Annotated in this window: 33 protein-coding genes; 18 read left to right on the forward strand and 15 right to left on the reverse strand. The window is 68.4% G+C overall.

Features of this window, described 5'->3' with window-relative positions:
* Window positions 1–131 precede the first annotated feature (131 nt).
* From ACFV15_RS07565 to ACFV15_RS07575, 3 genes are read right to left on the reverse strand one after another with little or no spacing between them, the layout of a single operon-like run.
* Window positions 132–497, reverse strand: a complete 366-nt coding sequence (locus tag ACFV15_RS07565; protein ID WP_378349372.1) for a hypothetical protein — start codon at window positions 495–497, stop codon at window positions 132–134.
* A complete protein-coding gene (locus ACFV15_RS07570; protein WP_378349373.1) occupies window positions 488–1,531 on the reverse strand; it encodes a helix-turn-helix domain-containing protein in 1,044 nt (347 codons plus the stop codon). Before ACFV15_RS07570 ends, ACFV15_RS07565 begins: the two co-directional genes overlap by 10 nt.
* A 3-nt stretch (window positions 1,532–1,534) precedes the next feature.
* Window positions 1,535–2,632 carry an aldose epimerase family protein gene (locus tag ACFV15_RS07575; protein ID WP_378349374.1) on the reverse strand — a complete coding sequence of 366 codons (1,098 nt, stop codon included), beginning with the start codon at window positions 2,630–2,632 and terminating at the stop codon, window positions 1,535–1,537.
* A 379-nt stretch (window positions 2,633–3,011) separates the two neighbouring features.
* Between ACFV15_RS07575 and ACFV15_RS07580 the strand changes: the two genes are divergently transcribed.
* The 7 genes from ACFV15_RS07580 (at window position 3,012) to ACFV15_RS07610 (ending at window position 26,464) form a co-directional block, all read left to right on the forward strand.
* Window positions 3,012–4,367 (forward strand): amino acid permease, encoded by a 1,356-nt coding sequence (locus tag ACFV15_RS07580; RefSeq protein ID WP_378349375.1) that lies wholly within the window; start codon window positions 3,012–3,014, stop codon window positions 4,365–4,367.
* A 1,244-nt stretch (window positions 4,368–5,611) separates the two neighbouring features.
* Window positions 5,612–6,904, forward strand: coding sequence for a cysteate synthase (locus ACFV15_RS07585; RefSeq protein ID WP_378349376.1), 1,293 nt, complete (start codon window positions 5,612–5,614; stop codon window positions 6,902–6,904).
* On the forward strand, window positions 6,888–14,006 hold the full coding sequence (locus ACFV15_RS07590) for an amino acid adenylation domain-containing protein (protein WP_378349377.1): 7,119 nt from the start codon (window positions 6,888–6,890) through the stop codon (window positions 14,004–14,006). Before ACFV15_RS07585 ends, ACFV15_RS07590 begins: the two co-directional genes overlap by 17 nt.
* A gap of 2 nt (window positions 14,007–14,008) precedes the next feature.
* Entirely contained in the window at window positions 14,009–21,220 is a 7,212-nt protein-coding gene (locus tag ACFV15_RS07595; RefSeq protein ID WP_378349378.1) for an amino acid adenylation domain-containing protein, read from the forward strand.
* Window positions 21,217–24,870 carry an amino acid adenylation domain-containing protein gene (locus tag ACFV15_RS07600; protein ID WP_378349379.1) on the forward strand — a complete coding sequence of 1,218 codons (3,654 nt, stop codon included), beginning with the start codon at window positions 21,217–21,219 and terminating at the stop codon, window positions 24,868–24,870. Before ACFV15_RS07595 ends, ACFV15_RS07600 begins: the two co-directional genes overlap by 4 nt.
* A 1-nt stretch (window position 24,871) precedes the next feature.
* Complete coding sequence (locus ACFV15_RS07605) at window positions 24,872–25,081, forward strand: MbtH family protein (protein ID WP_378349380.1); 210 nt, start codon at window positions 24,872–24,874, stop codon at window positions 25,079–25,081.
* A gap of 321 nt (window positions 25,082–25,402) precedes the next feature.
* A complete protein-coding gene (locus ACFV15_RS07610; protein ID WP_378349381.1) occupies window positions 25,403–26,464 on the forward strand; it encodes an IS110 family transposase in 1,062 nt (353 codons plus the stop codon).
* A 550-nt stretch (window positions 26,465–27,014) separates the two neighbouring features.
* Here the strand turns inward: ACFV15_RS07610 and ACFV15_RS07615 are convergent.
* Together ACFV15_RS07615 and ACFV15_RS07620 are read right to left on the reverse strand one after the other, a co-directional pair.
* Entirely contained in the window at window positions 27,015–27,407 is a 393-nt protein-coding gene (locus tag ACFV15_RS07615) for a hypothetical protein (protein WP_378349382.1), read from the reverse strand.
* Between the two features lie 419 nt (window positions 27,408–27,826).
* Window positions 27,827–28,387 (reverse strand): helix-turn-helix domain-containing protein, encoded by a 561-nt coding sequence (locus tag ACFV15_RS07620; RefSeq protein ID WP_378349383.1) that lies wholly within the window; start codon window positions 28,385–28,387, stop codon window positions 27,827–27,829.
* Window positions 28,388–28,404: 17 nt separating this feature from the next.
* Here ACFV15_RS07620 and ACFV15_RS07625 point away from each other — a divergent pair, with 17 nt between their 5' ends.
* A complete protein-coding gene (locus ACFV15_RS07625; protein ID WP_378349384.1) occupies window positions 28,405–28,917 on the forward strand; it encodes a GNAT family N-acetyltransferase in 513 nt (170 codons plus the stop codon).
* Window positions 28,918–29,415: 498 nt separating this feature from the next.
* Here ACFV15_RS07625 and ACFV15_RS07630 read toward each other — a convergent pair whose 3' ends face one another.
* On the reverse strand, window positions 29,416–30,324 hold the full coding sequence (locus ACFV15_RS07630; protein ID WP_378349385.1) for an alpha/beta hydrolase: 909 nt from the start codon (window positions 30,322–30,324) through the stop codon (window positions 29,416–29,418).
* Between the two features lie 172 nt (window positions 30,325–30,496).
* On the opposite strand from ACFV15_RS07630, the gene ACFV15_RS07635 reads away from it, so the two are divergent.
* Complete coding sequence (locus tag ACFV15_RS07635; protein WP_378349386.1) at window positions 30,497–31,099, forward strand: TetR/AcrR family transcriptional regulator; 603 nt, start codon at window positions 30,497–30,499, stop codon at window positions 31,097–31,099.
* A 295-nt stretch (window positions 31,100–31,394) separates the two neighbouring features.
* Here ACFV15_RS07635 and ACFV15_RS07640 read toward each other — a convergent pair whose 3' ends face one another.
* From ACFV15_RS07640 to ACFV15_RS07680, 9 genes are read right to left on the reverse strand one after another with little or no spacing between them, the layout of a single operon-like run.
* Complete coding sequence (locus ACFV15_RS07640; RefSeq protein WP_378349387.1) at window positions 31,395–32,792, reverse strand: MFS transporter; 1,398 nt, start codon at window positions 32,790–32,792, stop codon at window positions 31,395–31,397.
* Window positions 32,789–37,048, reverse strand: coding sequence for an amino acid adenylation domain-containing protein (locus ACFV15_RS07645; protein ID WP_378349388.1), 4,260 nt, complete (start codon window positions 37,046–37,048; stop codon window positions 32,789–32,791). Before ACFV15_RS07645 ends, ACFV15_RS07640 begins: the two co-directional genes overlap by 4 nt.
* Window positions 37,041–37,262: a phosphopantetheine-binding protein gene (locus tag ACFV15_RS07650; RefSeq protein ID WP_378349389.1), complete on the reverse strand. Its 222-nt coding sequence runs from the start codon at window positions 37,260–37,262 to the stop codon at window positions 37,041–37,043. Before ACFV15_RS07650 ends, ACFV15_RS07645 begins: the two co-directional genes overlap by 8 nt.
* 11 nt (window positions 37,263–37,273) lie before the next feature.
* Entirely contained in the window at window positions 37,274–38,845 is a 1,572-nt protein-coding gene (locus tag ACFV15_RS07655; protein WP_378349390.1) for a long-chain-fatty-acid--CoA ligase, read from the reverse strand.
* Between the two features lie 5 nt (window positions 38,846–38,850).
* Window positions 38,851–39,345: an FcoT family thioesterase gene (locus ACFV15_RS07660; RefSeq protein ID WP_378349391.1), complete on the reverse strand. Its 495-nt coding sequence runs from the start codon at window positions 39,343–39,345 to the stop codon at window positions 38,851–38,853.
* Window positions 39,342–40,196 (reverse strand): TauD/TfdA dioxygenase family protein, encoded by an 855-nt coding sequence (locus tag ACFV15_RS07665; protein WP_378349392.1) that lies wholly within the window; start codon window positions 40,194–40,196, stop codon window positions 39,342–39,344. The genes ACFV15_RS07660 and ACFV15_RS07665 overlap by 4 nt, the downstream gene beginning before the upstream one ends.
* Window positions 40,197–40,226: 30 nt before the next feature.
* A complete protein-coding gene (locus tag ACFV15_RS07670) occupies window positions 40,227–40,460 on the reverse strand; it encodes an acyl carrier protein (protein WP_378349393.1) in 234 nt (77 codons plus the stop codon).
* A gap of 14 nt (window positions 40,461–40,474) precedes the next feature.
* Window positions 40,475–41,521, reverse strand: coding sequence for a beta-ketoacyl-ACP synthase III (locus ACFV15_RS07675; RefSeq protein ID WP_378349394.1), 1,047 nt, complete (start codon window positions 41,519–41,521; stop codon window positions 40,475–40,477).
* Window positions 41,522–41,567: 46 nt separating this feature from the next.
* Window positions 41,568–42,299, reverse strand: a complete 732-nt coding sequence (locus ACFV15_RS07680; protein ID WP_378349395.1) for an RlpA-like double-psi beta-barrel domain-containing protein — start codon at window positions 42,297–42,299, stop codon at window positions 41,568–41,570.
* 220 nt (window positions 42,300–42,519) lie between these two features.
* On the opposite strand from ACFV15_RS07680, the gene ACFV15_RS07685 reads away from it, so the two are divergent.
* The 9 genes from ACFV15_RS07685 to ACFV15_RS07725 form a co-directional block, all read left to right on the forward strand.
* Window positions 42,520–43,596, forward strand: coding sequence for an ABC transporter substrate-binding protein (locus ACFV15_RS07685; protein WP_378349396.1), 1,077 nt, complete (start codon window positions 42,520–42,522; stop codon window positions 43,594–43,596).
* Window positions 43,574–44,629 carry a FecCD family ABC transporter permease gene (locus tag ACFV15_RS07690; protein WP_378349397.1) on the forward strand — a complete coding sequence of 352 codons (1,056 nt, stop codon included), beginning with the start codon at window positions 43,574–43,576 and terminating at the stop codon, window positions 44,627–44,629. Before ACFV15_RS07685 ends, ACFV15_RS07690 begins: the two co-directional genes overlap by 23 nt.
* Window positions 44,626–45,411, forward strand: coding sequence for an ABC transporter ATP-binding protein (locus ACFV15_RS07695; protein WP_378349398.1), 786 nt, complete (start codon window positions 44,626–44,628; stop codon window positions 45,409–45,411). The genes ACFV15_RS07690 and ACFV15_RS07695 overlap by 4 nt, the downstream gene beginning before the upstream one ends.
* Before the next feature lie 577 nt (window positions 45,412–45,988).
* The gene (locus ACFV15_RS07700) at window positions 45,989–46,591 is read left to right on the forward strand and encodes a hypothetical protein (protein ID WP_378349399.1); all 603 of its coding nucleotides are present in this window, start codon (window positions 45,989–45,991) and stop codon (window positions 46,589–46,591) included.
* 23 nt (window positions 46,592–46,614) lie between these two features.
* On the forward strand, window positions 46,615–49,947 hold the full coding sequence (locus tag ACFV15_RS07705; protein ID WP_378349400.1) for a S8 family serine peptidase: 3,333 nt from the start codon (window positions 46,615–46,617) through the stop codon (window positions 49,945–49,947).
* 608 nt (window positions 49,948–50,555) lie between these two features.
* Entirely contained in the window at window positions 50,556–52,787 is a 2,232-nt protein-coding gene (locus ACFV15_RS07710; RefSeq protein WP_378349401.1) for a hypothetical protein, read from the forward strand.
* Window positions 52,784–53,290, forward strand: coding sequence for a hypothetical protein (locus ACFV15_RS07715; RefSeq protein ID WP_378349402.1), 507 nt, complete (start codon window positions 52,784–52,786; stop codon window positions 53,288–53,290). The genes ACFV15_RS07710 and ACFV15_RS07715 overlap by 4 nt, the downstream gene beginning before the upstream one ends.
* 94 nt (window positions 53,291–53,384) lie before the next feature.
* A complete protein-coding gene (locus ACFV15_RS07720) occupies window positions 53,385–54,779 on the forward strand; it encodes an amino acid permease (RefSeq protein ID WP_378349403.1) in 1,395 nt (464 codons plus the stop codon).
* A gap of 141 nt (window positions 54,780–54,920) precedes the next feature.
* The coding region (locus tag ACFV15_RS07725) for a DUF6444 domain-containing protein (protein WP_378349404.1) at window positions 54,921–55,528 on the forward strand (608 nt) is incomplete at its 3' end.

Here is a 55,528-nt window from a genome sequence, read left to right on the forward strand (position 1 = left end):
CGGCGCCCCGCCGCGGGTCCTCCACCCCGTGGTGCGTCCCCGCTGCCAGACTCTTGGGTGTGTGGTCCCGCCCTCGACCCGCCGCGCCATAAACACCCACGACCCCATTTCGCCCGGCGTGGGGCGGTCGGTCAGAAGTCGGTGTAGACCATGTCGGAACAGCCGACGTGGTCCTCGCACACCTTGAACCGGGTGACCTTGCCCGCCAGGGTGGCGTTTCCGCAGCCGCCGTCCGAGCCGTTGCCGTCCCAAACCTGGGTGTGCCCCGTAGAGCCGTACCAGAACTCTCCGTACACGCCGTTGCCGTCGCGTTCGATGTCGCAGGCCTCCACCCACGTGCCCGTGGTCGAGGCGTAGTCCGAGCCGTGTTTCGCGTAAATGCGGGCGAACGCGGCGAAATCCTGGTCGACAGCGGGACTGGCGTCCGCGGCGGCGACACCGGTGACGATGAATGTCGTTGACAGCACCGCGACCCCGATCATCCCTCTCAAGCGCATGATTCGCTCCCTTTTCGGATTGTGGATCGGCTTCCCTGAAGCCCGCGGCCTGCAAGCCCGGGTACGGAGAATCCTGGGTCATGCGGCGTGATCGACTCTTGAAGAAAACCGACATCGGAAGGGAGCGGAACACTGGTCACCTCGCCGGCCACCCGTTGCCGCACCAGCGGCCCGGATCCCGTCGTGTGGTGTTCGACGAGGAACTGGGAAATGGTCCGACCCGTCATCGACATGAACTCGCGGTTGAGATGGGCTTGGTCGGAATAGCCGCACAGTGCCGCGATCTCGGCCGCCGGCGCGCGGGTGAGGAGCTTGGGCATCGCCCGTTGGAATCGCATGATCCGCGCGGCGGCCTTCGGTAGCTGGCCGATCTGCTCCGCGAAGCGGCGCTCAAGCTGCCGCTCGCTCCAGCCCACGTCGTCGGCGAGCTTCGCGATCGACACCATCCCGCCGGAGCGGGTGAGCAGCTGCCACGCGCGCACCACGTGCGGCGAACACGCTGGACCGGCAGCCCACCACCGCCCCAGCACGAAATCCAGCAGTGCGAACCGTCCGGCCCAGTCGGCGGTCGAGGCCAACGCGTCTGTCAACCGCCGCACCCTGGTGTCGAGCAGGTCCGACGCGTCGACGATACGGTTCTTCAGCTCGCGCAGAGGGGTGTCGAACAAAGTGAACGCGGCCCACGGCTCGAGCATCACCTCCATCCCGTGCAGGTGTCCGTCGTGTTCGCCCACTGTCGCGCAGGTGCGTACGCCTGCCACCAACGAGGTGAGTGAGAGCGGTGTCGGGGCAGCGCTGGAGGTGCTCGCCAAGCGAAGTTCGCGGTCGAAGTTGAGCACGACCGTCACCAGGCCGACCGGGACCTCAAGCCGCCGCCGCACCTCGTCGAGCGTGAAGTGGAACCCCCGATAACAACGCACGCCCGGCCGGAGCCGCCGTCCGGGAACCGCCTCCACCACTTCCCATTTCCCCTGCGGACAGGCATGACGCGTCATCAGACCCATATTCCCCCCTGGAATGCCGGTTGTGGTCAACCCTCACGAGCCCTTGGCCCGGTTGAAGCCGTAGACCGTTTCCTGGCGGTATATCTGGCCTGGCCGCAGAACGGTGCTGGGAAAATCGGGGCGGTTGGGGGAATCGGGAAAGTGCTGGGCTTCGAGTGCGAACCCGGCGCCGCGGGCGTATGGCCTGCCGCCGGTGCCAATGAGCGTCTCGGTGAGGAAGTTGCCCGAGTAGAACTGAACGCCGGGCTCGGTCGTCCACATGGTCAGGGTCCGGCCCGAAACCGGGTCTTCGGCCCGTGCCGCGAAGGAATCCCCGTCGAGCACCCAGTTGTGGTCGTAGCCGTGCCCGAAACGCAGCTGGGGATGGTTCGCGCCGATGCGTGCGCCGATTTCGGTGGGTTCACGGAAGTCGAACGGTGTGCTGTCGACCGGCGCCGGGTCTCCGGCCGGGATCAGCGAGGCGTCGACCGGCGAATAGCGCGAGGCGTTGATCGTCAGCCGCTGGCCGTGTGTGTCGCCGGAGCCCTCGCCTGCCAGGTTCCAGTAGGTGTGATTGGTGAGGTTGACTACGGTGGGCGCGTCGGTGGTGGCCTGATAGGTGATGCTCAACCGGTTGTGGTCGTCGAGGCGGTAGACGACTTCGGTGACCAGGGTTCCAGGGAAGCCCTGGTCACCGTCGGGACTGACGTGGGTCAGCCGGAGCGCGACACTGTCCGTGTTCCGGCTGCCGCTGGCCGACCAGACGTGCGTGTCGAACCCCGCCGTGCCACCGTGCAAGCTGTGCTCGCCGTTGTTGACGGGAAGCCGGTACGTCTTGCCGTCCAGGGTGAACGTGCCGCCGGCGATGCGGTTGGCATAGCGGCCGATGATGGCGCCGAAGAACACACGCGCCGCGCCGGGAGCGTTGTTGGCGACGTAGCCGTCGAGGCCGGGGAAGCCCAGCACCACGTTGGCCGGGTGGCCATCGCGGTTCGGCGCGTCCAGCGACTGCAGCACTCCGCCGTAGTCGAGCAGGCGGGCGGTGACGCCAGTGCCGTTAGTGAGGATGTATCGGTGCACGTCGGTGTCGCCCACCCTGCCGTAGTGCTCACGGGCAATGGCAGGAGGCTTCGTTTCGACTTGACGCGTCATGAGACCCCTCGGTTGATTGTGAGCGCTAACATTATGACAGGATTCGACGGTAGGATCAGCCGATTGCGGTGGTCAAGTTCGCCCGCGACCCTGATCAACGACATAGGTGGTCGCGGCCGGACCCGTTCGGCAGGTGCCAGTCCGTGCAACGCGGAAAGCCGAAACAATGCTGTCACGATGGATGTGCCTTTCGGGCGTTCTGTCGAGTCAACCGTTCTGAACGAGAGAGCAGGCCCGCGCGTTCATCGTTTCGCGGAGATTTCTCATGTTTTTTCGGACAGGGAAGCGGTTTCGTCTTACCTGGTGGATGGGATCGCGTCGATCCGTAAGATCAACTCGCCGGACGGTCCGGTATCGCCGAAGTGTCGAAAGAGTGTCGATGACGCAGGACAATGCCCCCGCCGGACGGTCGCGCGCAGGCGGGCTGAGTCTGCTGACCGCCGTCTGCCTGGTCACCGGGAACATCATCGGCGGCGGCGTGTTCCTGCTTCCGGCGACCGTCGCGCCTTACGGCACGGTGAGCATCGTCGCGCTGGCCGTGCTCACCGTCGGCGCGGTCGCGCTGGCGATGCTCTTCGGCAGGCTGGCCGCGCGTGCTCCGGTCACGGGTGGGCTCTACGTCTATCCCCGCAAGGCGTTCGGGGACTTCGCCGGCTTCGTTTCCGTCTGGTCCTACTGGACGATGACGTGGAGCAGCAACGCGGCGCTCGCGGTCGCGGCGGTCGGCTACGTGCAGGTGCTGGCGCCCGTGCCCGGCGGCGCGTTCGGGCAGGCGATGGTCGCGCTCGCCGTACTGTGGCTGCCCGCACTGGTCAATTTCGCGGGCTTGAAGTATGTCGCCACCGTCCAGGTCGTTTCGACCGTGCTGAAGTTCTTGCCGCTGGTGGTGGTCGCCGTGCTCGGGCTGTTCTTCGTCCGCGCCGAGAACTTCGGCCCGTTCGTCGCGCCCGGCGAAGGTGTGCTGCCCTCGCTGTCGGCCTCCGCGGCCATCCTGCTCTACTCCTATCTCGGTGTGGAGTCCGCGGCGGTCAGCGCCGGCGAGGTCCGCGATCCCGAGCGCAACGTGATCCGGGCCGGGGTGCTGGGCACGCTGGCGTCCGCTGTGGTCTACCTGCTGGGCACCGTCGCCGTGTTCGGCCTCGTGCCGCACTCGGCGCTGGTGAACTCCGAGGCCCCGTTCTCGGACGCGATGAACGCGATCTTCGGTGGTTCCGCCGGTGGCACGGTGATCGCCGTCGCCGCGGTGCTGTCCATCGCGGGCGCGTTGAACGGCTGGATCCTGATGAGCGCTCAGATGCCCTACGCCGCGGCGGTCGACGGGCTCTTCCCGCCGGTGTTCACGCGGGTGCGCCGGAACGTGCCGTGGGTCGGGGTGCTGATCGGCGTCGTCTTGGCGTCGCTGGTGATCTTGCTGAACTACTCGGGCGGTACCGGCGAGGTTTTCCGGGTGCTGGTGCTGATCACGAGTTTCACCGCAGCCGTCCCGTATCTGCTTTCCGCCGCCGCCCAGCTTTACTGGCTCGCGCGCGGTGAGCGTGGCCGGGTGCGGACTCCGCGGCTGGTGCTGGACCTGATCGTCGCGGCGGTTTCGTTCGCGGTGTCGCTGTGGTTGATCGCCGGTGCCGGATACGCCGCGGTCTATCAAGGAACCCTGTTCCTCTTCGCGGGTCTGCTGGTGTATGTCTGGCTGGCCGCGCGCAAGGCGAGGCAAGCGAACTCGGAATCCGAGGACTGAGTGGGTCCGTCACTGACCCACGTGACCAGCTCGGTCAGGCCTGTCAGCGGCAGGGACCCGGGTCTCATCGTCGCCTCCTCGACTTGCGAGCAGAGCCATGCTGAGAGCGCTCTCAACGAAGGTAGCGGGAGGTTCCGGACTTGACAAGCATCATCGCCAGGTCAGACCTGGAATCGCTCCCAGTGACCCCGACGACTGGCGCTGCTCTCCGCACTCGCCATCGCTCTGTCCACAATGGCAGGTGTGGCACTCGGAACGCCCCAGCTTCGGCACCCGTGCTGCGCGAACTCGGCGTGGCGGCGACTGCTGTGCAGGGAACGCGGACTCGCGTGCGGGAGTAGCGGACACGCGTGCACAGCGCGCAATTTGATCTTGCTTGTCGGCGTGCCCTTTAGTCGATCCGGCAGCGCCTAGTGGAGCCATCGGCAACGTTCGGCTGAATCACACAGTACGAGTCCTGCCAGGCGCTGCCGGCTTCGTGGCGAATATGTAGTGTCTGTCCGGCCTTCCACCACCAGCCGTCGGAAGTGGTGCACCTCTGGGAGAATGCGTACCGGTACCAAGTGACGGTCTGGTTGTCCTGATTCCTGCCAATGACGTCGAACGACTGCGTTCGGTCCGGGTGGTTGTTGCAGATCTCCAACCGGACTGACGGTGCCGCGGCCTGAGCAACGCCGGGCGCCACCAGACCCACCAGCAACCCAGACGCCAACGCTACGCCTGCCGTCGCACGCTTCAAGAAAGCCACCTATGTCTCCAAGTGTCGAAATGCATGGACGCGGTTGCCAAGCCGGCACCGCCACGCGAGAGCGTGGGCTGAAGACCTCCCGTGGAGCAAGACCTTCGACCGATTTCTCGCAGCGGACAGAAGAGATTTCGTGTTCTGTGGAGCGAGGGGAGGCTGGGCACGCCCAGCCTCGAACATCGCCGTCACGGTCGGTCGAGACTGGTTCTGGCTGGACGTCGCGCCGCCCGGCTTCGGTTCCGAGTGCTCCGCCATGTGCCGCAGCTCTATTCGAAAATTTCGGAATGTCCAGTTTCTGCCTCTGCTCGGGCGATCTTTCCGAGAGACGCGAGTGGCGAAGGCTAAAGTGGACAGTGGAGATGTCCGCGCTTTTCGGAAATATGTTGGCGTGCTGCGGGAATTTGGGATACTTCATATTGCGTTAATATGCAGTCGGCCCGGAATTGGGTTTCGTCCAGTGGGATTTGGCAGCCCTGGTGGTACCCAATGAAGGATTTGAATGCGCGCAGCAGCTGAGCGTCCCTACACGCTGGTTTGTCGAGTGTGTGGTGGCCGCTATGAAGACGATGGGCTGGTGCTGTCCTGCCAGGCTTCCCATGCGGATGCGTTGCTGGCGACGGAGTACCCGGCTCGCGTCAGGGTGGACGAGCACGTGATGGGCGGCCTGTTCCAATACCGGAACTGGCTTCCAGTCAGGCGGGTTGTGGCCGGTGCCGGCGCACCCGTGGTGTTGCCGGGCGGAGCGCTGGGAACCCGGCTCGGGCTGACCGATCTCTGGATTTCGTTCAGCGGGTACTGGCCGGAGATCGGGGCGAACCTGCGCACCGGGACCTTTAAGGAACTCGAGGCCTACACCGTGCTCGGCAGGTTGCCAGATCAGCCGCCGGTGCTGGTGGTCGCCTCCGCAGGCAACACGGCGGCGGCGTTCGCGATGGCGTGCGGGCAGAACGGTGTCAGGTGCGTGCTCGTAGTGCCCGGAAGTGCGCTGGACAAGCTGCGGCTGCCCATGGAGTGGGCCGAGTGCGTGAGTCTGGTGGTGCTGGACGGCGGGTGTTACCGGGACGCCATCGAGTTCGCCAGTGCGCTGGCCGCCCTGCCCGGGTTCCACGCCGAAGGCGGCTTCCGCAACGTGGCCAGGCGCGATGGCCTCGGCACCGTCATGCTCGCCGCGTACGACGCGATGGGCGGCCTGCCCGACTACTACTTCCAGGCGGTCGGCAGTGGCGCTGGGGCGATCGGCGCGTACGAGAACGCGCTGCGCCTGGGCAAGCACGAGGACGCGGGGCCGCCACCGCGGATCGTCATGTGCCAGAACCTGCCCTATGCCCCGATCCACCGGGCGTGGACCGGGCTGAGGTCGTCGGGTGCCGACCGTGACCTGATCGCACCCGAGCTGGCCAACGCGACTCCGCCGTACGCGATCGCGGGCGGCGTGCGCGAGTGCTTGACCGCCAGCGGCGGCGACGTGCTGGCGGCGGGCAACGCCGAGACACTCGACGCGATGCGGCTGTTCGAAGCGACCTTGGGTATCGACATCGAACCGTCGGCAGGGGTGGCGCTGGCGGCACTGCGCACGGCGGCCGACTCCGGCATGGTCCCCGGCGACGCCAAGATCCTGCTCAACGTCACCGGCGGTGGCCGGGCTCGCAGCGCGCGGGACCTCACGCTCGTGCCCGCCGAGCGCATGGTCCGGCTCCCGGTGCCGCGACGACGCGAGTTCCCCGGCACCGATGAGGTCCAGCGTGTGCTCACGGCAATGGAACGGGGAGCCGAGCATGCCGTCGCGCGCTGAGCCGCTCTCCGCCGCCCAGTACGCGATGTGGTTCGGCCACGCCGCCGATCGGAGCGGCATCACGTACACGGTCGGCGAAAGCACGGAGATACACGGCCCGGTGGATCCCGCCGTGTTCGAGGACGCGCTGCGCCGGGTGGTCGCGGCGACCGAGGTACTCGGCGTGCGGCTGGTGCGGTCCGGGGCGGAAGTGACGCAGGTGCCGGGTGCCGCGCCTGACTGGGCACTGCACCGAGCCGACTTCAGCACGGAGCCGGATCCCGCCGCGGCGGCCCGGGCCTGGATGGCGGCCGACTTCGCGCGGCCCGTCGATCTGGATCGCGGTCCGCTCTTCGGCTATGCGTTGCTGCGCTTGGCTTCTGACCACTATCTCTGGTGTCAGCGCTACCACCACGTCCTCATCGACGGCTACAGCTGCGCGCTGGTGGCCGCGCGGGTGGCCGAGACGTATACGGCGCTGATGGCGGGCGACGAGCCAGCGCCGCTGCCCGGTGACTTCGCCCGGATGGTCGAGGCGGACGCCGAGTACCGAGGATCCGGGCACTATTTCGACGATCGCGCCTACTGGACGCGCCGGATGGCGGGCCGTCCGGCGCTTGCCGGGCGCAGGGCGAAACCAGGTGCGTTCCATCGCGAGGGTGACGACCTGCGGCCCGAGATCGCGTCCCGGCTGCACGCGCTGGCCGCGGCTTCGGGTACCCGATGGTCTCGGGTGGCACTCGCGGCGATGGCAGCGCACCTGCATCACACGACCGGGGCGACCGACGTCGTGCTCGGCCTGGCGGTGACCACCCGCGTCGGACCGCTCGCCCGGCAGACGCCGGGAATGGCGTCCACCGTGCTGCCGCTGCGGCTGCGAGTGGACCCGGAGACGACGGTCGGGGAACTCGTCGCCCAGACCGCAGCCGCGACGGCCGAGTTGCTGGCGCACCAGCGCTATCGCGGCGAGGAACTGGCCAGGGAACTGGGTGACGGCCGTCGCTACTTCGGTCCGGTCGTCAACATCATGGGCTTCCGGGCAGGGCTCGGTTTCGCCGGCGTCCCGACGACGACGCGCAACCTGTCGACCGGTCCGATCGAGGACCTGGCGCTCAACCTGTACGACCGCGCCGACGGCCACTCGATCAGGCTGGAGTTCGACGGCAATGCCGCGCTCCACACGCCGGGTGAGCTCGCGGCCCGGCGCCGGGAGTTCGTTACCCTGCTGGAAAATCTCGACGAGGACATGCCGGTCGGGCAGTTGAACCGGAAAGCCGCGATACCCGAAGCCCCGATCCGGCGGGAGCGGGATGCGACCGTGCCCGAGCTGTTCTCGGCGCAGGTCACGCGCGGGCCCGGCGCACCGGCGGTGGTCTGTGGGGCCGAGGTCATCACCTACGGCGAGCTGGAGCACCGGGCCGCCGGGCTGGCCGCCGTGCTGGGCAGGGAGAACATCGTAGCCGTGCTGCTGCGCAGATCAGCCGCGCTGCCGGTGGCGCTGCTGGCCGTGCTCAAGACGGGAGCCTGCTATGTGCCGCTGGAGTCGGACGCACCCGCGGCGCGCCTGAGCCGGATCCTTGCCGACACCGCCGCGACCGTTCTGCTGACCGAATCCGGGTTGACCGAGATGGCGAGGTCGGTGTTCGCCGGTGCGATCGTCACGGTCGACGAACGCGCCGAGCCTGGTGAAGACCCGGCGATCGACCCGGACCAGCTGGCCTACGTCATGCACACCTCCGGCTCGACCGGGACGCCCAAGGGTGTCGCGATCCGGCACCGGGACATCACCACACTGGCCGGGCACCAAGGTTTCGCGGCGCCCCAACGGGTTTTGTCGCACTCGCCGCACGCCTTCGACGCCTCCACGTACGAGTTGTGGGTCCCGTTGCTGACCGGCGGGACCGTGGTCGTGGCGCCGCGCGCGGACCTGGACGGCCGGGCGGTGGCCGAACTGGTCGCAGCGCACGAGCTGACTTCGCTGTGGCTCACGGCGGGCCTGTTCGCCGCGATCGCGCAGGACGCGCCGGGCTGCTTCCGAGGGCTGCGCGAGCTGTGGACCGGCGGCGATGTCGTGCAGGCGGCCGCTGTGCGCCGGGTGCTGCTGGCATGCCCGGACCTGACCGTGGTCAACGGCTACGGACCGACCGAGACCACCACGTTCGCGGCAAGCCACCCGATGTCCGATCCGGACGAGGTGCCGGACCCGGTGCCCTTGGGACGGCCGCTGGACGGGGTGGCGCCGCGGGTGCTGGACTCCGCACTGCGGCCTGTGCCGCCTGGTCACCGCGGTGAGCTCTACCTCGCGGGAGCGGGGTTGGCCCGTGGCTACTTCGGCCGGGCGGCGCTGACCGCCCAGCGGTTCGTCGCTGATCCGTGGGGAGCGCCGGGTGCCCGGATGTACCGCACCGGCGACCTCGCCAGGCTCGGCACCGACGGGATCCTGTGGTTCCACGGCCGGGCCGACGACCAGGTGAAGATCCGCGGCTTCCGGGTCGAGCCCGCCGAGGTCGAAGCCGCGTTGCCCGGCAGTGTCGTGGTGGCCCGCGAGGACGTGCCGGGTGAACGCCGGCTGGTGGCCTACGCCCGGCCCGCCGACGCCGGGGCACTGCGGACGCTGGCCCACGCGGAGCTGCCGAGCCATCTGATTCCATCGGCCTTCGTCGAGATCGAGGACTTTCCGTTGACACCCAACGGAAAGATCGACCGTGCGGCCTTGCCTGCCCCGGAGATCGCGTGCGCCGGCGGCCGGGCACCGGAGACTGCCGCCGAGAAGCTGCTGTGTGAGCTGTTCGTGGAGCTGCTCGGTGTCGCCGAGCTCGGGACCGACGCCGACTTCTTCGCGCTCGGCGGGCATTCCTTGCTCGCGTTACGACTGGTCAACCGTATTCGGACGACTACAGGCACCGACCTGCCGGTCCGGGCGGTCTTCGATTCCCCGACTCCGGCAGCCCTCGCGAGCCTGATCGAGCACACTGCGCCGAGCCCGGCCCAGCCGCCCCGGCCGCGCCCGGACGAGGTGCCACTTTCGCCTGCCCAGCGCCGGTTGTGGTTTCTGCACCGGTTGGCGGGCCCGAGCGCGGCCTACAACATCCCGCTGGTGCTGACCTTGTCCGGCCCGCTGGATCTCGACGCGCTCGGTGCCGCGCTCGACGATGTCGCCGAACGCCACGAAATCCTGCGCACGGTCTACCCCGACCGCGACGGCGAGCCGTTCCAGCGAGTACTCGACCTGGCCGTCCAGGTGACCGAAGTGTCCACTATGGAGGAATTGACCGCCGCGGGCTCGTACGCGTTCGACATCACCGCCGAGCTTCCGATACGTGCGACGGTGGTACGTGCCGGACCGGATGAGCACGTGCTGCTGGTGCTCATCCAGCACATCGCCGCCGACGGCTGGTCAATCGGTCCACTGTGGAGTGACCTGTCGACGGCCTATCGAGCCCGCCTGACCGGCAGCGCGCCACAGTGGACGCCGCTGCCGATCCAGTACGCCGACTACGCGCTGTCGCGCAGGGAACCATCCGATGCCGCGCTGGAGTTCTGGCGCGAGACGCTGGCCGGGGCTCCTGAGCAGCTGAACCTCCCCGCCGACCGGCCGTCCGGTGCGGACGGGAGTGGTGGCTTGGTGCCGATCCGGCTGACCGCCGACATCCGGGCGCTCGCCGCCGAGTGCGGCGTGACCCCGTTCATGGCCGTGCACGCCGCGCTCGCGGCCTTGCTGACCAGGCTCGGCGCGGGCACGGACATCCCGATCGGCACCCCGGTCGCCGGGCGGGCCGACGCGGCGTTCGACGAGCTGATCGGCCTGTTCGTCAACACGGTGGTCCTGCGCACCGACACCTCTGGCGACCCCGGCTTCCGCACGCTGCTCAGCCGTGTCCGCGAGACCGACCTGGCAGCCTTCGATCACCAGGACGTGCCGTTCGACGCGGTCGTGGACGCCGTCAATCCCGGCCGGTCGCTCACCGGCACACCGCTGTTCCAGGTGCTGCTCGCGTTCCTGAGCGAGGAGCCACCCGTTCCGGACCTGCCGGGTGTGCGGGCGCGGGCGTCCCGTATCGAGACCGGGCAGGCCAAGTTCGCGCTGTCGCTGAGCTTGGTCGACGGCGTCGACGGGGTCGAAGGGATGCTGGAGTACGACGCGGGCTTGTTCGACCGTGGCACCGCCGAAGCCTTCGGCAGGCGGTTGGACCGGCTGCTGGCAGCGGCGGCCGAAGACCCCGACCGCGCGGTGAGCACGATCGACCTGCTCACCGCGCGCGAACGGGCGCAAGTGCTGGTGGAGTGGAACGACACGCGCCATGACGTGCCGTCGCTGACGTGGTCCGGCCTCGTCGAGCGGCAGGACCAGGACGCGGTCGCCGTCACCGACGCGCACACGACGTTGACCTATCGCGAACTGCTGGCCAGGGCCGACAAGCTGGCGTCGCGCCTGATCGCGCGCGGTGCCGGGCCCGGGATGTTCGTGGCGTTCGCGCTGCCGAAGTCCGTGGACCTCGCGGTGGCGGTGCTCGGGATCCACAAGGCGGGTGCGGCCTACCTGCCGGTCGACCCGGAGTACCCGGCCGACCGGATCGCGTTCATGCTGGCCGACGCGGAACCGGTGTGCGTGGTGACCACCGGCGGGATCCGGCTGCCCGCGACGGTGCCGTCGATCCTGATCGGAGACGGCGAAGGCACGCCGGTGTCGGTGCCGGTTTCGCAGCGGGACGCCGCGTACCTGATCTACACGTCCGGGACGACCGGCCGCCCCAAGGGCGTTGTCGTCGAACACGGCAACCTGACCAACTACGTGGTTCGCGCTGTGGCGGCGTACCCGAGCCTGCGAGGACGCACGCTGCTGCACGCCTCCATGTCGTTCGACGCCGCGGTGACGACCCTGCACGGCGCGCTGGCCGCAGGCGGGTCCGTGCACATCGGAGAGTTCGGCGGAGGTGGGTACGCGTTCCTCAAGATCACGCCCAGCCATTTGCCGCTGCTGGCCGAAACTCCGGAAACGCAACCGGCCGAGGAGTTGATGCTCGGCGGCGAACTGCTGCTCGGCGCGGGGGTACGGGACTGGCGCCAGGCACATCCGGATGCGACGTTGATCCATCATTACGGGCCTACCGAAGCCACCGTCGGCTGCGCCGACCTGAGCTTCGGGCCTCGCGAGGTGGTCCCGGACGGGCCCGTGCCCATTGGCCGTCCACTGTGGAACACCCGCGCCTACGTGCTGGACACGGCACTCAACCCGGTGCCGCCCGGTGTGGTCGGCGAGCTGTACATCGCGGGCGCCCAGGTGGCGCGCGGGTACTGGCGGCGCCCCGACAGCACGGCCACTCGGTTCGTCGCGGATCCCTTCGGGCCCGGCCGGATGTACCGGACCGGCGATCGCGCACGCTGGTCGGCCGGTGGCCTGCTGGAGTTCCACGGCCGGGCCGATGACCAGGTCAAGATCCGCGGCTTCCGGATCGAACCGGGGGAGATCCAGTCGGTATTGACCAAGCAGCCGGGGGTCGCGGCGGCGGTCGTGGTGGTCGTGGAGAAGCGGCAGCTTGTCGGATATGTGGTCGCCCAGCGCACAGCCACGCTGGATCCGGCCGATCTGCGCGCGCGTCTGGCAGCGTCGCTCGCCGCGCACATGGTGCCTGCCGCGATCGTCGTGCTCGACACGCTTCCCTTGACCGTCAACGGGAAACTGGACCTGGCCGCACTACCCGCCCCGGAGTTCGAGACAGCGGGCCGGGAGCCACGGACCGCGGCGGAGAAGCTGCTGGGCACCCTGTTCGCCGAGGTGCTCGAAGTGCCTTCGGTGAGCGCCACCGACGGCTTCTTCGCGCTCGGCGGGGACAGCATCCAGTCGATGCGGCTGGTGAGCAGGGCGAGAGCCGCGGGTCTGCGGATCACGCCACGGGACGTGTTCGAGCATCAGACGGTGGCCGCGTTGGCGGCCGTGGCCACCCACTCGGCGCCCACCCGTCCCGGTACTGGCGATGGCATCGGCCCGGTGCCGCTCACGCCGGCGATGCTGCGGGCGCTGGAACGCGGTGTGCCGCTGGACTCCTTCAGCCAGTCCATGGTGCTGCCGATGCCCGCCGGACGCGATCTCGCCGTTGTGCTGCAACGGATCATCGACCATCATGACGCGCTGCGGATGCGTGTCACGGCCGACGGACCGATGATCCCGCCGCCTGGTTCGGTGGACGCCTCGACCCTGATCGAAGAGGCGAGCGGGTCGCTGGAGGAACATCGGCAACGCGCGGAGCGGGCGTTACGCCCGGATCGTGGCGAGATGGTGCGCGCTGTGTCCTTTTCGGACGGCCGGATTCTGCTGGTGATACACCACTTCGCGGTGGATGGCGTGTCCTGGGGAATCCTGCGTGAGGACTTCGAAGACGCGGGCGCCGACCGGCCGTTGCGCCCGGTGGGCACCTCGTTCAGGGCTTGGGCGCGATCGCTGCGTGCCGAGGTGACGAACCGGCGAGGCGAGCTGAAGCTGTGGCGAAGCGAAGCCGAAACCCCGCTGGGCGCAAGGAAACTGGCCGGGGATTCCATCGGGGGCATGCACCACCGGCACGTTCAGGCCGCGGCGCCGCGGACGGACGTGACCGAGGTACTGCTCGCCGCGCTCGTGCTCGCCTTCGACCGGCCGCTGCTGGTGGACATCGAACGGCACGGCCGGGTCGACATCGGCGGGGCCGACCTGAGCCGGACCGTCGGCTGGTTCACCGCCGTGCACCCGCTTCGCCTCGACAGCGGGTCGGTCGAGCAGGTGCGGGACGGGCTGCGGTCGCTGCCGGACGACGGGATCGGCTACGGGCTGCTGCGCTATCTCGAACCGGATGCCTGGCCCGGCGGGCTCGCCGTGCCCGAGATCGGGTTCAACTACCTGGGCAAGCTCAGCGAACTGCCTGCCGCGGGCGGCGACCCGCGGACCCCCGCCACCCATGGGCTCGAGATCACCGCCGCGATCGTCGACGGCGTGGTACGGGCGACCTGGTCGTGGGTGCCAGGTGTGTTCGACGGCGAGCGGATCGCGGAGCTGGCCGAGTTGTGGTGCGCGCGGGTGGAGTCACCCGCGCTGGATGTTTCGCAGGCCGAGCTCGACGAGTGGGCTGCCGAGTTCGGAGAGGTCGGCTAGAGATGGACGTACTACCGCTGTCACCACTGCAGGAGGGCTTGCTCTTCCACGCCGTGGCCGACGGTCCAGCCGACGACGTCTACACCGCCCAGCTGGTCATCGATCTCACCGGGCCACTGGACGTCCCGGCGCTGCTGGCCGCCGCGCAGGCCTTGCTGGACAGCCAGCCCGGCCTTCGCGCGGGTTACCGGCAGCGGGCGGGCGGCAGCCCCGTTCAGCTCGTTCCCGCCCGGATTTCGTTGCCGTGGCGTGAGATCCACCTCGAGGGTGAACCGGGACGGCTCGACCGGGTGCTCGAAGAGGAACGGCGGCGGCCGTTCGACCCGGCGAAGCCGCCGCTGCTGCGGATGACGCTGATCGTGCTCGGGCCGCGGCGGCACAAGCTGGTCGTCACCAATCACCACATCCTGCTCGACGGCTGGTCGAAGCAGCTGCTGGTACGGCAGCTTCGCGGGCTGTACGCGGGCAAAACGCCGCCGAGGGCAGCCTCGCCCCGCGACTATCTAGCCTGGCTCGCGCGCCAGGACCGCGCGGCCTCCGTGCGCGCCTGGCGTGCGGCACTCGACGGCGTGTCGGCACCGACCTCGCTCGCGCCCGCCGGGCCGCCGTCACGTCCCGAGGAGACGTTCGGAGCGCTGTCCGAGCAGGCCACCGCCGCGCTGGAATCGGTGGCGCGGCAGCAAGGGGTGACACTGGGAACCGTCGTGCAGGCGGCTTGGGGGCTGCTCATCGGGCGGCTGACCGGGAGCCGGGACGTGGTGTTCGGGCAGGCGGTGGCGATCCGGCCGCCGGAGCTGCCCGGCGCCGAGGACATGATCGGATTTTGTCTCAACACGGTGCCGGTCCGGATCCGCTGGTCGACGCTGGATACTGTCGCCGACCTGTTCGCCAAGGTGCGCCTCGAGCAGGCGGCGCTGTGGGAACACCGCTATCTCGGGCTCGCCGACATCCATCGAGCCGCCGGCCTGCCCGCGTTGTTCGACACGTTGCTGGCCTTCGAAAACCATCCGGCCGCGACCGGCGAGGCAGGCGAGCTGCGGGTCGAAGTGGCAGGCGGGCACGATGCCACCCACTACCCGTACACGCTGGCCGTGTTGCCCGGCCGGGAACTCGCACTGCGGCTGTCGTCGCGGCCTGGTCTGCCCGCACGGGAAATCCTCGACCGGCTGGCGGTCGTGCTCGAGTCCATCGGAGGCGATCCAGGCCAGTCCGCCGCGCGGATCGCGATGCTGCTGCCCGGTGAGCGTGCGCGGCTGATCACCGTCGCCACGCCCGGTCACCCCGTGACCGTGCCGGAGCGGTTCGCCGCACAGGTTCGCCGAGGACCGGACGTGCTCGCGGTGGTGGACGGGGAAACCGGGCTCACCTACGCCGAACTCGACGCGCGAGCCGAGGAGCTGGCGCGGGAGCTGGCCGAGCGTGGCGCCGGGCCAGAGCGCGTCGTCGCCGTTTCACTGCGGCGCTCACTGGAACTGGTGGTGGCACTGGTCGCGGTGGCCAAATCGGGCGCTGCCGCAGTGCCACTGGACCCGGATCATCCGGCCGCGCGGATCGACGCCATGCTGGCCGACGCGCGGCCGTCGCTGCTGATCGACGAGAACGGGATCACCGAGCTCGCGAGCACGCCCCGCGGGAAACAGGCACTGCGGCCGGAGCATCCCGTCTACATCATGTACACCTCCGGGTCGACCGGGCGGCCCAAGGGCGTCATGACCCGGCACCGTGACGTGACCGCGCTGGCGGCTGACCCCGCGTTTTGCTCACATGACCGGGTTTTGCTGCATTCGCCGTCGACTTTCGACGCGTCGACCTACGAACTGTGGGTGCCGTTGCTGACCGGCGGACGGGTCGTCGTCGCGCCGGCAGGGCGGCTGGAACCGGCCGCGCTGGCCGGCCTGATCCGGCGGCACGGGCTCACCGCGCTGTGGCTGACCGCCGGGCTGTTCCGGGTCGTCGCCGAAGAGGATCCGGCCTGCCTGTACGGCCTGGACGAGGTGTGGACCGGCGGGGACGTCGTCTCCGTGGCAGCGGTGAAGCAGGTGCTGGCAGCCTGCCCCGGCTTGACCGTGGTCAACGGCTACGGACCCACCGAGACCACGACTTTCGCGCTGTGCAAGGCCGTGACGGATCGGGCCGCCACCTCGGCGCCGATCGGGCGGCCGCTCGACGGCATGGCGGCCTACCTGCTCGACGCCGGGCTCCAGCCGGTGCCGCCTGGCGTGGTCGGTGAGCTGTACCTCGCGGGTGCGGGCGTGGCTCGCGGTTACCTCGGGCAGGCGGCGGCGACCTCGGAACGGTTCGTGGCCGATCCGTTCGGCGAGCCGGGTACCCGGATGTACCGCACCGGCGACCTCGCGATGCTGCGTCCTGACGGGAACCTGGAGTTCGCCGGACGGGCCGACGACCAGGTGAAGGTGCGCGGCTACCGGGTCGAGCCCGGGGAGGTGGAAGCGGCACTGGCGGCCTGCCCAGGCGTCAGCGGGGTCGTGGTGGCACTGGTCGAGGACAGACTGATCGCGTACGTGACGGCCGAGTGTTTCGACGAGGCCGGGCTGCTGGCCGAGGCCAAGCGGGTCTTGCCGGAGCACCTGGTTCCCGCCGCGTTCGTGCGGCTGGACACGGTGCCGCTCAGTGCCAACGGCAAGATCGACCGCGCGGCACTGCCGAGGCCGGAGTTCCGTGCGGAGCTGAAGGCGCCGGGCACCCCACAGGAGGAAATCCTTTGTGGACTGTTCGCCGAGGTGCTCGGGCTGCCGGCGGTCGGGGTGGCCGACGGGTTCTTCGCGCTCGGCGGTGATTCCCTGCTCGCGATGCGTCTGGTGGCGCGGATCCGCGCGCTCTTCGACGTCGAACTGCCGGTCCGCGCGGTGTTCGCGCAGCCGACCGTCGCCGGGCTGGTTACCGGGCTACGCGGGGCAGGCACTGCCCGGCCGCCGGTGAGAGCTGCCGCCAGACCGGCCGAGGTGCCGCTTTCCTTTGCCCAGCAACGGCTGTGGTTCCTCAATCGGTTCGGCGCCGCCAACGCGGCTTACACCGTCCCGATCGCGCTCCGGCTGACCGGCCCGCTGGAGCAGACCGCACTCGAAGCCGCGTTGACCGACGTGACGGTTCGCCACGAGATACTGCGTACCCGCTATCCCGAGACTTCCGGCGTCGCACACCAGCAGGTACTGGACGCGGAGTTCGCCCTCACGGTGGTTGCCGCTGGAGCGGAGTTGCCCTCGTTGCTGGCCACCGCTGCCACCGCACCGTTCGACCTCGCCGAGGACCGGCCGCTGCGGGCGACACTGTACCGGCTGTCCGAGCGCGAGCATGTGCTGCTGTTGGTGATCCACCACATCGCGGCGGACGGCTGGTCACTGCGTCCGCTGCTGGCTGACCTACGCACCGCCTATACCGCACGGCTGGCCGGAGCAGGCCCGAACTGGCGTCCGCTGCCGGTGCAGTACGCCGATTTCACGCTGTGGCAAAGAAATCTGCTCGCCGACGTGATCGACACCCAGACCGCGTTCTGGCGTGAAGCCCTGTCGGGGGCACCGGAAGAGCTGACGCTGCCTGTTGACCGGGCCAGGCCTGCCGAACCCAGTGGCCGCGGCGGCCGGGTGGCCATGACCATCGGGCTCGGGCTGCGCGGCGCGCTCGCGAAGCTGGCCGCCGAGTCCCGCACCACGCTGTTCATGGTGCTGCAGGCCGCGGTGGCCACGGTGCTGACCCGTCTGGGCGCCGGTTCCGACATCGTCATGGGCACGCCGATCGCCGGGCGCGGTGACGCGGCGCTGGACGAGCTGGTCGGCTTCTTCGTCAACAACCTCGTGCTGCGCACGGACACCTCGGACACCTCGGGCGACCCGGATTTCCGCGAGCTGCTGGCTCGGGTGCGCGAGACCGACCTGGCCGCCTACGAACACTCCGACGTCCCCTTCGAGCACCTGGTGGAGGTGCTCAACCCGGAGCGCTCGGCGGCGCGGCACCCGCTGTTCCAGGTGATGCTCGCGGTGCAGAACGTCGCCGAGCCGGAGCTCGGCCTGCCGGGACTGACCGTGACTCGTGAACCCGTCGAGGCGGCGCAGGCGAAATTCGACCTTTCGCTGCTGTTCGCCGAGAGCTCCGGCCGGGTGGACGGGGTGCTGGAGTACAACGCGGACCTGTTCGACCACGCCACCGTCGAACTGCTCGCGGCCCGGCTGCTGCTGGTGCTCGAAGCCGTCGCCGCGAATCCCGGCCGTCCGATCTCCTCGATCGAGCTGATCACCGAGCCCGAACGGCGACTTCTCGAAGCGAGCAACGACACCGCTCGTTCCTTGCCCGTCACCACGATCCCCGAGATGGTCGGCTGGCAGGCCGAGACCAGGCCGGACGCCATCGCCGTGCGGTCCGAGTACGGCGAACTGAGTTATCGCGCACTGGATCGGCAAGCCAACCGGCTCGCGCACGCGCTGCTCGGCCGGGGCGCGGGGCCGGAGCGGGTGGTCGCGGTGGTGCTGCCGCGCTCGGCCGCCCGCGTGGTCGCCGCGCTGGCCGTGCTCAAGACCGGCGCGGCGTTCCTGCCGGTGGATCCGTCACTGCCTGCCGGGCGGATCGAGTTGATGCTCGCCGACGTCTCGCCGGTCTGCGTGCTGAGGTCCGAAGAGGACCTGCGCGCGCCGGGTTTTCCCGTGACCCCGCCGGAGGTACGCACTGCATCGGATTCCGTCGCCTATCTGATCCACACCTCGGGGTCCACCGGGATGCCCAAGGCCGTCGCCACGACGCACACCGGGATCGCGAGCCTGGCCGTCACGATGGTCGAGCGGTTCGAGCTGACCACGGAATCGCGCGTGCTCCAGTACTCCGCGCCGGGTTTCGACGCCTCGGTGATGGAACTGCTGATGGCCTTCGCGCCCGGTGGCACGCTGGTCATCCCGCCGGAAGGCACGCTGCTGGGCGACGAACTCGGGCACATGCTCACGGGCCAGGCCGTCACACACGCGCTGATCCCGCCGAGCGCGCTGGCGACACTGCCCGCCGGTGAGTTCCCGGACCTCGCGACCCTGCTCGTCGGGGCCGAAACCTGTTCCGCCGCGCTGGTCGAGCGCTGGGCTCCCGGACGGAAGATGTTCAACGCATACGGCCCGACCGAATCAACCGTCTGCGCCACGATCAGCGGTCCGCTGATCCCGTCACCGACCGCGCCGCCGATCGGGCTTCCCGTTGCCAACACCCGATTCCGTGTACTCGACGCCGCGCTGCGGCCGGTGCCGCCCGGCGTGGTCGGCGAGTTGTACCTCGCGGGCGCCGGAGTGGCGCGTGGGTACGTGAACCGCGCCGCGCAGACGGCCTCGCACTTCGTCGCGGACCCCGCGGGCCGGCCCGGCGCGCGGATGTACCGCACCGGCGACCTGGTGCGCGTCCGCGCCGACGGGCAGCTGGAGTACCGCGGTCGCCGCGACCATCAGGTCAAGCTGCGCGGGTTCCGTATCGAGCTCGGTGAGATCGAGGCGGCACTGCGCCGCCAGCACTCGGTCGGCCAGGCAGTGGTGACGGTGCACGAAGACCGGCAGCTGGTGGCTCACGTCGTCGGCGAGGCCGACCTGGACCGCCTGCGTGACGAGCTACCTGGCTACATGATCCCGTCAGCGGTGGTGAAGCTGCTCGCGCTGCCCCTCACGCCGAGCGGCAAGATCGACCGCGCCGCGTTGCCATCGCCTGTCCGGGAGACAGCACAGCGGGAGCCGCGGACCGCGGCCGAAGAACTGTTGTGCGGCTTGTTCGCGGAGCTGCTCGGGCACCCGGATGTCGGCGTGGACGACGGGTTCTTCCATCTCGGCGGTGACAGCATCAGCGCCATCCGGCTGGTCGCACGTGCCAGGGAAGCGGGCCTGGAGACCACGCCACGCGCGGTGTTCGAGCACCAGAGTGCCGCCAGGCTGGCGGCCGCGGCGTCGACGACGCGCGCGACTGTCACCGGCGAGGCGATCGGGCCGCTTCCGCTGACGCCGGTCATGCGCTGGCTGGCCGAACGCGGTGGTTCGTTCGACCGGCTCAGCCAGTCGGTGCTGCTGCGGGTGCCCGCCGACGCGGGTTTCGACAGCCTGGCCGCTGTGCTCGGCACGGTCATCGACCACCACGACATGCTGCGGTCCCGGTTCGAAGGCGACGCACTGCGCGTGCTGCCCAAGGGTTCTGTCACCGAGGTGTTGTCGCGAAGGGAATGCGAGGATCTCGCGTCCGCCGTCGCGGAGGAGAGCGAGAAGGCAAGGGCCGGGCTGGATCCGGCAGCCGGGGTGATGATCCGAGCGGTGTGGTTCGATCCAGGGCCGGGTAAGCCTGGCCACCTTTTGCTGACCCTGCATCACCTGGTGGTCGACGGGGTGTCGTGGCGCATCCTCGCCGAGGACCTGGCTCGTGTCTGGGAGGGCCTGCCGCTGCCGCCGGTCGGCACCTCGTTCCGGCACTGGGCCATGCTGCTCACCGAGCACGCCCGCGATCGGGCTGTCACCGGCGATCCGGCCTCGTGGCACCGGATCGCCACCGCTGCCGAGATTGCGCTGGGCAGGCGACCGCTGGATCCCGCGGCCGACACCGCCGGATCGTCGCGCACGGTCCGCTCGACCCTGCCGCCGGAGCGGACGCGGCCGCTGCTGACGATCGTGCCTGCCGTGGGAACCGCGACCCTGACCGATGTGCTGCTGACGGCGTTGGTCCGCGCGTTCGGCCGTGACGAGCTGCTGGTGGACCTCGAGACGCACGGCCGCGAGGAGTTCTCACCGGAGATCGACCTTTCGCGGACCGTCGGCTGGTTCACCGCACTGCACCCGGTCCGGCTGCGCCGCGATGGCGAGCACGTCAAACCTGCGAACGGCTTCGGGTATGGCCTATCGCGGCATCTCGACCCTGATGTCGGTCCGGTGCTGGCGAAACTGCCCGCTCCGCAGGTCGCGTTCAACTACCTGGGCCGGTTCGCCACGCCCGACGGCGGTGCCTGGACGTTCGCGCCCGAGTCCTCGGAGACCGGTAGCGGGGTCGACCCGCGGCTGCCGTCGGCGCACGCGATCGACCTCACGGTCACTGTCCGGGACACCGAGGCGGGCCCGGCCATGGACGCGAGCTGGACTTGGCCGTCGGACCTGCTGCCCGAAGCGGAGGTCCGCGAACTGGCACGCAGGTGGTTCCACGAGCTCGGCGCTCTCGTCGACGCCGCACTGGACGACCTGGACGATTGGGAGAACGAGTGAGCACCTCCGCCGAAATCCTGGCACTGACCCCGGTGCAGGAAGGCATGTTCTTCTACAGCACCTTCGATGCCTTCGATGACGGAGCCGTCGACGTCTACCTCGTGCAGGTCGCCATCGACCTGGCCGGGCCCGTCGATCCCGCGCGTCTGCGTGCGGCGGGTGAGGCGTTGCTGGCCAGGCACGCGAACCTGCGCGCCGGCTTCCGGCAGCGCCGCGACGGCCGTCCGGTTCAGGTGTGCGCCCCGGACGTCACGCTGCCGTGGTCCGAAATGGACACCTCCGAGGCCGAGTGGGGGCGAGCGCTCGACATCGACCGGTTCGACTGTTTCGACCTGGCCAAGCCGCCGCTGGTCCGGATGCTGCTCGCCAGGCTCGGGCCGGGGCGATACCGGTTGCTGCTGACCCACCACCACATTCTGCTCGACGGCTGGTCGATGCCGATCCTGGTCCGGGAACTGTTCGAGCTGTACGCCGGGACGCCGCTGCCGCCGGTGCGGCCATACCGCGACTTCGTGTCCTGGCTCGACCGCCGCGACACACTGGCCGCCGATGCGGCGTGGCGCGCGGCGCTCGACGGCGCGCGGCCGACGTTGCTCGCGCCGCCGGGCAACGTGCCGGAACTGCCGGAGCAGGTACGGGCCGAGCTGTCCGCCGAGGTCGGCGCGCGGCTGAACACCCGGGTCCGCGAGCTCGGGATTTCGCTCAACACGGCGGTGCAGACGGCATGGGCGGCCGTGCTCACCCGGCTCACCGGACACGACGACGTCGTGTTCGGGCAGACCGTCGCGGGCAGGCCGGCGGACCTTCCAGGCGCGGAGTCGATGGTGGGGCTGTTCATCAACACCGTCCCGGTCCGGGTACAGGCGCGCCAGGACGAGGCAGTGGGCGTGGTGGCCCAGCGGGTGCACCGTGATACGGCCGTGCTGCTGGACCACCAGCACCTCGGCCTCACCGGCAGCAAGCGCGGCGAGTTGTTCGACACCTTGCTGGTGTTCGAAAACCAGTCGGCCGAAATTCCGGGCGACGACAGCGTGCCGGTCCGGATCACCGGTATCTCCGGGCGGGACGCCACGAACTACCCGGTGCAACTCGTCGCGGTCCCCGGCCCGAAGCCGCGGTTCCGGCTGGCGTATCGGCCCAGTGTCTTCACCACGGACTGGGCTGACCGCGTGCTCGCCGCGCTCGTGCGGGTGCTCACCGCGTTCGCTGAGAATCCCAGCGTTCGGCTGGGCCAGGTCGACGTGTTCGGCTGGCCAGAGGAGCAGCCAGGGCCACTGGCGTCGGCCAGCCTGGTGCGGGCGTTCGAAGAGCAGGTGGAAAAGACGCCGGATGACGTCGCGGTCGTCTGCGGAGCCGTCTCGAAGACCTACCGGCAGCTCGACGTCTCCGCGAACAGGCTGGCTCGCCTGCTGATCGAGGCAGGTGCCGGACCTGGGAAAATCGTGGGCATCTCGTTGCCGCGCACGGCCGAGCTCGTGGTGGCCCTGTTCGCGGTGCTCAAGTCCGGGGCGGCGTACCTGCCCCTCGATCCAGGCTATCCGGCCGCACGCCTGGCCTTTCTCGTCGACGACGCCGGTCCGGCCGTGATTCTGTCCACAACGGACAGTCGTGCCGCGTTGCCTGCGCACGTCCCGGTGCTGATCATGGGGGCGCAGGCCAGGCAATCGGGCGAGCCGGTCGGGCACGATCCCGGACCATCCGAAGCCGCGTACGTCAGCTACACCTCCGGCTCGACCGGACGGCCGAAGGGCGTTGTGGTCACCCACGCGAGCGTGGTCACCCTGTGCCGATGGGCGGCGGCCGAGTTCGGCGTCATGAGGGTCGGCTTTTCGACGTCGCTGAACTTCGACGTGTCGGTCTTCGAAGTGTTCGCCCCGTTGCTCTCCGGTGGCTGTGTGGAAGTGGTTCCTGGGCCGTTGAGCCTGCCGGATCGGCCGGAGCTGGAGCTTGTCAGCGGGGTCCCGTCGGTGCTGGCCGCGCTGCTCGCCGACCGAGGACTGCCCGCGCGCACGTCCACGGTCGCCTTCTGCGGTGAGGCGTTGCCGTCGAAGGTGCTCAATGACGTTTTCAAGGCCGCGCCCGGCGCCCGCGTCGCCAATATCTACGGCCCGACGGAGGCCACCGTCTATGCCACGGCCTGGTTCACCGAAACGGAAACCGAGACCGCGCCGCCGATCGGGCGGCCGATCGCCGGTGGAGCCGTGCGGGTGCTGGATCGCGCGTTGCACCCGGTGCCGCCGGGAGTGACCGGCGAACTGTACCTGGCCGGTCCGGGGCTGGCCCGCGGCTACCTCGGCAGGCCGGCGCTGAGCGCGGGCCGGTTCGTCGCGGACCCGTGCGGCCTGCCCGGTTCGCGCATGTACCGCACCGGCGATCTCGTGCGCCGCGACGCCGACGGGCTGTTGTACTTCGAAGGCCGGGTCGACGACCAGGTCAAGATCCGCGGCTTCCGGATCGAGCTCGGGGAGGTGGAGGCGGCGATCCTTGCCAGCCCCGGGGTGACGCAGGCGGCCGTCACCGTGCACGACAACACCCGGCTCATCGCTTACGTCGTCGGCAGCACGACCGACCTCGCCGGGTGGCTGAGTGAACGCCTGCCCGAGCACCTCGTTCCCGCCGCGTTCCTTACCGTGGACGCGCTTCCGCTGACCGCCAACGGCAAACTCGACCGTCAAGCACTGCCCGCGGCCAAGCTTGCCGCCTGCCCGTCGCCCCGTCGTGCGTTCCGGCCGCGGCAGCGGCTGCTGGCCGAACTGTTCGCCGAAGTGCTCGGCGTCGCCGGGGTCGGCCTCGACGACGACTTCTTCGATCTCGGCGGGCATTCGCTGCTCGCGACCAGGCTGGCCGGGCGGGTGCGCACCGTGCTCGGCGCGGACATGTCGATCAGGAAGCTGTTCGAGGCGCCCACCGTGGCCCGCCTGGCCGACGTGCTCGACGCCGGGGACAGCGCCGGGGACTCCTTCGACGTGGTGCTGCCGTTGCGTGCGCGCGGCAAGCGGGAACCGTTGTTCTGCTTGCCGCCGCTGTCCGGCCTGAGCTGGCGTTACGCCGGTCTCCTGCGGCAGCTGGGGCCGGACCGTCCGGTCTATGGCCTGCAGTCGAAGGGACTGCGCGGTGAAGACGGGCTGCCTGGCTCTTTCGACGAGCTGGTGGCCGGGTTCGTCGACGCCATCCGCGGTGTGCGCCCGCACGGGCCGTACTACTTGCTCGGCTACTCCTTCGGCGCGCCGGTCGCGCACGCCGCGGCGACCGCGCTGCAGGACGCGGGCGAAGAGGTTCCACTGCTGACGTTGCTGGACCCGCCGCTGAGCGTCCCCCGCGAACTCACCCTCGCCGAGATGCGGGCCCTGCTGACCGGTCTCTATCCCGGAATGCTCGAGCAGCTCGGCGAGTCGGCGCTCGAGGCCGTTACCCGGGTGGCCGCCACGAATGCCAGGCTGGCAACCGAGTTCGCGCCGGGAACCTACCGCGGCCGTCTGCTCTTCTTCGGCGGGGAGCAGCGCGACGCGGGCGCCTGGGCGTCCACAGTAGACGGTGAACTACGCGGTGAGCGGCTGCCGTTCGACCATGTGGCGATGGCGAGCCCCCAGGCGCTCGCGCAGGTCGGCTCGATCCTCGCCACCGAATTCCGCACCATGACAAGGAGTTGAGATGAGCGACAACCCGTTCGACGACGAGACGATCGAGCACCTGGTGCTGGTCAACGACGAAGGCCAGCACTCGCTCTGGCCGCACTTCGCCGAGGTTCCGGCAGGCTGGACCATCACCCACGGCCCCGCACCCCGGCCCGAATGCCTGGCCCACATCGAGCGCACCTGGACCGACATGCGGCCGAAAAGCCTGCAGGAGCAGCTTCGTTGACAATGGCGGTGACTTGGTCGTGAGTGTTGCGGGCGGTTCTATTGTGCGGAAAGTCAAATGTGGCTCAGTGTCAGGGTTGGTGTGGCCGCCTGGTTGGCGGTTAGGGTCCGGCCTTGATCGCGTGGTGACTCAAAATGTGGCTGTCGCCCCTGCTGTGCGGGTTGGCTTGAGCACGAATCGTCCAGCGCGGTCAGGGTTCCGGGCCTGGCTGGCCTGACTTGATAGAAGCGTGGATTAGACGCCATCCCACCTCGACTGAGGTGTGTCCGACCAGCCCGGCCCGGGCACACATGTCTCCGGTCTAAGGGAAGGACACGCGCGATGTCCATGGTCGTCATCGGGATCGATCCGCACAAGTCCAGCCACACCGCGGTCGCGGTCGATCACAACGGGCGCAAACTCGCCCAGAAAACAGTCACAACCGACACCGGCGGGATACTCGCGCTCTGGCGCTGGGCCGCGGCCCTGGCTTCGGCGCAGGTACTGTGGGCGGTCGAGGACGGCCGTGGCCTGGCCGGACGGCTGGTGCGCACCTTGATCGGCCACGGCGCGGAAGTGGTGTGGGTGCCGCCGAAACTCATGGCCCAGTGCCGGGCCAGCGCCCGCACCCGCGGCAAATCAGACCCGATCGACGCGCTCGCCGTCGCCCGCGCCGCACTACGCGAACCCGACCTGCCCACCGCACATCTGGACCAGACCGCGCTGGACCTGCGGCTGCTGACCGATCGCCGGGAAAGCCTGGTCACCCGCCGCACCGCGGTCATCAACGCGCTGCGCTGGCACCTGCACGACCTCGACCCCGCCCTCGACACCGGCACCACAAGCCTGACCGGGCCACGCACCCTGGCCACGCTCACCACCGCCCTGCACGCACTACCAGCCAGCGTCCGCCGCGACCTCGCTCTCGACCTCACCTCCGAGATCAGCGCCTTGAACGAGCACATCAGCCACTACGACCAGCGCATCACCGAACTGGTCACCCCGATCGCGCCCACCCTGCTCACCATCGTCGGGGTCGGCACCCTCACCGCCGCGAAAATCATCGGCGAAACCGCCGGCATCACCCGATTCCGCTCCAGCGCCGCCTTCGCCATGCACGCCGGCACCGCACCGATCCCCGTCTGGTCAAGCGGCAAAACACAATTCCGGCTCAACCGCAGCGGCAACCGCCAACTCAACACCTGCCTGCACCGCATCGCCATCACCCAGCTCGCACACCACCCACCCGCACGCGACTACCGAGACCGCTGGACCACCCGACACCCACACGCCACCACCAAAGCAACCCTGCGCGCCCTCAAACGACACCTCACCAACACCATCTACCGCGCCATGACAACCGACGCCACACTCCAACAAGATCAACTAAACCAAGCTGCTTGACATAGAAGCTTCGTGCTCTGGACTGGCCGGTGAAGGCCCTTTCGTTAGGTACGGCGTGGCCCAGAGCTTGGGGTGCGCAGTGAAGGGAGGGCCGGGACTTGAGCGTGGGCGCGAGTGGTAACTCTGCTCCGTTAGATGCAGCAGAGTTACCACTCGCCCGCACCAACTCACGCCGGAGCGAGGGGAACCAGACTCACCGGTACAGCCCCCTTACGACGCCACGTTTGACTTTCCAGCCAATAATACTCCAGCTGTAGTTCGTGATGTTCAGGTTCGCCGTCTGTCGGCAGATAGCGAAACCCCAGCTCAGGGCTCGCGAGTGGTATGGGCGGGTATTGAGGGGAAAGTCGAAGTTGGCGTGGGTGGCTGCCCCTGGGTTTGATGAGGGACCGCTCCGGCTGGCTGATTGAAACGGGTTTGGAGCCGCTCAGTGGCCCCCAACCCATTTCCATACGGGAAGCCGAGGGCGCCACCATCACGAACTACAGCTGGAGTACTAACCGCCCGCAACACTCACGACCGAGTTCCGCGAAACGTGCCCGCTACGAAGTCAGGCCGCCGGTACCCGTGTCCGCAGTACCTCCACGACACTCGAGAGTTCGGCGGGCCAGGCCTGGGTGACCGCCTCCCAGGCCTGCCGGAGCGAAACCTGCTCGGCGAGAACGATGTAGGGCGCTTCACCCCAGCAGGAGGCCACGACCGTCCCGGAGCGGTCGGCTTCACCGGGTTCGGGCGCGCCACCTGGCAGGAACTCCAGCGTGTGGGGCAGGCCGCTGCCCGCCAAGTCGTCTTTGAGGCCTGCGCTGGCGCAAGTGAAGCTCCGCAGCATGTTGCGTGCGCTGACGCTCAGCGGCATCGTGGCCTCGGGGAAATCGTCGTTGTACTTCGACACAGTCAGGTAAGTCGTGAGCAGCGAAGCGTCGACCTCGGGTTTTCTTGCCATGCACCGAAGCTTATAAGTCGAAATCGGTCGACTTAACCCGCGAAGTGCTGAAAGGACTCGTGAGTGTTTCGGACGGGGGTGGATTCATCGGGGCGTCGCAACATGCTCTGTTCAGGACAGTGATGCGGGTTGCGGAAGTAGATGTCGAGGTCGGTGGCCATCGTGATCCCGGCGCCTGGGGCGGGGTTTGATGGTGGTGATCATCGCCTCGGCGACCGAGGCGGCGTCTTTGCCGTTCGGCAGGTGCGGTAGGCAGAGGCGGGTGGTGTGTTCGATCAGGATGCCGATCGCCGAGCGTTGTATTTGCCCATGATCAGATCGCCATCCCAGTGCCCGAGCACCGCCCGGTCACGCCGACCGGCGCCACAGGTGATCGGCAACGCAGGCGCGGAATCTCGCTCCCCGTCGGTCTGCGGGGTTCAGCTCCGGGGGCGCATGATCAGCGCGGCCACATAGTACACGCAGGGCTCGTCGGTGATGTTGGCGAACGCGTGCGCCTGGTCCGCTTCGAAGTACGTCGAGTCCCCCGCCTCCAAGTCGATCACCTGATGCTCCACGGTGAGCCGGAGTGTGCCCCCCTCGGCCGTGACGTACTCGTGCGACCCCCGTGCGTAGCCTGGAAATTCGCCCGCGTCACAGCCGGCCGGAAGGGTCACGCGAACCAGTTCGAAGTTCACCCCGGCGACCACCGGTGACACCACGACGCGTTCCCAGCCTGCTGGGTGCACCGTGCGGTCCTGGTCCGCGCGGCGGCGGACGACGACGCCGCGGTCGTCGTCCCGCAACAGCGCGATCAGCGGGACGTCGAGGCCGTCGGCGATGCGGGCCAGCACGGTCACGGTCGGCGCCTTCTTCGCTCGCTCGACCGCGGACAGCATGCTCAGGCTGACCGAGCACCGTTCGGCGAGCGCCGCCAAGGTGAGTCGTCGCTCACTTCGGAGGCGCTGGATCCGGTCAGCCAGATCCGCCAGTTCGAACATGTCGCTATAGTAGAACTATGTGCACTATAGCGGAAACCGGGGTTCGTGAAGCGTGGCCGGCGGACCTGGACGCGGTCACGGCGATCTATGCGGCCTACGTCCTGCAGACCACCGTGTCGCTCGCCGAGACGCCGCCCACGAGAGCGCAGTGGGGCACGCGGTACTGGGACCTCGCCGGCCGGGGCCTGCCGTTCCTGGTCTCCGAACTGGAGGGCGAGGTGGTGGGCATGGCGTTCTGCTCGCCGTGGAAGACCAGAAGCGCGTACCGCTTCACCGTCGAGAGTTCGGTTTATCTCGATCCACGTGCGGCTGGACGAGGAGTGGGTACCGCGCTACTGGAGGAGTTGCTCGATCGCTGTGCCATGGCAGGGATCCGCGAGGTGATCGCCGTGATCGTGGACAACGGCAACACGGCGTCGGAGAAACTTCATCTGCGCTGTGGTTTCACCGAAGCCGGGCGGCTGCGTGGCGTCGGCGCAAAACACGGCAGCACGCTGGACACGGTGCTGATGCAGCGGCACCTGCGGTAGGACTCCCCAACGCCGTGTTCATGGCGCCGACGCGCGCAGCTCGACGCGATCGCGGCGGAGCTGCTGGGCAAACACGGGCTGCGGCCGTGCTTCGAGGAGGTCGTCCACCATGACGATCACATCAACCCCGAGCGCCTCAAGCCGGCCGCGTGAAAACGTGACACGTATGCGAAGAACTCAGGAACCTTGTGTCGCGTGATCCTGCTGGTTTTACGTCCGTGTCTTGTCATCTGTCGACAGATGACGGTTTCGCGTACCTGGACGGACGGCACGTGTGCCCAGCCGGACCTCGGCACTAAGGATCGTTGCCATCTGTCGACAGATGGCGTAACGCAAACAGAATCACGTGACACTAGTGCGCTGCGCGATCTCCTTTCGCACGAGTTCGGGACCGGATCATCGTCTGATCGCGATGCTCGGTGACGCTGGTTGCGCTGGTTCGGGGTATGCAAAGGAACAAGAATAAGTCCCGTTCGGCTGTTCCGAGCCGAACCGCATTCACCGTTGCTGCTCCGGCGGTTCCGCACCCAACGCTCGTTCCAGGGCGGCCATCTGGGACTCCTGGTACGCGAGCGAGACGGAGGCCTTGCGTTCTATCAAGTCGAAGCCGTGATAGGCGCCGGGGACGACTTGGAGTTCGCACGGGACGCCGGCCCGCCGCAGCCGCTCGACGTAGGCGAGGTTCTCGTCGTGGAAGAGATCGCTGGTCCCCACTCCGACCCAAGCGGGTGCGGCGCCTGCCAAGTCCACGTATCGGCCGGGTGCGGCGAGCGGTGGGGGATCGGACGCCTGGAGGCCCAGGTAGGCGTTCCAGGCCCAGCGGTTGTTCTTCTGACTCCATAGGCGCAGTGACGCCGGGTCTATATCGGTGCGGTCAGCGGTCCGGTCGTCGAGCATCGGGTAGGACAGGACCTGCAAAACCGGCCGGATCGCCCCGCGCTCCTTGGCGAGCAAGGCGAGCGCGGCGGCCAGGCCGCCGCCGGCGCTCTCGCCGCCGATCGCGATCCGCTCTTCATCGACTTCGGATTCGGCTGAGAGCCATTGCAGCGCGGTGTAGCAGTCCTGCAACGGGATCGGGAACGGGTGCTGCGGCGCGAGCCGGTACTCCACCGCGGCGGTGAGGACCCCGAGGCGGCTCGTGACCTCCCGGCACCAGGCGTCGGACATCGTCGCGCTGCCCAGGACGTAGCCGCCGCCGTGGACCCATAGCAGCGCCGGGAGCGGTCCATCCGCCGACGGCGGCCGGAAGACCCGCACCGAGACGTCAGCGTCGATCCGTACGAGGTCCCCGCCTCGCGGCGGCTTCGGTTTGGCCAGGCCGCCGAGTCGTCTGGCCAGGCCGATCGGCGTGGCGCGGGGCACGAATCGCGCCCCGCGCAGTTCGGGGTGGAAGGTGTGCTTCGGCATCGCGGACTCCTGATCTAGTTGTGCATGCTGCGGACGGCGGCGACCACGCCACCGTCGACGAGCAGGTCGGTGCCGATGACGACCAGGACGTCCCTGTTCATGACTTCATCCCTTCAATAAATTTACGGTACGTCTCGTATTGTAAGTACGATCTGATACTACAGTCGTTTGCGTGGATGCCAAACGACGCGGACGGCCGCGGAACGCTCAGGTCGACACTGCCATCCTCGAAGCCGCACGGGACCTGATGGTCGCCGGAGGCTACGAGCGGATGACGATCGAGGCCATCGCCGCCAACGCCAGGGTGGGCAAGCAGACGGTCTACCGGCGCTGGCCTTCGAAGGCGGCGATCGTGGCCGAGGCCGTCTTGGCCGGCCATCTCGGGATCAGAGTGGAGGCACCGCCGCAGACCGGGGACGCGGTCGCGGACCTGCGCGGCTGGCTGGGCCAGTTCTTCCGGCAGATCGGGGAGCCTGCGGCGATATCCATGATCCGAGGCCTGACCGCCGCCGCGACCGACGGCGGCACCGGCGCCGAGAAGCTCTACGAGCGGTTCACCGGCCCGAGCCGGGAGCAGATGCTGGAGCTGCTGCGAACAGGTGTCGACCGCGGGCAGTTTCGCGCCGATCTCGATATCGGGGCCGCTGCCGACGCCATCTCCGGGACCCTCCTCTACCGGGCGCTGATTCCACCTTCGGCGGAGGCCGACACCGACGCCGACGGGTTCCTTGACCTGCTGCTGTTGGGCACGACCCCGAGAGCTGAGTCTGACTAGAATCCGGACGGCCGCGTTGAGCGAGTGGAACCCCTGCTCCGTTAGGTGCAGCAAAGGTTCCACTCACCCGCGTCGCTGGAGCGAGGGGGCCCCTGGGTGTGAAGGAAGCACCCGGGGGCCCCTCGCTTCGGCTTCGGGCGCGGCTCAGATCGTGAGTACCGGTGCGCGCGGGAAACCCTGCTGCAGCTCACGGAGCGGAGTTACCCCAGCGCTGGCGGTCCGCGGGCAGGTGGACGCGAATGGGTGCACAGCAGTCACTTCTGTCTCGTCAGTCCCGTGTGCAGCTATTCAGGTATCAGTCCGTCCGCCTCGCACACAGCAACGCGGTCGCCAGCGCCAAGCCGACCAGCAGGGCGAGCGTGACCGAGTACGCGCGCACGTGTTCGGTGAACGTGGTCTGCGCGCCGGGGGTGACGCCGAGCACCTGGCGGTAGCAGAAACCGACCGTGGTGTAACCCGCGGCGAGTGCGAACTGTGTGACGGTGGCCGCGATGCCGGAAGTCGCGCCCGCGTCGTCGGGGGAGACCTGGTTGAAGATCCCGGCGATGAGCGGGGAGACGACCAGGCCTTCGGCGAGACCGACCACGCCGATCGCGATCCCGAGTAGCACGGTCTGGGCCGGGGGCGGCGCCTGCACCACGGCAAGGTGCGCGAGCAGCGCCGCCGCCAGGAACACGCAACCCATGATCGGCAACCGCTGCCCGAAACGAGCGACGAGTTTTCCGCTGAGCGCGGACCCGGCGGCGAAGGCGATGCCGAGCGGCACGAACATCAAGCCTGCCGTCAGCGGTTCGCGGCCGAGACCGGTCTGCACGTAGTAGGTGAACACCAGGAACAGCCCGGCGTTGCCCGCGAAGAATGTCGTGATCGCCGCTAGTCCGGCGACCATGCCGGGTGCGGCGAGCACGCGACGGGGGTAGAGCGGCTCGGTGACCCGGCGTTGCTGGACGACCAGAGCCAGGATTGCCGCCACCGCAACCACAGGAGAGGCCCAGATCAGGCCATCGCCACCGAGAACGAGCGGCAGCAGGAGCGCGGGGAGACCGACCGCGGTCAGCCCGGCGCCGGCGAGGTCGAGACCCGGCGCTCGGCTGGACCTGCTTTCGGTGATGGTGCGGCCCAGCAGCAGGATCAGCAGGCCGATCGGCACGTTGATGAGGAAGACCGCCCGCCAGCCGAGGCCGCCCGGGTTCCAATGGACCAGGAAGCCGCCGCCCGCGAGCCCGCAGATGACACCCAGCCCGAGCACGACGCCGTAAAGGCTGATCGCCCTGGTGAGCCGGGTTTCGTCAAGGAAAATGCTCCGGATCAGCGCGAGTTCCTGCGGGACGAGTGCCGCGGCCGCGGCACCCTGCACAAAGCGCATCGCGATGAGCACCTCGGCGTTCGGCGCGACGCCGCAGAGCAACGAGGCCACCGTGAACACGGCGATGCCCGCCAGGAAGACGCGGCGCCTGCCGTACCGGTCGCCGAGCCTGCCGCCGGTGGCCAGGCCCGCGGCGCAGGCGAGCACATAGCTCGCGCCGATCAGCTGGATCTGGCCGAAGCTCGCGGGCAGGTCTCGCTGGACCGATGGCGCGGCGACGGTGACGATGAAACCGTCGACCTGGCCCATGAACGTGGCGGCCAGTATCGCCGCCAGGCCGAACCGGGCGCGGATGCCGGTGGGGGAGTCGAGTTGTTGATCGGTCATGACCGCATTTCCGAGGGCGCAGGGAAGAATCCGGTGTCGGCGAAGTGATCGAGGTAGGCGTCGAGTACTGGACCGTCGATCGGCGGGAACGAGACCGGCGAGTCCGCCAGCCCGATAAGGGTGTTGTCCCGCCCGAAGGCGACCGGTGCGCCCGCGTCCGAAGCCGAGGGCAGGTGGGTCGCGGCCAGCGCCAAGATGTCGTCGCCGGTTTCGTTGAGTGCGTGCACCCACTGCTCGCGGGTGAGGCTCGCGAAGTGGTGGCCGCGGTCGCGCAGGCGGTCGAGCACAGCCGCTACCGGAAATGGGCCGGGGCTGGTCAGGTGGTAGGTCACGCCGGTCCGGCCGCGGGTCAACAGGTGGACGATGGCTTCGGCGACCTGGTCGGCGGGCACGACGTCGGCGTACCCGAGCGCCCGCTCCGGGGCCGCGCCGAGCACGAGCATGGCGCGGACCAGGTTCCACAGCGCGTCGGCGGAGTTGCCAGCTCCGCTCCGCGAGTGCCCGCCGACGCGACTGGGCCGGTACACGGCGACCGGCAGCCCGCGCTCGCCCGCGGCCAGCACCAGACCCTCGGCCACCCACTTGCTCGCGATGTATCCGTTGGGGTACAGAAACTCTGGCCGCGCTCGCCTGCTCTCGTCAACCAGCTCGGGGTTGTCGTCAATGGACACCGCTGTGTCGCATGTGGACACGAAGTGGACCGGTTTCACCCGGTAGGTCGTCGCCAGGCGCAGCACCTCCGCGGTGCCGCCGACGTTCGCGGCACGCAGCCGGGAGTATGGCTCCAGATGATTGACCCTGGCGCCGTTGTGCACCACCGCGTGCACGGTTCCGGCCAGTGCCTGGAACGTCGGCTCGGGCAGGCCGAGCGAGGGGAGTGCGAGGTCACCGGGAACGGGCACAACGCGATTCAGGCCGTGCACGGGGATTCCGTAACGGTGCATTGCCTCGAAGACGCGGTCGTGCGCCTCGAAATCGTCCTTCGCGCGAGTCAGGCAGTACACATAGGCATTCGTGCCGTCGAGTAGTGCGCGCAGCAGGAACGCGCCCAGGAATCCGGTGGCGCCGGTGAGCAGGATACCGCCGAGCTCGTCGACGGGGTCCAAGAGCCCATTCACGGTGAATGCCGAATCGAGCGCGACCTCGGCAGCCAAGTCCGTGCCTGCCCACGGGTGGACCGGGCCGTCGGAGTTCAGGCGCGCGGCCAGCGTGGACACGGTCGGCGCTTCGAACACGTCTCGGATGCTCAGCCGGACGCCGAGACGGGACCGGATGCCGACGAGCAGCCGCGCCACCAGCAGCGAATGCCCGCCTAGCGCGAAGAAGTCGTCGTCGACACCGACAGCCGGCACGCCGAGCGTCTCAGCGAACAGCGCGCACAGCGCGCTCTCCTGCTCGGTGCCGGGTTGGCGACCTGCGATGTCAGGTGTGATCAGCGGACTGGGCAGTGCCGCGCGGTCCAGCTTGCCGTTGGTCGTCGCCGGTAGCCGATCGAGCATGACGTACACCGGCGGGACCAGGTAGTCCGGCAGCCGGTCGGCGACATGGCGGCGCAGTTCCGCGGGCTCGGGCGCGGGACCGGCGGGTACCACGTAAGCCACGAGCCGGTCATCGCGGGCGAGCACCGCTACCTGGCTGACGGCGGGATGTGCGGACAACGCGGCCTCGACCTCGCCGGGCTCGATGCGGAACCCCCGGATCTTGACCTGCTCGTCGGCGCGGCCGTGGTACTCCAGCACCCCGTCGGGCCGCCAGCGTGCGAGATCGCCGGTGCGGTAAAGCAGGGACCCGGACTCGAACGGATCATCCACAAAGGACTCCGCGGTCAGGTCCGGCCGGTCGTGATACCCCAGCGCGAGTGGCGTGCCTGCTAGATAGAGCTCTCCGACGGCACCCGGTGGCAGCAGCCGCATCGCGCTGTCGAGTACGTGGCATCGCGCATTGGCGATGGGCTTGCCGATCACCGGCGTCGGGCTGTCCGCCAGCCGCGCCGACACCGTGTCGACCGTACATTCGGTGGGGCCGTAGAGGTTGTACGCGGTGATGCCCTTCGCATCCCGCAGCACAGACCACAAGGCGGGGCCCGCGGCTTCGCCGCCCAGCGCGATCACGGCCGGGCGGTGCGCGTCCGGCGCCAGCAAGCCCGCGGTCAGCAGCTCGTCGGCGTAGGTGGGCGTGATGTCGAGGAAATCGATGCGGTTCGTGGTGACGTACCGGAGGAACTCGGCGGGTTCGCGGCGCACGTCATCGTCGATGAAGTGGAGTTCATGGCCGGCGAGCAGCCACAGCAGGCCTTCCCACGAGGTGTCGAACGACAAGGACGCCGTCAGCGCCGCGCGGAGCCTGCCGTCGCTCGCGGGCTCGATCATCTCGGTGCGGTGGTGGTGATAGAGATTCGCCATGGCCCGGTGGGTGATCACCGCGCCCTTCGGCTGCCCGGTCGAACCGGAGGTGTAGATCAGGCACAACGGATCTTCCGGCGCCGGTCGTGGCTCGAGGGCGGTGCCGGACTGCTTGGCGAGCACCTGCTGAGTCGCGCTGTCATCCAGCATGACAAGAGCGGTGTCCGGCACGCCCGCGGCGAGCGCGGTCGTGGTGACGACCAGACGGGGCCGGGCATCGGAGACGAGGAAAGCGATCCGGCGAGCGGGATGGCCGGGGTCGGCAGGCAGATACGCGGCCCCGGTTTTCAGCACGGCGAACAACGCGACGATGGCGTCGCTGGTACGGGGGAGCAGGAGCATGACGACCGCGCCCGGCCCCGCGCCGCGCGCGCTGAGCAACCGGGCCAGCTGGTTCACCCGCCGGTCGAACTCGGCATAGCTGAAGACGCCATCGCTGGAAACCAGGGCTCGGAGGTCCGGAGTCGCCGCTGCCCGCTCATCGAGCAGGTCGACAACGGTGCCGTGCGGCCAGGTCCGCTCCGTCGCGTTCCAGGTCCCGAGCAACTGCTCGCGCTCGTCATCGAGCAGAAGTTCCACCGAGCCGATCGGGGCACCTGGCGCGTCGAGCGACCGGCGCAGGAAGGCCCGGAAGCGGTGGGCATGGCGTTCGAGGTCGTCGGCGCTGTAGAGGTTCGGATTGCCGTCGAGCGCGATGCGCAGGCCTTCGCCGTCGGCACGGTCGTAGACGTTCACGGCGAGGTCCTCGACCAGTCCCGCGGACACATTCCGCACCACACTGGGGTTTCCGTCGAACAGCAGGCCGTAGTCGAACGGCATGATGTTGGCCGACGGGCCGAACAGCTTACGTCCGGAACCGACCAGCCCGAGGTCCCGGCGGAGCTGTTCGTAGCGGTACCGGTGGTGCCGCCTGCTGCGCCGCAGGTGGGTGGCGACCTGCCCGGTCACGGCCGTCAGATCGGGGTCACCGGAGAAGTCGGTGAACAACTGCACGACGTTGAGCACCATGCACGGCACCCGCAGAGCCGGGGAACCGGTCCGCAGCATGACCGGCACCGCGAGCGAGACCTGCGGCGCTCCGGTCATCCGGTGCAGGTAGCCGGAGATCGCCGCGACCAGCACCTCGGTCCAGTTCGCCTTGGCGGACTTGGCGACCGTGCGCAGCAGGTCGCTCGTCGACCGGTCGAGGTCCGCGGTCCCGCGCAGAACGTTCCTGGCCAGCGGCGCTGACCGGCCGGCCAAGGTCACCGGAGCGGGCCGATCACGGTGGTATTCCGCCCAGAACTCGGCGTCGCGCCTGCCGTCGTATTCGGCGTCGAAGTCCACAACGGACTGAAGCGTCCCGAACTCATGGTCCGGCGGCACGTCACCGCGCGCCAGCGCCGTGTACACCTGAGCCACCCGGCGAGCCACCAGTGACAAGCCGTAGCCATCGAGCAGAATGTGGTGAACTCGGTGATACCACCACAATTTCCGCTCGCTGAGCCGGAGCACGGCGTGCTGGAACAGCACGTCGGTGTCCAACGCGACCGGCCGGGCGACGTCCTGCGCCATCCACTCCTGTGCCGCGCTCAGCGGATCGGGTTCAGCGGAAAGATCGGCGACGTGCACGTCCCACTCCGGCGAGCCCGCCACCTGCCTTGGGCCGTCGTCGTACTCGACGAACCGGACCGAGAGCGCTTCGGTCTCCGCGACGGCGCGCCGGATGGCCCGTCCCAGCAGAACCGCGTCGACGGGGCCGGTGATCTCGACGTACTCGGCGGTGTTGTACGCGGGTGAGGCCGGGTCGAGTTGCTGCCCGACCCAGATCCCGTATTGCGCGGCCGTCAACGGCCACGAAGCCTCTTCAGGCACTGGACAGCACATCCCACCAGGCACGCAGCGTCGGCCGCTCGGCCAGGTCGGCGAAGCTGACTTGGGCGCCCTGCTCGCGCCACTGCTCGACCAGGCCGAGCAGGCCGACCGAGTCGAGACCTTCGTCGAACAGGTTCGCCGTGTCCGAAACCTCCTGCGGCTCCAGGAAAAGGCGCTCAGCGATGTCGGCGCGCACAGCGTCGATGCTGAACATGGTGTCCTCCTTCAGTTGACTTGGCGGTCGCGCTCGGACCAGAACCGTTGCCGCAGCTCACGGCGCAGTACCTTCCCGCTGGGGTTGCGGGGGATCGCGTCGATGAACTCGAACTTGGACGGGATCTTGAAGCCTGCGATGCGTTCCCGGCTGAACAGCAGCAGGTCCCGCGGCCGGACTTCGGCACCCGGTCGTTTCGCCACGAACGCGTGGACCGCCTCGCCGAACTTGTCGTCCGGCACGCCGATGACGGCGACATCGGCCACGGCCGGATGCTTGGCCAGCACGTTCTCGATCTCAGCCGGGTAGATGTTCTCCCCGGCGACGATGATCATGTCCTTGAGCCGGTCGCTGATGTAGACGTAACCGTCCTCGTCGAGCCTGCCCGCGTCGCCGGTGTGGATCCAGCCATCGACCAAAGTGGACGTTGTGGCTTCGGGCATTCCCCAGTACTCCAGCATGCGCGCCGGTGTGCGCAGGCACACCTCGCCGATCTCGCCGTCGGGCACCGGGGTTCCCGCGTCGTCGATCACCTTGATCTCCACCGCTGGGTACGGCCTGCCGGCGGCGCGCAGCCGGGGACTGCCCGCGACATGGTCGGTGGGCGGCAGGCAGACGGCGGTGTTGCCGGTCTCGGTGAGTCCGTAGATCTGTGCGAAGTCGCAGTCGAAGACCGGCAACGACTCCTGCAGCAGCGCTTCGGAAATCGGCGAGCCACCGTAGACGATCTTGCGGATCGACGCGAACGTGGCCTTGTCAGCGGCCGGTTCGGTGAGTAGCAGGCGCAGCATGGACGGTACGACGCAGGCGGTCGTCACACCCAATTCCGCGATGAGCCGCACCGCGCCGGTGCTGTCGAAGCGGGGCATCGCCACGTTCGTGATCCCGGCGGCGAAGCCTTGCATGGCCCACCAGATCCCGCCGACGTGGAAACCGGGGATGCCGATCAGGCTGCGATCGCCCGCGTGCCAGTCGATCCAGTCGAGGCCGGCTTCGGCGAGCGAGTCGCGGATGGCGAAGAAGCTGCGCTGGGCCAGCACGACGCCCTTGGGCAGGCCGGTGGTGCCGCTGGTGTAAAGCTGCACCACCGCGTCGTCCGGTCCGGTCACCGCTGGAAGATCGTCATCGGGCAGGCCGACGGTCCACTCGGCGAAATCATCGGGCCCCGCGCCGCGGACGACCAGCGCGGGCAGTTCGACGGCGACCTTGTCGATGACGGTACGCAGATCGGCATCGACGATGAGCAGCACGCTGCCGGAGTCGCGCAGGATGTGCTCGACCTCCGGCGCGGTGAGCCGGAAGTTGACCGGTACCAGCACGGCGCCGATCTTCGCGCAGGCGAAGAAGGTCGCGTAATAGTGCACCGATTCCAAGCCCAGGTAGGCGATTCTGTCGCCTTGGCCCGCTCCCGCCGCGCGCAACGCGTGCGCGATCCGGTTGCTGTGCGCGTGAAGTTCGGCGTAGCTGAGACTTTCGCCAGCGCAGATGACGGCGGGCACCTCGGGCTGAAGGCCGGCGTGGCGCTCGGTCACGTGTGCGACGGTTCGCAGTTCAGGGTGGTACATGAGTTCAGGGGGGTACATGACAGTCAGCTCCCCACGATCGCGACGCGCGCGGCGCCCGAGCAGGCGCCGCCGTTGTCGTCCCAGCAACGAAAAGAGGTCTCCAGCGAGATCAGCGGGTCGGCGCCGGGCTGGAGCCTGCGCTGGGCGGTCCGCTCGATGGTGAGCTCGCACTGGAACGAGCGAGGATCGATCGGCCGGTGGAATGCGCTGCTGAACTTCGCGATCAGGATGTCGGGCAGCTGACGGCGCCAGAAATCGTCCATCGACCAGTTCGAGAAGACCGGCCCGACGCGGTCGCGCACCGAGGTCGCGATCACGTGGTAGAGCAGCTGGTTGTAGCAGATCCCGACCTCGACGGAGTTGAGATGGCCGGTCTCGTCGATGTAGCACGACTCTGGGATTCGCATGGTTCCCGTGCCGCGAACGATTTCACCGTCGACTTCGACCTTGGCCGAGGTCAGGTAGCGGCAATGCGGTTTGTAACACCGCAGAACGCCGGTGAGAAGATCGGTGTTCAAGCTTCGAGTCCATCGTAGACAGTGACCCGGTGTGAGACCGACGGCTCGTCGGAGGCGGTGTGCAGCGCGCGGTGGACCAGGCTTCGGTTGTCCCACACCAGCATGTCGCCCTTGTCGAAGGTCTGCAGGTGGATCGCCGGGTGCTCGAAAGTCGTGTCGGTCTGCCCGGTGGCGGCCAGTAGCTCGTGGAGCAGCTCAGGCTGTTCGCGGCCGTCGGCGTCGGTGATCGACTGGGTGAAACCCTCGCTGAGATAGAGGATCGTCTCGTCGGTGTGCCGATGCGCGTGCGCGGTCGGCAGCGCGACCGGCGGCGTCTTGGCGTCGACCTCCGCGATGATCTCCGAAAGCGGCCGGTAGACGTCGGACGGCCGGATCTTGAAGTAGCGGCGCACACTGTGCCAGGCGGTGGTGCCCTTCACCGCGAGCTTGAGGTCCTCGTCGAGGTTCTCGTAGGCCTTGCACAGGTCGATGAAGAAGGTGCCGCGGTTCTTCGACGGCACGACCTGCGGATAGATGAGTGTGATGTCGAAGGGGCGCGGCATGAACTGGTAGTCCGAGTGCCAGAACTTCCCCGTCTTCGGGACACCGACCCGTCTCTCGCCGTCGTCCACATTGGACGAAACAAAAACCTCCTTGACCTCGGGGTGGTGGTAGATCGGCTCGTAGTAGGCCTGCGGGGTGCCCAATCTCGCGCCCAGCGCGAGAAATCCTCGTGGGTCTAGGTCTTGCCCCTTGAGCACAACGATCTTGTCACGGTAGACGGCTTCCTTGAGTGCGCGCACGTCATTGTCCGAAGTGGAGTCGAAACCCTCGACTGTGACGCCCATGCCGTCCTGCGGCGAGATCCTCACGGCATTTTCCTTACTTGGTGGTGGTTTTCCTTATGATGTGGAGTTGGTGACGTAACCCAGCAGGTCACCGACGGTCGAGATCTGTGGCAGCGCCTCGTCGGGAATCGACACACTGAACGCGCGCTCCACCTTGAAGAGCAGATCGACCATACTCAATGAGTCGATGCCCAGTTCATCGAAGGTCGCCGACGTCGGCACCAGCCGGTCTTCGCTCGTGTCGAGGTCTCTGACGAATTGGCTGACGAAAGTGTGCACATTGTCCATGGCCGCTAATCCTTTCAGTTCTTGAGGTCGGGCCACGTGAGCGCGGCGGCACCCCAGGTCGCACCGCCGCCGAAGGCGGACAGCACGACCCGGTCACCCGCGCGCAGTTCCCCCGCGTTGTAGGCGTCGGTCAGCGCCAGCGGAATCGAGGCGGCGACAGTATTGCCGACCTCGGAAACATTGGTGTAGACCCGTTCGGCGGGTACCCCGAGCTCCGCGCCGACGGTGTCCAGTATGCGGATGTTGGCCTGGTGGCCGACAAAGCGGTCGACGTCTCCGGGGGCCCAGCCGACTCGCGCCATCGCCGCCCGCGCCGCATCGGCCATCCGCGTCACGGCGTGCCGGTAGACGGCCTGCCCACGCATGGCGAACCAGAGGTCGGCCTGATCGATCACCTCGTCCCGGCCGGGGTGACGCGAACCACCGGCGCGAATTGTGATCAGGTCGGCCAATGCGCCGTCACTGCCCAATTCGACGGTGTGCAGCGCGCCGGGTTCGTCAGCCTCGCCTGCGCGCAGCACGACCGCACCCGCGCCGTCGCCGAACACCGCGGCGGTACCGCGGTCGGTGCTGTCGAGGATGGTGGAGAACGTGTCCGCGCCGATGAGCAGCACCCGCTCGGCCATGCCGCTCGCGATCACGCCGTCGGCCAAGGCGAGGCCGTAGACGAATCCGGAACAGACGGCGGCGACATCGAACGCGGGCACCGCAGGCAAACCGAGCCTGCTCGCGACGGCGGGCGCGGTGGCGGGACAGTGGTGGTCCGGAGTGGACGTCGCCACTATCACCATATCGACGGGCCGGTGCCCGCCGAGGTCGACACCCGCTGACCGCAACGCTTCCGCACCAGCCGGTACGGCCAGATCCGACGTCGCCACGCCCGGTTCGACCACGTGCCTGGTCCGTATTCCGGTGCGGCTTCGGATCCATTCGTCCGATGTGTCCAGCCGTACGGCCAGTTCGTCGTTGGTCACCACTGTGGGCGGAAGGTATCCGCCGACCCCGCAGAGCACGGCGCGCCGCCTTCGGTCGCCGCCGTCCGCCTCGATCTTCTCTCGCATGACCATGAAGTCGGATGCCTGCTGGTGGCAGTTCCCCGGAATTCGATCAGAATCCCGCCGCGGTGGCGGTTTGACCGAATTTCCAGCCCGCGGGGAAGACGTTGTCGCGGATCACCGTCCGCCCGTGGGTGTCGACCACCTTGAAGCTGAGGGCCTGGCCGGTCAGCACCTTGCCCGATGCCCAGTTCATACCCCAGTCGCGGCTCATCGGCAGCCATTCCGTCTTGCTGCCCTTGATCCACACGGCCTGCGTGCTCCACCGTGAATTCGAGTCCACGAGCACTTGGTTGAAGTCGGGGTTTCCCTTGATGGTGAAGCGGAGCGGCGAGTGGCCGTCCGCATCGGCTTCGCTGTAGGTGATGGGCACGATGCCGGCCTTGCGCTGGGCGATCTTGAGGAAGGCCTTCTCGGAGAGGTCGAGGTGCTCGCGTGGCGGGTTGCACCATCCGCCGTTGTCGCTGGGAAGACTGGGGTTCGGCGGGCAGAAGTTGGTGACCCGGACCGTGATCACCGGACTTCCCGGTAAGCATGAGGAACTGGTCACGCACTGGACCTTCAAAAGTGTCCCGCAGCTCGCGCCGTCCTTGAACAGCACTTTGCTGACCGCTGTGGACAGTTCCCCTGGATGAGTCGCCTGCCAGTTTCCGAAGCCGCACGCGCCACCTTCGTCGCCGGTGTAGAAGGTCGCGTGCGCGGGATGCCCGGCCGCCGAGGCGGCGGGTGCCGCACAAGCCAGCAGCGCTGCGGCCACGAGAGCGGCGAAGCGGATCGTCCCCATGGGAACCGTCCTTAAGCACAGCGACCGCTGCAGGCACGGTAGTTGCTCGCGGTCGGGTCGGTGTGGGCGCTAATCCGCCCGGTCGATGGAGCGTAGGCCGCTTGGCCGATCGGGTCACTCCGAATAGTGCGAAAAATTCTGTCCGGACCGGCGGCCATCCGCCGAAAACATGTCGCCATGCCACGGGAACCGATGCGGAACCTGGTGCGACTACTGAGCCGTGACCATTTATCGCCTGGCGGCGCTTTTCGCGGCGACCGCCTTGACCGCCGCCTGCGGGCAGGCAGCCTCGACCACGGCGTCGCCCGTGAAGCGCCCCGCGCCCGTGTCCGCGACAGCCGCACCGACGGCGTACCCCCTGACCATCGAGAACTGCGGCCGGAAGCTGACGTTCGACCAGGCGCCGAGCCGTGTGGTATTGCTCAACGGCACTTCGGTCGCCGAGGTAGAGAGCTTCATCACGCTGGGCATCGGCGACAAGATCTTGGCCAACAGCCAGTCGTACGGCGTCTCCGACGATCCCGCGATGCCCGCCAAGGTGAAGGCGGTGCCCACCGGCGGGCTGACCGTCAACCAGAACTTCGAGGTGCCCAGGGAACAGGTGCTCGCGCTCAAGCCCGACCTGGTCGTCTCGACCTGGGCGGGCGGATTCGACGAGAAGATCGGCTCGGTCACCAGGGACCAGCTCGACACGGCCGGGGTACGCAGTTTCGTCACGCCGGTCAACTGCGCGTTCGGGGATCCCGCCGCCCGTCCCGAGGACCAGGAACGGCTGAAGGGCCAGTCGATCGAGTCCTCGTTCGAGCTACTGCTGCAGCTGGGACAGATCTTCGACGTGCAGCAGCGCGCCGCCGACTACGTGAACCAGGCTCGGCAGAAGATCGACGCGATCGCGAAGCGCGTCGCGGGAAAACCGCAGAAGAACGTGTTGGTCGCGTACCCGGGAATGTCGGCGATGAACAGCAACGGGCTGCCCGCGGTGTTCGGCGGCGGCATCTACGACGACATCATCACCCGCGCGGGCGGGACCAACCCGTTCGCCGGCAAGAGCACCGCCGAACTCGCGGAGATCAACGCCGAGGCGCTGGCATCGGCCACAGTGGACGTGCTGGTGATCGGCCTCTTCCAGCCGAATGAGAACGCCGAGCGGCTCGCCGATGATCTGTTCCGCAAGTTCCCTCAGTGGCAGGCGTCGAAGACCAAGAAGTTCACCTCGGTCTCGGACGGCTTCTACCTGGGGCCGCTCAACACGGTCGCTGTCGAGAAGGTCGCCGATGCCGCGCACGGCAAGAACTAGCCCGCACCTGGTCTCCGGCGCCGGGTTCGCGCTACTGATGGTGGGGCTGGGCGTCGCGCTGGTCGTGTCGGTCGGCTTCGCGGTCGGCGTCGGCACGGTGGACGTGCCGGTCGGCCGGGTGTTCACGGTGATCTGGGCGCACCTGAGCGGGGACACGGCGGGCGTCGACGCGCTCACCGACCAGATCGTGTGGGAGTTCCGGACGCCCCGGGTGCTGCTCGCGGCGCTCGCGGGCAGTGGGCTGAGCCTGGCGGGCGTCTGCCTGCAGACGTTGGTGCGCAACCCATTGGCCGACCCCTACCTGTTCGGGGTCTCGGCAGGCGCGTCGCTGGGCGCGGTCATCGCCATGACCACCGGTGGCGCGGTGCTGGCCGGGCTGGGGGTGGCGGGCGCGGCGTTCGCCGGCTCGCTGATCAGCCTCGTGATCGTGTTCGCGATGGCTCAGCGCGGCGGCCGTCTCGTCGGCGGCAGCCTGGTGCTGGCCGGCGTCGCGGTCGCCTATCTGGGTACTGCCATCACGAGCTTCATCCAGTTGCAGGCCGCGCCCACCGAACTGCGCGGCGTCATGTTCTGGCTGCTCGGCTCGGTTTCCGGTGCCTCGTGGGCCGATCTCGGAGTGCCGGCGGCGGCGATCGCGGTCGCCGTGTGCTGGCTGTTCACCCAGAGCCGGTCGATGAACGCGTTGTCGGTCGGCGACGACACCGCGGCCGGGCTGGGTGTCGACGTGCACCGGCTGCGGATCCTGCTGCTGGTCGCCGCGTCCCTGCTGACCGCGACGGTGGTCAGTGTCGCGGGCGGCATCGGTTTCGTCGGCCTGATCGTCCCGCACGCGGTGCGGCTGGTGGTCGGGCCCGATCACCGCAAGGTCTTCGGAGTCTCGGTGCTGGGGGGAGCGGTGTTCCTGGTGCTGGTCGACCTGGTCACCAGGACGGCCGACCGGCCGAACGAGATGCCGATCGGCATCTTCACCGCGGCACTGGGCGCACCGTTCTTCCTGGTACTGCTGAGGAAACGGAAGAAGGTACTGCGATGAAGGTCGTCATCGGCGAGGTGTCGGTGCGCATCGACGACACCACCATCCTCGACGGCGTCGACCTGGTCGCGGAGCCGGGGGAGATCACCGGTGTCATCGGCCCGAACGGCTCCGGCAAGAGCACCCTGCTGCGCTGCGTCTACCGCGCGCTCAAGCCGAACACCGGCACCATCCACATCGGACCGGACGACGTGTGGCGGACGAGCGCGCGCCAGGCTGGCCTTCGGACCGCCGTCGTCGCTCAGGACCACGACCTGGACAACGACTACTCCGTGCTCGAGATCGTCGCCATGGGCAGGACCCCGCACAAAGGCATCCTCGACAGGGAGACCGAGTCGGACCGGTCGATCGTCGAGGACGCGCTGGCCAGGGTCGCCATGACCTGGGCGGCACACCGCGTGTTCGCGACACTCTCCGGAGGCGAGCGCCAGCGCGTGCTGCTGGCCAGGGCACTCACCCAGGAAGCCCCGGTCCTGCTGCTGGACGAGCCGACGAACCACCTGGACATCGGCGCGCAGCACGAACTGCTCGACCTGGTCAGGGAACTGGGCCTCACCACGATCGCGGCACTGCACGACCTCGACCACGCCACCACCTACTGCGACCGCCTGGCGTTGCTGCGGGCAGGCCGCGTGATCGCGACCGGAACCCCAGCCGAGGTGCTGGTGGCGGACCGGGTCGCCGAGGTCTTCGGGGTGCGCAGCGCGGTGGTGCCGCATCCGCTGACCGGGCGGCCGCACTTCGTGACGGCAGGCCGTGCGCCCTCGGTGGCCGAGGTGTGAGCGAAACAGGGACTCGAGTCCGCGTTTCGCGGAACTAGGCACGTGACGAGGGGCGCCCTTGCAACGCTCTGGGTGACAAGGGCGCCCTTGTCCACCTCTCGCTCCCTGGTGAGTGGGTAACAGGTCGTTCAACGCCTCAAAACCCACTCACCAATCACACGAACGCCGCGCTCATCATCCGGACCGTGACAAACACCCCGATCGCCGATTCCGCGTTTCGCGGAAATCTCCGCCAGACGCGCCCTGGCCTCTCCGGTTGGTCGGCCCGGCGAGGTGCGCGTGGAGCCATGCTGCCTTAGAGTCCTCTGTGGACATTGAAATGACGCCGGGAGTGGCCTCCGCGACACGCGGAAAAGGCGGGCACGGCATAGGAAAATTCCATGATTTCGCCGCACCGCCATTAGCGTGAAGTTCAACTTCGAGGCCACTGGCGAACGATTTCGGAAAGTGGCTCCTCAGCCCAGGAGAGCTTGAGTAAAGGAGAACCGCTGATGAAGCGCACTTCCCGGATCGTACCCGCCTCGGCTTTCGCGGCCTGCCTGCCGCCGCGCGGTCACGACCGCGACAGGTGGCGGCCATGACCGCCGCGCGTCACGAACTTCGCGACGATCCTCCCGGCCCGGAAGTGCCGCCGCCGTTCCAGCGGCCTCCGGTGCGTCCTCGGCCTCGGTTCGAAGCGTCGATCGACCTGGTCGCCCTGCCCAGCGCCGTCACTGTCGCCCGATTGTTCGTCGCGAGCACGCTCCGCCGCTGGGGCGCCGTGTTCGTCGAACCCGAGATGGTCAGCATCACGGCCGAGCTGGTCGCGCTGGCCGTCGACGTGACCGGCCCCGGCACGGACGACTTGTCGGAGGTCGGGCTGCTCAATCCGATCGCGGTGAACCTGGTCGGCTACGACCGGCACCTCCTGGTCGAGGCGGTTCACCTCCAGCTGCCCGAAGTGTCCACCTCCGTGCCCAGGGACCTCGCGGTCGTCAACGGACTCGCGCGGAAGTGGGGCGCCTACCCGACATCGTGGGAACGGGTCGTGTGGGCGGAACTGGATCTGTTCGGCCGCGACGCGGCCGTCCTGCCGCAGCGGGTTCACGAACCGGGGCGCGGACTCCGAACCGCGAGCCGATCTCGAGGTCCGAGCCGGTGGCCGACCATTGATTGTGTCGGCAGGCCCGAGGCGGTATAGCACCTTTGAGCAAGGGGACGAGCATGCACAGGTCACGTCTGTTTCCGCGCACCGGCGCCACGGTGGTGGCGGCGATGGTGGTCACAGCGCTCGGCGGCACCGCGGCGTCAGCCGTCGATGTTCCGCTCGCGCCCGGTGTCCACCCGTCGAGTATCGACGCCGCCGGGTTCGCGGGGAAACTGTCGCCGCGGCTCGGCCACGCGCGAGGGCGGGTCGACGCGTTCATCGAACTGGCCAAAAAGCCGGCGGTGGACGTGTTCACCGCGGAGCAAGGCAAGGGATCCGGCAAGGAGAAGGCCAAGCAGGCTGCACGCGCGGCCAAGGTCGACACCGCTGACACCGTGAACTCCGTCATCGGCCAGCTCGAGGCCGCCGACCGCGGAACGACGGTGCTCACCCGGACGGCGAATGCCGTCGCCGGGGTGACCGTGAACGCCGACGCGGCCAAGCTGCGCGACCTAGCCAAGCGCCCGGATGTCGTCTCGATCCGGACGGTCGTCCCCAAGATCCGCAGCAACGCCAGTGCGGCTCAGCTGACCAACACCCTCGTGTCGTGGCAGCAGACCGGTAAGTTCGGCGACGGCGTCCGGATCGGCATCATCGACGATGGCATCGACTACACCCATGCCGACTTCGGTGGGCCAGGCACGGCGGCGGCGTACCAGAGCATCGACCGGACCAAGCCGACAGCGCTGTTCCCCAACGCCAAGGTCGTCGGTGGCGTCGACCTCGCAGGCGATGACTACGGTGCGAAGCCGCCAACCGCTCCGAAGCCCGACGCGAACCCGCTTGCCTGCGGTGAGCACGGCACACACGTGGCAGGGACCGCTGGTGGGTTCGGCGTCAATGCCGACGGCACCACGTTCACCGGCGACTATCGGAAGCTGGACGCAGCGAGTCTCAACGCGATGAAGATCGGTCCCGGCACGGCGCCGAAGTCGCTGCTCTACGCGATCAAGGTCTTCGGCTGCACCGGTAGCACCAAGCTCACAGCGCAGGCGATGGACTGGGCGCTGGACCCCGACGGTGACGGTGACTTCACCGACCACCTGGACATCGTCAACCTCTCGCTCGGCTCCGACTTCGCCGCACCGGACGACCCGGATTCCCTGTTCGTGCGCAAGCTCGCCGCGAACAACGTGCTCCCGGTGATCGCGCAGGGCAATGCGGGCGATCTCTACGACGTCGCCGCCGCCCCTGGTAACACACCGGAAGGACTGGCGGTGGCCAGCAGCGTCGACGCCGGGGATCTGGGTGACGTGGCCGAGGTGACCGCCCCTGCCACGGTCACGGGCAGCCACGTCGGCCAGTACAGCCAGGCCTACACCGGGTACGACACGCTGGATTCGACCGCGCCGGTCGTTCCGCTGTCGGTGGCCAACAGCGCGGGGTGCACCGCGTACTCCGCGGAGGACAAGACGAGGGTGACCGGCAAGTTCGTCTGGCTGGAGTGGGACGAAAACGACGCGACCCGGCCCTGTGGTTCGGCCGTGCGGGCCGCCAACGCCGAGTCGGCCGGTGCCAAGGGTGCGGTGCTTTCGGCCACGTCAGACCACTTCGCCGTCGCGATCGCGGGCACTGCCACACTGCCGATGTTCCAGTTCGCCGGTTCCACGGTGACGCGGTTGCGGCAGGCGCTGGCGGACGGCACTCTCCAGGTACGGCTCTGGGGTGCGGGCCGGGCATCGGTGCCGACTACCGATGAGTCGATTGTGGACGGTGCCAGCGCGTTCACTTCGCGCGGAGTGCGTGGCCCCGCACTCAAACCGGATCTCTCCGCACCCGGCGAGACGATCGTTTCGGCGCTGCGGGGCAGCGGTGACGGCAGGGCTTCCTTCTCCGGGACTTCGATGGCCACCCCGCACACCTCGGGCATCGCCGCGCTGGTGCGCCAGGCGCATCCCGACTGGACGGTCGAGGAGGTGAAGGCGGCGCTGATCGGCACGGCCGTGCACGACATTACCGACCATACCGGCCACACTTACGCGCCACAGCGTGTCGGCAGCGGCCGGATCGACGCCAAAGCGGCGCTGGACAACCAGGTGCTCGCCTACGTGGTCGACGATCCTGGTGTGGTGAGCGTCAACTTCGGCACGGTCGAAGCAGGCGGACCGGTGAGCTTGAGCAAGACGATCAAGCTGGTCAACAAGGGCGTCACGCCGGTCGAGTACACGGTGGCCTATCAGGCGGTGAACAGGCTTCCCGGTGTCGAGTACATTGTGGACCCGCCGTCGGTGCGCCTGAACCCGCGCGGCATCGCCACGGTGAAGGTGACGCTGAAGATCACCGACCCGCAGGCGTTGCGCAAGATCATGGACCCGACGGTGGCTCCCATCCAGGCAGGCGTGGCCAGGCAGTTCGTCGCCGACGCGTCCGGCAGGGTCGCGTTCACCCCGCGGAGCGGCGCGAGCGTGCCACTGCGGGTCTCGGTCTATGCGGCGCCCAAGCCGGTTTCGGCGATCACCACGCCGGACGCGGTGAAGTTCGATGCGACGGACCAAGCGGTGTTGAACCTCTCCGGCAAGGGAATCGACCAGGGTAGCGGTGCACAGCGCTATCGCTCGCTCGTCAGCGTGCTGGAACTGCAGGCGGAATCCCCGCGGCTGCCCGCGTGCGGTACGGGCACCGTTTCCGGCTGCACACTGAACCGCACCGCGCAGAGCGGTGATCTCCGCTATATCGGGGCGGCGACGACCGCACCACTGGCGAAGGTGCAGGGTTCTCCGCAAGACGCGAGGCTTGCCTTCGGCCTGTCGACCTGGAGCGACTGGGCGAACCTCGGCAGTAACACGATCCCGTTCGTGGACATCGACACCACCGGTGACGGGAAGCCCGATTTCGAGACCTTTGTGAACAAGGCGAAGTCGTCCGACGTGCTGCTGGCGACCACGGTGTCACTGGCGGCCGACAACAAGGTTGTGGACGTCGAGGCGATCAACGGGCAGCTCGGCGACGTCGACACCAACGTCTTCGACACAAACGTCGTGCTGTTGCCGGTGAGGCTCACCGCGCTGGGTATCGACCCGAACGCGGCCTCGCACCGGATCAGCTACACAGTGGGTGTCGTTGGCTACTACCCCGCGCCGGGCGCGGAGGACGGGACGATTGATTCGGCAGGGGCACCGATCTCGTTCGACCCGCTCGCGCCGGGCTATTGGGCGCAGGGTGGGGGAGACGTGGCGCTCGGCTATGTCGCGAAACCCGGAACGGCTCTGGTCGTCAACCGCGACGCGGATTCGCTCACCAAGGACGGCGCACTGGGGCTGCTGGTGCTCGCGCACCACAACGCCGCCGGCGGCCGGGCACTCGCGGTGGGTGCCGATCCGGCACCCACCGTGAACCGGGGCACGACCTGACCCACGAGAAGGTCGGGAAGTCGGCCAGCTGAACGTACGAATGTCACTTTTGCAACCGGCAGAGCCAAAATCTCGCAAAAGCGACAATAAGAGATATGGACGGCCGACTTCGCCGTGGGGCCCAGGCCCCGCCTTGTCCGTGGCTTCATCGTTCATGAGGGATCTTCCGGGGTTTAAGCCTCCGCACTAGACAGGCGTTCTTCGGCGCACTCTAATAGTGAAGTCTTATCAACCTCTGCTGGAACTCGAAATAGCGAGGGCAAATCGATATGACCGCCCCTGGGAAGCCGGAAATCGCTCCTGGTTCACGGGCTGGCGCTGCTCCGACTATGAATGTCGAGCAAATCAGCAGTATCGAGCAATTCAAAAGCATCGCCGGTGCGGCACTGAGCCCTGGCACCGCGGAAACCTGGAACCAACTTGGCAGCAAGTTCCAGTCCGCACTCGACAGTATGAACCGATTTCAGCAGGGTTTGTCCAGTGACTCGGGAAGCCTGGAGCAATCGCTTCAGGGCGCGGCCGGCGACAGCTTCCAAGCTTACGCCACCAACACGGTCCTGAAGAGAAGCCAGGCGGTCACCCAGGCGATATCGGGCTACCCGCAGGCGATGAGGGCGATCGGGGAGTCGATCGCCGCCTTCCAGGCACGGGTGGCCGAGATCGAAGCCGAGTCCGACGCCCGGATGACCAAGCGGGCCGGGGACGTCGCCAAGCTGGTGGCGGCGGGGACGAAACTGGGCATCGAGGTCGACGGCAACGCGCTGATGGCGAAAAGCCGGAAGAAGGACCTCGACACGGTAGTCCTGCCGGCTCTGAGGCGTGCGCTCCTGGATCTCGGCGCGTCATACGAGAGCAACGGGGGCAGTCTCGCCGCTTTCGACGCGAGCACGATGCGGGCGCCCGATACCTCCGGAGGGGCCGGGAACGGGGGACAGGGCCAGGCAGGCGGGCAGGCGGGCGGTCAGGGGCAGGCCACCGAACCTGCGCAGGACGGCGGCCAGGGCGACCACGGCACCGATGAGAACGCGAGTGGTGGCGCGGATTCCGGTACGGGCACCGCCGAAGACGAGGGCGCCGATGCGGGCGCCGGCGCGGGTGGGAGTACCGGCACTGATGCGGCGGGCGGGAACTCGGACGCTGGTGCTGGTGGCGGCGAGGGTGCAGGTGGCGGCGAAAGTGCCACCACGGGCGGGGCCGGCGAGGGCACAGGTGGGGGTGCTGGCGGCAGCGAGACTGCCAGTGCGGGCGCGGCTGGCGGAGGTGACGGCGAGGGCACCGGTGGCACCGGCGGAAGTACAGGTACAGGCGAGGGCGCTGGTGGAGGTACAGGTGCGGGCGCCGGTGGGGGTAGCGGTGCCGGGGCGGGTATGGGCACTGGTGCTGGCGGGAGTGCTGGCGGAGGTACCGGGAAAGGTGGCGGCCAGGGCGGGGGTACGGGTGCCGGTGCCGGTGCGGGCAAAGGTGCGGGCACACCGGCTACGACAAGCGGGCAACCGGCCGAGGATCCCGCTCGGCAGAAGGCTTTGGAGGATGCGCGTGCCGCGGCAGGCCGGGCGATCGATGATCTGAAGAAGAAGTCACCGCAGGCCGGGAGTTCGGCGGCCGCCGATACTCGCCGCGCCGCGCTGGACGAAGCCAAGAAGGCACTCGAGACGGCGATCGACGGGCTGACCGGCGGTGACCGCACGGGCGCCGGGGCCGCCGATGGTCTCGGCAAGGGCAAACAGCCGACGACCTCGGCCGAGGGGCCGGCCGGCGCCAAAGGCGACAAGAGCGGTACGTCCACTGTGGACCCTGCTAGGGAAAAAGCGTTGTCGGATGCCAAGAAGGCAGCGAGCGACGCGATCGGCGACCTGCAGAAGGGCACTTCGGCTGGCTCATCGGGTTCGGCCGGCGCAAGTGGAAGTTCCGGTCCCAGCAAAGGGGCGGACTCCTGCTCAGCAGGAGGAGCAGGCGGTTCCTCTTCCGGAGGCAAGGATGGCCCGGATCCGGCTCGGGAGAAGGCACTCGCGGATGCCAAGAAGACCGCGGGTGACGCGATCAGCGCGCTCCAGAACGGCGGTGGTGACACGGGCAAGGCCGGTGGCGGCAAGTTGCCCGCGACGATGTCGCAGCTGTCCCAGTCGTCCGCAGGCGGTGGCCAGGGGCCGGACGCGGCACAGCCGAAGGGTGATCTGGACGCACGGCGCCAAGTCCAGAACGCGATCAACGCCTTGCAGGCGGGCGGCGGCGGGAGCCCGGCTCCGGTCAGTGGCGGCGAAGTCGGTCCCGGTCACGGCGGATCGCCGGACGCACCGCAGTCCGCTACCGGCCAGGACGCACGCCAGCAGATGTCCGAAGATGCCAGGCGGACCGCCCAGCGCGCGATCGACGGGCTGCTCTCTGGCGGGGACGTGCCAGGAAAAGGACAGACGCCCTCGTCGCTTGCCGGCTTCTTGTCAGGCACGGGTGGACACAGCGGCGGGCCGGGCGGTGTGCCGGGTGGCGGTGGCCACGGACCGAGGATCGGCGGTGCTGTCGGAGGCCCGGGCCTCGACGGCGTGACGAGGAATCCGGCCGGTCTGGCCGCGGAAGCGGCGGCTGTGGCGAGGCAAGGGGGCTACGAGGTGCCCGGCGCACCACCTGGCGCACAGCCCGGTTCACACCGCGCCGCCGGTGGCCCGCCTGGAACGGAGATGGGCGCGGGCGGTATCCCGCCGGGGATGATGGGCGGCGCAGGTGTCGCCGGCAGGCACCGGGAGGACCGGGAACACACGACTTGGCTGCATGCTGAGGACAAAGACTGGCAGGAAGGCGATACCGACGCGTCAGCTCCGAGGATCGGCAGGGGTGATCGATGACGCCGCACCAGAGTACTGAAACTCCGATTCCGGAGGATGACGGCGAGGCGGCACTGGCCGCTCTGGAAGAGGAAGACCGCAAGCTGGGGAATGTCACCGGGTTTCTGTCCGGCGAATCCACGACGGTTCGGTCCGCCGACGAGTTGGTCACCGTCGAGTTCGACGGCTGGGGTGAGGTGGTCGGGATAGCGTTCGACGGCGTCGAGTACCTCGAGCTGACGGCTGCCGAGTTCGGTGAGGTGCTGGTCGAGACCATTCGCGACGGGCGTGCGCGCTGTGTCCGTAAGCTGATCGACGAGCTGGGGGAAGAGCTGCTTCCCGGCGTCGACTTCGCCGAGCTGGAAGCACGGGAGCGCGTCGAAAAGCCTGTCCACCCACCGGTGGAAGAAGACAGGGGGGACGGCGTCCTCGGCCGTTCGATCACGCCTGTGGAAGAAGTCCGCCAGCGATTTCCCAAGGGAAGTTCGTTGGCCGTCCAGTGCGATGACGGCTTCACCTGGTAGGAAGCGGCGACCTTGCGCATTTCGCGCAGTGACAGGCCTGTACCTGATCGTTAGCGTCGCTGTGCGAAGCGGCAGACCTTGGAAAGGGAACCGAGTGAGTGCGACACGAATCGACACGGTGGCGGACGGGGAACTTTCCCGCTCGCTGAGCCCACGTCACCTGTCCATGATCGCGATCGGCGGCGTGATCGGCGCCGGCTTGTTCGTCGGTTCGGGGCAGGCCATCAAGGCAGCCGGTCCCGCTGTCCTGATCACCTATGTGACGACCGGCATGCTCGTTGTGCTCGTCATGCGCATGCTCGGTGAGATGTCGACCGCCGATCCGCAGACGGGCTCGTTCTCGGTGTACGCGGAGCGGACCTTCGGCCGGTGGGCCGGATTTTCGGTGGGCTGGCTCTACTGGTGGTTCTGGGTTGTGACGATCGGCGTCGAGGCGACGGCGGGCGCGGTGATCGTGCATCGGTGGATCCCGGGTGTTCCGCAATGGGCATGGGCGCTGATCCTGATGGTCGCGTTGACCTTGACGAACCTGTTCTCGGTCAAGTCGTATGGTGAGTTCGAGTTCTGGTTCGCGGCCATCAAGGTCGCTGCGATCACGGTGTTCCTCCTGCTCGGTATCGCTGTGATCGTCGGGCTGTTCCCCGGGACGCCCTCGCCTGGCCTGACGAACCTCACCGGGAACGGCGGGTTCGCGCCCCATGGTCTTGGCCCGGTGATCGCTGCCTCGTTCGTGGTCGTGTTCTCCTACTTCGGCGCCGAGATCGCTTCCGTCGCCGCCACGGAGACCGCTGACCCGGTGAACACCGTGCGCAAGGCGGTTCGCTCGGTGCTGTGGCGGATCCTGATCTTCTATGTCGGTTCGATCGCGATCGTGGTGACCCTGCTGCCATACGACGACGCCAGCGTCAGCAAGAGCCCGTACGTGGCGGTGCTCGACAAGATCGGGCTGCCCGCGGCAGGCACGATCATGGACGCCGTGGTGCTGACGGCTGTGTTGTCCTGCCTGAACTCGGGCCTGTACAGCGCGTCGCGGATGGCGTTTTCGCTGTCCGGGAGGGGTGACGCGCCGAAGTCGTGGAGGAAGATCTCGAAGGCGGGTGTTCCGCAGATCGCGGTGCTGGCGTCCACTGTGGTCGGATTCTTGACCGTCGCGCTGAACTTCGTCGTGCCGGACGAGGTTTTCTCGTTGATGCTCAACACGTCGGGGGCGATCGCGCTGTTCGTCTGGCTGGCGATCGCGTGTGCGCAGCTGCGCATGCGACGCCAGCTCGAGCGGGAGAGCCCGGAGCGCCTCGTGTTGAAGATGTGGGCGTTCCCGTACCTGACCTGGGTAGCCATTGTGGCGATGGTGCTGCTGATCGTCGGCATGGTGCTGGACGACTCCGGCAGGCCACAGGCGCTGGCGAGCCTGGGCCTCGCGGTCGTGGTGATCGCGATCGGCGTCGTCCGGCAGCGCCGCTCGCAAACTTCGCCGAGCCGGAGTAAGTAGCGAATTGATCGAACGGCACGGCCTTATTGAGGGGGAAAGCCAAACGCGGCGTTGCCCCGCCGCTGGCGTCGTGAGTGTTGCCAACGGGTAACTAGTCAGGTCCCTGTCGCGTGGTGGTCATGGTGCTGCGATGATCACCGCGTGGCTGGGGATGGGCGTCCGTCGTATGACGATCTTGCCGCTCTGGTCGTGTCCCAGGCCGCGACGATCGCGGTGTTGCGGGGTGAGGTCGAGCGGCTGACCGAGCGGGTTTCGGAGCTGGAACGGCAGTTGAAGACGAACTCGCGCAACTCGTCGAAACCTCCGTCCCAGGACGTGTATGTCAAGCCGGCGCCGAAGTCGCTGCGCGGTAAATCCGGCCGTGGGCAAGGCAAACAACCCGGTTCGGCGGGCGCGAGCCTGAAGCTGGTCGACGACCCCGACACGGTTGTCGACCATGTTCCGTCGGCGTGTTCGGGCTGCGGGACCGGGTTGCGGCGCCGGCCGAATGTGGGTGTGGTGCGCCGTCAGGTGCACGATCTGCCCGAGATCGTGCCGGTGGTGACCGAGCATCGGATGCATCAGCGACGCTGCCGGTGCGGGGTGCTGACCACCGCGGTCGCTCCAGCCGAAGCGACCGCTCCGGCGTGTTATGGGCCGAATGTCACCGCGCTGGCGGCGTATCTGCTGACCTATCAGCACATCCCGATCTCCCGCGCCGCGGAACTGCTGGCCGAGGTGGTGGGCATGGCGGTGTCCACCGGCTGGGT

It is taken from the genome of Amycolatopsis sp. NPDC059657 (genome assembly GCF_042734395.1).
In the GTDB taxonomy this organism is placed as follows: Bacteria; Actinomycetota; Actinomycetes; order Mycobacteriales; family Pseudonocardiaceae; genus Amycolatopsis.

Coding starts and splice junctions, on each gene's coding strand:
- ACFV15_RS07630 (WP_378349385.1), bottom strand. CDS start 30,324: ATGCCGAAGCACACCTTCCACCCCGAACTGCGCGGGGCGCGATTCGTG.
- ACFV15_RS07705 (WP_378349400.1), top strand. CDS start 46,615: ATGCACAGGTCACGTCTGTTTCCGCGCACCGGCGCCACGGTGGTGGCG.
- ACFV15_RS07715 (WP_378349402.1), top strand. CDS start 52,784: ATGACGCCGCACCAGAGTACTGAAACTCCGATTCCGGAGGATGACGGC.
- ACFV15_RS07710 (WP_378349401.1), top strand. CDS start 50,556: ATGAGGGCGATCGGGGAGTCGATCGCCGCCTTCCAGGCACGGGTGGCC.
- ACFV15_RS07625 (WP_378349384.1), top strand. CDS start 28,405: ATGTGCACTATAGCGGAAACCGGGGTTCGTGAAGCGTGGCCGGCGGAC.
- ACFV15_RS07610 (WP_378349381.1), top strand. CDS start 25,403: ATGTCCATGGTCGTCATCGGGATCGATCCGCACAAGTCCAGCCACACC.
- ACFV15_RS07695 (WP_378349398.1), top strand. CDS start 44,626: ATGAAGGTCGTCATCGGCGAGGTGTCGGTGCGCATCGACGACACCACC.
- ACFV15_RS07640 (WP_378349387.1), bottom strand. CDS start 32,792: ATGACCGATCAACAACTCGACTCCCCCACCGGCATCCGCGCCCGGTTC.
- ACFV15_RS07565 (WP_378349372.1), bottom strand. CDS start 497: ATGCGCTTGAGAGGGATGATCGGGGTCGCGGTGCTGTCAACGACATTC.
- ACFV15_RS07575 (WP_378349374.1), bottom strand. CDS start 2,632: ATGACGCGTCAAGTCGAAACGAAGCCTCCTGCCATTGCCCGTGAGCAC.
- ACFV15_RS07700 (WP_378349399.1), top strand. CDS start 45,989: ATGACCGCCGCGCGTCACGAACTTCGCGACGATCCTCCCGGCCCGGAA.
- ACFV15_RS07615 (WP_378349382.1), bottom strand. CDS start 27,407: ATGGCAAGAAAACCCGAGGTCGACGCTTCGCTGCTCACGACTTACCTG.
- ACFV15_RS07585 (WP_378349376.1), top strand. CDS start 5,612: ATGCGCGCAGCAGCTGAGCGTCCCTACACGCTGGTTTGTCGAGTGTGT.
- ACFV15_RS07595 (WP_378349378.1), top strand. CDS start 14,009: ATGGACGTACTACCGCTGTCACCACTGCAGGAGGGCTTGCTCTTCCAC.
- ACFV15_RS07580 (WP_378349375.1), top strand. CDS start 3,012: ATGACGCAGGACAATGCCCCCGCCGGACGGTCGCGCGCAGGCGGGCTG.
- ACFV15_RS07655 (WP_378349390.1), bottom strand. CDS start 38,845: ATGTACCCCCCTGAACTCATGTACCACCCTGAACTGCGAACCGTCGCA.
- ACFV15_RS07620 (WP_378349383.1), bottom strand. CDS start 28,387: ATGTTCGAACTGGCGGATCTGGCTGACCGGATCCAGCGCCTCCGAAGT.
- ACFV15_RS07680 (WP_378349395.1), bottom strand. CDS start 42,299: ATGGGGACGATCCGCTTCGCCGCTCTCGTGGCCGCAGCGCTGCTGGCT.
- ACFV15_RS07690 (WP_378349397.1), top strand. CDS start 43,574: ATGCCGCGCACGGCAAGAACTAGCCCGCACCTGGTCTCCGGCGCCGGG.
- ACFV15_RS07605 (WP_378349380.1), top strand. CDS start 24,872: ATGAGCGACAACCCGTTCGACGACGAGACGATCGAGCACCTGGTGCTG.
- ACFV15_RS07675 (WP_378349394.1), bottom strand. CDS start 41,521: ATGCGAGAGAAGATCGAGGCGGACGGCGGCGACCGAAGGCGGCGCGCC.
- ACFV15_RS07650 (WP_378349389.1), bottom strand. CDS start 37,262: ATGTTCAGCATCGACGCTGTGCGCGCCGACATCGCTGAGCGCCTTTTC.
- ACFV15_RS07670 (WP_378349393.1), bottom strand. CDS start 40,460: ATGGACAATGTGCACACTTTCGTCAGCCAATTCGTCAGAGACCTCGAC.
- ACFV15_RS07590 (WP_378349377.1), top strand. CDS start 6,888: ATGCCGTCGCGCGCTGAGCCGCTCTCCGCCGCCCAGTACGCGATGTGG.